The 57,671-nt window shown below is 43.1% G+C and carries 52 protein-coding genes, 5 pseudogenes and 3 riboswitches (2 of these 60 cut by a window edge); of the genes and pseudogenes, 14 read left to right on the top strand and 43 right to left on the bottom strand.

All coding sequences use genetic code 11. The annotated features are described in order from the left end of the window. The 7 genes and pseudogenes from yxjL to BSI_RS17850 form a co-directional block, all read left to right on the top strand. Positions 1 to 625, top strand: the 3' portion of a protein-coding gene (yxjL, locus tag BSI_RS17875) for a two-component system response regulator YxJL (protein WP_003236185.1). 32 nt of this gene lie to the left of the window's left edge; 625 of the gene's 657 nt are visible here — the last part of the coding sequence; its start codon lies off the left edge, out of view; the stop codon is at positions 623 to 625. A gap of 49 nt (positions 626 to 674) precedes the next feature. After that, positions 675 to 1,907 carry a peptidase T gene (pepT, locus tag BSI_RS17870; protein ID WP_003236188.1) on the top strand — a complete coding sequence of 411 codons (1,233 nt, stop codon included), beginning with the start codon at positions 675 to 677 and terminating at the stop codon, positions 1,905 to 1,907. A gap of 104 nt (positions 1,908 to 2,011) precedes the next feature. Further along, on the top strand, positions 2,012 to 2,140 hold the full coding sequence (locus tag BSI_RS22915) for a hypothetical protein (protein ID WP_003236190.1): 129 nt from the start codon (positions 2,012 to 2,014) through the stop codon (positions 2,138 to 2,140). A 278-nt stretch (positions 2,141 to 2,418) separates the two neighbouring features. After that, positions 2,419 to 2,697 (top strand): hypothetical protein, encoded by a 279-nt coding sequence (locus BSI_RS21950; RefSeq protein WP_080030776.1) that lies wholly within the window; start codon positions 2,419 to 2,421, stop codon positions 2,695 to 2,697. A gap of 174 nt (positions 2,698 to 2,871) precedes the next feature. Then, positions 2,872 to 3,360, top strand: a pseudogene (locus BSI_RS0120760) (LURP-one-related/scramblase family protein). A gap of 65 nt (positions 3,361 to 3,425) precedes the next feature. Beyond that, a riboswitch (SAM riboswitch) is annotated at positions 3,426 to 3,532 on the top strand. Between the two features lie 83 nt (positions 3,533 to 3,615). Next, positions 3,616 to 4,749, top strand: coding sequence for a 5-methyltetrahydropteroyltriglutamate--homocysteine S-methyltransferase (locus BSI_RS17855; protein ID WP_003236194.1), 1,134 nt, complete (start codon positions 3,616 to 3,618; stop codon positions 4,747 to 4,749). A gap of 68 nt (positions 4,750 to 4,817) precedes the next feature. Continuing rightward, a riboswitch (SAM riboswitch) is annotated at positions 4,818 to 4,924 on the top strand. Positions 4,925 to 5,001: 77 nt separating this feature from the next. Then, complete coding sequence (locus tag BSI_RS17850) at positions 5,002 to 6,138, top strand: 5-methyltetrahydropteroyltriglutamate--homocysteine S-methyltransferase (RefSeq protein WP_003236197.1); 1,137 nt, start codon at positions 5,002 to 5,004, stop codon at positions 6,136 to 6,138. 49 nt (positions 6,139 to 6,187) lie between these two features. On the opposite strand, the gene BSI_RS17845 is transcribed toward BSI_RS17850, so the two are convergent. From BSI_RS17845 to BSI_RS17820, 5 genes are all read right to left on the bottom strand, one after another. Beyond that, positions 6,188 to 6,961 carry a 3-hydroxybutyrate dehydrogenase gene (locus tag BSI_RS17845; protein ID WP_003236199.1) on the bottom strand — a complete coding sequence of 258 codons (774 nt, stop codon included), beginning with the start codon at positions 6,959 to 6,961 and terminating at the stop codon, positions 6,188 to 6,190. A 16-nt stretch (positions 6,962 to 6,977) separates the two neighbouring features. Beyond that, complete coding sequence (locus BSI_RS17840) at positions 6,978 to 7,634, bottom strand: CoA transferase subunit B (protein WP_003236201.1); 657 nt, start codon at positions 7,632 to 7,634, stop codon at positions 6,978 to 6,980. After that, complete coding sequence (locus BSI_RS17835; RefSeq protein ID WP_003236204.1) at positions 7,631 to 8,347, bottom strand: CoA transferase subunit A; 717 nt, start codon at positions 8,345 to 8,347, stop codon at positions 7,631 to 7,633. The genes BSI_RS17840 and BSI_RS17835 overlap by 4 nt, the downstream gene beginning before the upstream one ends. A 23-nt stretch (positions 8,348 to 8,370) precedes the next feature. Continuing rightward, positions 8,371 to 9,789, bottom strand: a complete 1,419-nt coding sequence (locus tag BSI_RS17830; protein WP_003236206.1) for a GntP family permease — start codon at positions 9,787 to 9,789, stop codon at positions 8,371 to 8,373. Between the two features lie 149 nt (positions 9,790 to 9,938). Next, positions 9,939 to 10,799: a putative RNA methyltransferase gene (locus tag BSI_RS17820; RefSeq protein ID WP_003236210.1), complete on the bottom strand. Its 861-nt coding sequence runs from the start codon at positions 10,797 to 10,799 to the stop codon at positions 9,939 to 9,941. Between the two features lie 390 nt (positions 10,800 to 11,189). Continuing rightward, positions 11,190 to 11,291, top strand: a riboswitch (purine riboswitch). Between the two features lie 127 nt (positions 11,292 to 11,418). Here BSI_RS17820 and nupG point away from each other — a divergent pair. Further along, positions 11,419 to 12,612, top strand: a complete 1,194-nt coding sequence (gene nupG / locus BSI_RS17815; protein WP_003236213.1) for a purine nucleoside transport protein NupG — start codon at positions 11,419 to 11,421, stop codon at positions 12,610 to 12,612. 42 nt (positions 12,613 to 12,654) lie between these two features. Here nupG and BSI_RS17810 read toward each other — a convergent pair whose 3' ends face one another. From BSI_RS17810 to BSI_RS17800, 3 genes are all read right to left on the bottom strand, one after another. Then, the gene (locus BSI_RS17810) at positions 12,655 to 13,326 is read right to left on the bottom strand and encodes a DUF3298 and DUF4163 domain-containing protein (RefSeq protein ID WP_003236215.1); all 672 of its coding nucleotides are present in this window, start codon (positions 13,324 to 13,326) and stop codon (positions 12,655 to 12,657) included. 146 nt (positions 13,327 to 13,472) lie between these two features. Next, positions 13,473 to 13,763 (bottom strand): protein YxiS, encoded by a 291-nt coding sequence (gene yxiS, locus BSI_RS17805; protein WP_003236216.1) that lies wholly within the window; start codon positions 13,761 to 13,763, stop codon positions 13,473 to 13,475. Between the two features lie 49 nt (positions 13,764 to 13,812). Beyond that, a complete protein-coding gene (locus BSI_RS17800) occupies positions 13,813 to 15,873 on the bottom strand; it encodes a catalase (protein ID WP_003236218.1) in 2,061 nt (686 codons plus the stop codon). Positions 15,874 to 16,075: 202 nt separating this feature from the next. Between BSI_RS17800 and citH the strand changes: the two genes are divergently transcribed. Continuing rightward, complete coding sequence (gene citH / locus BSI_RS17795; RefSeq protein ID WP_003236221.1) at positions 16,076 to 17,356, top strand: citrate transporter CitH; 1,281 nt, start codon at positions 16,076 to 16,078, stop codon at positions 17,354 to 17,356. A gap of 182 nt (positions 17,357 to 17,538) precedes the next feature. On the opposite strand, the gene bglS is transcribed toward citH, so the two are convergent. The 5 genes from bglS to BSI_RS17765 all read right to left on the bottom strand — a co-directional run bounded on the left by bglS (position 17,539) and on the right by BSI_RS17765 (position 23,949). Further along, positions 17,539 to 18,270, bottom strand: coding sequence for a beta-glucanase (gene bglS / locus BSI_RS17790; protein ID WP_003236223.1), 732 nt, complete (start codon positions 18,268 to 18,270; stop codon positions 17,539 to 17,541). A gap of 476 nt (positions 18,271 to 18,746) precedes the next feature. After that, complete coding sequence (locus tag BSI_RS17780) at positions 18,747 to 20,171, bottom strand: glycoside hydrolase family 1 protein (RefSeq protein WP_003236227.1); 1,425 nt, start codon at positions 20,169 to 20,171, stop codon at positions 18,747 to 18,749. A 20-nt stretch (positions 20,172 to 20,191) separates the two neighbouring features. After that, on the bottom strand, positions 20,192 to 22,024 hold the full coding sequence (locus BSI_RS17775) for a PTS beta-glucoside transporter subunit IIBCA (RefSeq protein ID WP_003236229.1): 1,833 nt from the start codon (positions 22,022 to 22,024) through the stop codon (positions 20,192 to 20,194). Between the two features lie 315 nt (positions 22,025 to 22,339). Beyond that, positions 22,340 to 23,173 carry a BglG family transcription antiterminator LicT gene (licT, locus tag BSI_RS17770; protein WP_003236231.1) on the bottom strand — a complete coding sequence of 278 codons (834 nt, stop codon included), beginning with the start codon at positions 23,171 to 23,173 and terminating at the stop codon, positions 22,340 to 22,342. Between the two features lie 95 nt (positions 23,174 to 23,268). Continuing rightward, on the bottom strand, positions 23,269 to 23,949 hold the full coding sequence (locus tag BSI_RS17765) for a hypothetical protein (protein ID WP_003236233.1): 681 nt from the start codon (positions 23,947 to 23,949) through the stop codon (positions 23,269 to 23,271). Between the two features lie 206 nt (positions 23,950 to 24,155). Here BSI_RS17765 and BSI_RS17760 point away from each other — a divergent pair, with 206 nt between their 5' ends. Next, entirely contained in the window at positions 24,156 to 25,442 is a 1,287-nt protein-coding gene (locus tag BSI_RS17760) for an MFS transporter (RefSeq protein WP_003236235.1), read from the top strand. Positions 25,443 to 25,460: 18 nt separating this feature from the next. Here the strand turns inward: BSI_RS17760 and dbpA are convergent, their stop codons facing one another. Together dbpA and BSI_RS17750 are read right to left on the bottom strand one after the other, a co-directional pair. Beyond that, positions 25,461 to 26,900 (bottom strand): ATP-dependent RNA helicase DbpA, encoded by a 1,440-nt coding sequence (dbpA, locus tag BSI_RS17755; RefSeq protein ID WP_003236237.1) that lies wholly within the window; start codon positions 26,898 to 26,900, stop codon positions 25,461 to 25,463. A gap of 81 nt (positions 26,901 to 26,981) precedes the next feature. Next, positions 26,982 to 28,130 carry a rhamnogalacturonan acetylesterase gene (locus BSI_RS17750; RefSeq protein WP_003236239.1) on the bottom strand — a complete coding sequence of 383 codons (1,149 nt, stop codon included), beginning with the start codon at positions 28,128 to 28,130 and terminating at the stop codon, positions 26,982 to 26,984. A gap of 164 nt (positions 28,131 to 28,294) precedes the next feature. Between BSI_RS17750 and BSI_RS0120765 the strand changes: the two genes are divergently transcribed. Continuing rightward, positions 28,295 to 28,630, top strand: coding sequence for a helix-turn-helix transcriptional regulator (locus tag BSI_RS0120765; RefSeq protein WP_032731735.1), 336 nt, complete (start codon positions 28,295 to 28,297; stop codon positions 28,628 to 28,630). A 2-nt stretch (positions 28,631 to 28,632) separates the two neighbouring features. After that, positions 28,633 to 29,154: a DUF2812 domain-containing protein gene (locus BSI_RS17745; protein WP_003236246.1), complete on the top strand. Its 522-nt coding sequence runs from the start codon at positions 28,633 to 28,635 to the stop codon at positions 29,152 to 29,154. Here the strand turns inward: BSI_RS17745 and BSI_RS23375 are convergent. From BSI_RS23375 to BSI_RS23270, 19 genes and pseudogenes are all read right to left on the bottom strand, one after another. After that, a complete protein-coding gene (locus BSI_RS23375; RefSeq protein WP_510787529.1) occupies positions 29,146 to 29,376 on the bottom strand; it encodes a PIM8 family immunity protein in 231 nt (76 codons plus the stop codon). The genes BSI_RS17745 and BSI_RS23375 overlap by 9 nt on opposite strands. After that, positions 29,368 to 29,496 (bottom strand): annotated as a pseudogene (locus BSI_RS22920) (hypothetical protein); the annotation flags it as partial. The pseudogene BSI_RS22920 and the gene BSI_RS23375, both read right to left, overlap by 9 nt. A 17-nt stretch (positions 29,497 to 29,513) precedes the next feature. After that, entirely contained in the window at positions 29,514 to 29,969 is a 456-nt protein-coding gene (locus BSI_RS17735) for a hypothetical protein (RefSeq protein ID WP_003236250.1), read from the bottom strand. 13 nt (positions 29,970 to 29,982) lie between these two features. After that, positions 29,983 to 30,279 (bottom strand): YxiJ family protein, encoded by a 297-nt coding sequence (locus BSI_RS17730; RefSeq protein WP_003236252.1) that lies wholly within the window; start codon positions 30,277 to 30,279, stop codon positions 29,983 to 29,985. Continuing rightward, positions 30,272 to 30,601: a hypothetical protein gene (locus BSI_RS17725; protein ID WP_003236256.1), complete on the bottom strand. Its 330-nt coding sequence runs from the start codon at positions 30,599 to 30,601 to the stop codon at positions 30,272 to 30,274. The genes BSI_RS17730 and BSI_RS17725 overlap by 8 nt, the downstream gene beginning before the upstream one ends. Before the next feature lie 25 nt (positions 30,602 to 30,626). Beyond that, positions 30,627 to 31,109, bottom strand: coding sequence for a hypothetical protein (locus BSI_RS17720; protein WP_003236259.1), 483 nt, complete (start codon positions 31,107 to 31,109; stop codon positions 30,627 to 30,629). Positions 31,110 to 31,139: 30 nt separating this feature from the next. Beyond that, positions 31,140 to 31,898: a hypothetical protein gene (locus BSI_RS17715; RefSeq protein ID WP_003236262.1), complete on the bottom strand. Its 759-nt coding sequence runs from the start codon at positions 31,896 to 31,898 to the stop codon at positions 31,140 to 31,142. A gap of 3 nt (positions 31,899 to 31,901) precedes the next feature. Further along, on the bottom strand, positions 31,902 to 32,405 hold the full coding sequence (locus tag BSI_RS17710; protein ID WP_080030777.1) for a DUF2716 domain-containing protein: 504 nt from the start codon (positions 32,403 to 32,405) through the stop codon (positions 31,902 to 31,904). 17 nt (positions 32,406 to 32,422) lie between these two features. Further along, a complete protein-coding gene (locus BSI_RS23380) occupies positions 32,423 to 32,851 on the bottom strand; it encodes a YxiH-YxzG fusion protein (RefSeq protein ID WP_502528692.1) in 429 nt (142 codons plus the stop codon). A 72-nt stretch (positions 32,852 to 32,923) separates the two neighbouring features. Continuing rightward, positions 32,924 to 33,250, bottom strand: a pseudogene (locus tag BSI_RS22925) (DNA-binding protein); the annotation flags it as partial. A gap of 203 nt (positions 33,251 to 33,453) precedes the next feature. Then, a complete protein-coding gene (locus BSI_RS17700) occupies positions 33,454 to 33,870 on the bottom strand; it encodes a YxiG family protein (protein ID WP_003236267.1) in 417 nt (138 codons plus the stop codon). A 17-nt stretch (positions 33,871 to 33,887) separates the two neighbouring features. Beyond that, positions 33,888 to 34,301: a YxzC family protein gene (locus BSI_RS17695; protein WP_080030778.1), complete on the bottom strand. Its 414-nt coding sequence runs from the start codon at positions 34,299 to 34,301 to the stop codon at positions 33,888 to 33,890. Further along, positions 34,295 to 34,765 (bottom strand): YxiF family protein, encoded by a 471-nt coding sequence (locus tag BSI_RS17690; protein ID WP_032731827.1) that lies wholly within the window; start codon positions 34,763 to 34,765, stop codon positions 34,295 to 34,297. Before BSI_RS17690 ends, BSI_RS17695 begins: the two co-directional genes overlap by 7 nt. Positions 34,766 to 34,907: 142 nt before the next feature. Continuing rightward, complete coding sequence (locus tag BSI_RS17685; RefSeq protein WP_003236273.1) at positions 34,908 to 35,087, bottom strand: hypothetical protein; 180 nt, start codon at positions 35,085 to 35,087, stop codon at positions 34,908 to 34,910. A 208-nt stretch (positions 35,088 to 35,295) separates the two neighbouring features. Continuing rightward, positions 35,296 to 35,682 carry a YxiG family protein gene (locus tag BSI_RS17680; RefSeq protein WP_003236275.1) on the bottom strand — a complete coding sequence of 129 codons (387 nt, stop codon included), beginning with the start codon at positions 35,680 to 35,682 and terminating at the stop codon, positions 35,296 to 35,298. Continuing rightward, entirely contained in the window at positions 35,675 to 36,163 is a 489-nt protein-coding gene (locus tag BSI_RS0120770; RefSeq protein ID WP_003236277.1) for a YxiG family protein, read from the bottom strand. The genes BSI_RS17680 and BSI_RS0120770 overlap by 8 nt, the downstream gene beginning before the upstream one ends. Positions 36,164 to 36,346: 183 nt before the next feature. Further along, the gene (gene wapA / locus BSI_RS17675) at positions 36,347 to 43,378 is read right to left on the bottom strand and encodes a tRNA nuclease WapA (protein ID WP_003236279.1); all 7,032 of its coding nucleotides are present in this window, start codon (positions 43,376 to 43,378) and stop codon (positions 36,347 to 36,349) included. A 169-nt stretch (positions 43,379 to 43,547) separates the two neighbouring features. After that, positions 43,548 to 44,483: a DMT family transporter gene (locus BSI_RS17670; protein WP_032731837.1), complete on the bottom strand. Its 936-nt coding sequence runs from the start codon at positions 44,481 to 44,483 to the stop codon at positions 43,548 to 43,550. A gap of 67 nt (positions 44,484 to 44,550) precedes the next feature. Beyond that, positions 44,551 to 45,276: pseudogene (locus BSI_RS23270) on the bottom strand (SDR family NAD(P)-dependent oxidoreductase). A 397-nt stretch (positions 45,277 to 45,673) separates the two neighbouring features. Here BSI_RS23270 and BSI_RS17665 point away from each other — a divergent pair. Next, on the top strand, positions 45,674 to 46,438 hold the full coding sequence (locus BSI_RS17665) for a MeeY/MeeF family manganese export membrane protein (RefSeq protein WP_003236286.1): 765 nt from the start codon (positions 45,674 to 45,676) through the stop codon (positions 46,436 to 46,438). A 278-nt stretch (positions 46,439 to 46,716) separates the two neighbouring features. Here BSI_RS17665 and BSI_RS17660 read toward each other — a convergent pair whose 3' ends face one another. From BSI_RS17660 to BSI_RS17625, 9 genes and pseudogenes are all read right to left on the bottom strand, one after another. Further along, on the bottom strand, positions 46,717 to 47,163 hold the full coding sequence (locus BSI_RS17660) for a universal stress protein (RefSeq protein WP_003236288.1): 447 nt from the start codon (positions 47,161 to 47,163) through the stop codon (positions 46,717 to 46,719). A gap of 102 nt (positions 47,164 to 47,265) precedes the next feature. Next, entirely contained in the window at positions 47,266 to 48,675 is a 1,410-nt protein-coding gene (gene bglH, locus BSI_RS17655; RefSeq protein WP_003236290.1) for an aryl-phospho-beta-d-glucosidase, read from the bottom strand. Positions 48,676 to 48,697: 22 nt separating this feature from the next. Next, complete coding sequence (gene bglP, locus BSI_RS17650; RefSeq protein WP_003236292.1) at positions 48,698 to 50,527, bottom strand: PTS beta-glucoside transporter subunit IIABC; 1,830 nt, start codon at positions 50,525 to 50,527, stop codon at positions 48,698 to 48,700. 419 nt (positions 50,528 to 50,946) lie between these two features. Then, positions 50,947 to 51,284, bottom strand: a pseudogene (locus tag BSI_RS22930) (UCP019853 family protein). Positions 51,285 to 51,411: 127 nt separating this feature from the next. After that, positions 51,412 to 51,663 carry a hypothetical protein gene (locus BSI_RS17645; RefSeq protein ID WP_003236295.1) on the bottom strand — a complete coding sequence of 84 codons (252 nt, stop codon included), beginning with the start codon at positions 51,661 to 51,663 and terminating at the stop codon, positions 51,412 to 51,414. Positions 51,664 to 51,682: 19 nt separating this feature from the next. After that, positions 51,683 to 51,952 carry a hypothetical protein gene (locus tag BSI_RS17640; protein ID WP_003236298.1) on the bottom strand — a complete coding sequence of 90 codons (270 nt, stop codon included), beginning with the start codon at positions 51,950 to 51,952 and terminating at the stop codon, positions 51,683 to 51,685. A 12-nt stretch (positions 51,953 to 51,964) separates the two neighbouring features. Then, positions 51,965 to 53,662, bottom strand: a complete 1,698-nt coding sequence (locus tag BSI_RS17635) for a ribonuclease YeeF family protein (protein ID WP_003236300.1) — start codon at positions 53,660 to 53,662, stop codon at positions 51,965 to 51,967. 19 nt (positions 53,663 to 53,681) lie between these two features. Continuing rightward, a complete protein-coding gene (locus tag BSI_RS17630; protein ID WP_003236302.1) occupies positions 53,682 to 53,951 on the bottom strand; it encodes a YwqI/YxiC family protein in 270 nt (89 codons plus the stop codon). A gap of 11 nt (positions 53,952 to 53,962) precedes the next feature. Then, positions 53,963 to 54,328, bottom strand: coding sequence for a YwqH-like family protein (locus BSI_RS17625; RefSeq protein WP_003236304.1), 366 nt, complete (start codon positions 54,326 to 54,328; stop codon positions 53,963 to 53,965). A 309-nt stretch (positions 54,329 to 54,637) separates the two neighbouring features. Here BSI_RS17625 and BSI_RS17620 point away from each other — a divergent pair, with 309 nt between their 5' ends. After that, positions 54,638 to 57,671, top strand: partial view of a DUF3427 domain-containing protein gene (locus tag BSI_RS17620; protein WP_003236305.1) — the 5' portion only. 101 nt of this gene lie beyond the right edge of the window; 3,034 of the gene's 3,135 nt are visible here — the first part of the coding sequence; it begins with the start codon at positions 54,638 to 54,640; its stop codon lies off the right edge, out of view.

Here is a 57,671-nt window from a genome sequence, read left to right on the forward strand (position 1 = left end):
CGATGATCAGCCGCTAGTGCGCGAAGGATTCCGCTATGTCATCAACGCACAGCCGGATATGACGGTTTCCGGTGAGGCCGGCGACGGTCACGGCATCATTGCACTGGCAAAGCAAACAAAACCCGACGTCATCCTCATGGATGTCCAAATGCCGCATTGCTCAGGCATCGAAGCGGCAAAAGACATTATGTCTACACTCCCATATACAAAGATTGTCATTTTAACCACCTTCGACACGGAAGAATATGTATTTGAAGGCATCCGTGCGGGTGCAGTCGGCTATTTGCTGAAAGATACGCTTCCTGAAGAATTGATAGACGCCATTCGCGCCGCGGCCAGAGGCGAAGCGATTTTCCGTACGGCCACAGCTGCTAAAATTATCAGTGAGACATTTCGCTCGAAGCAACAGACTCAAGCCGAAGAACTGGCAGAGCCGTTTACCAAAAGAGAGCTCGAGGTTCTTCAGCAAATGGCCTATGGGTTGAGAAATGAAGAGATTGCTAAAAAGCTTTTCGTCAGCGAAAGCACGGTAAAAACCCACGTGCACCGCATCCTGCAAAAATGTAACGCCCAAGACCGGACACAGGCAGTCGTTTTTGCCATTCGAAACGGTATTGTGCAATAGAAATCTCTCATCCCGCCATGATAAAATAAGACAAAGGAGATGATTGGAAATGAAAGAAGAAATCATTGAACGGTTTACTACATACGTAAAGGTCGACACACAGTCCGATGAATCCGTCGACACCTGCCCTTCCACACCCGGCCAATTGACGTTAGGAAACATGCTTGTCGATGAATTGAAGTCAATCGGCATGCAGGATGCAGCCATTGATGAGAACGGCTATGTCATGGCGACTCTTCCCTCCAATACTGAAAAAGACGTGCCGACAATCGGCTTTCTCGCCCACGTCGACACCGCCACCGACTTTACCGGCAAAAACGTGAATCCCCAAATCGTAGAAAGCTACGATGGAAAAGACATCGTTCTCAATGAACAGCTGCAGGTCATCCTGTCGCCTGATCAATTCCCTGAGCTGTCCGGCTATAAGGGCCACACACTCATCACCACAGACGGCACAACCCTTCTCGGCGCAGACAATAAAGCCGGCATTGCCGAAATCATGACAGCCATGGATTACCTCATCAAACACCCTGAAATCAAGCACGGCACAATCAGAGTCGCCTTTACGCCTGATGAAGAAATCGGGAGAGGCCCGCACAAATTTGATGTGAAACGATTCAATGCGTCCTTTGCCTACACAGTTGACGGCGGTCCGCTCGGCGAGCTTGAATACGAAAGCTTCAATGCCGCTGCCGCAAAAATCACGATCAAAGGCAACAACGTACATCCCGGCACGGCAAAAGGGAAAATGATCAACTCTGCCAAAATCGCAATGAAGCTGAACAGCCTGCTGCCGGCAGACGAAGCGCCTGAATATACAGAAGGCTACGAAGGCTTCTACCACCTGCTGTCGATTCAAGGAGATGTAGAGGAAACAAAACTCCACTACATTATCAGAGACTTTGACAAAGAAAACTTCCAAAGCAGAAAAGAAACAATGAAGCGAGTCGTTGAAGAACTTCAAAACGAATACGGGCAAGACCGGATTCAGCTTGATATGAACGATCAATACTACAACATGAGAGAGAAAATCGAACCTGTCATCGAAATCGTCAACATTGCCGAGCAAGCGATGAAAAACCTCGGTATCGAACCGAAGATTTCTCCAATCCGCGGCGGCACGGACGGATCCCAGCTGTCCTACATGGGACTCCCGACGCCAAACATCTTTACCGGCGGGGAAAACTTCCACGGAAAGTTCGAATACATCTCAGCTGATAACATGGTCAAAGCCGTAAACGTCATCGTTGAGATTGCAAAGCTGTTTGAAGAACAGGCGTAATGCCAAAAGCCAGTCCAAAAAAGGGCTGGTTTTTTTGTGTAAAAACGAAACATTTTGAATACGTCCTCCGTAAAACAAGTATCAACACATGAGGAGGAAATACAATGACAAAACATGCAATTGCTGCAAAAAAGAGCCTATTTAAAAAATGGATCACGATCCGGCCTCTTAAAATGCAAAAGAAATCGAGCCCGTTTCAAAAGATCAGAAAAATGTTCAAACGCTTCTTCTGATAAGACATCCAAATCCCCAAAACCACAATCTGCATTCCCCCGTACCGCCCAAATGCTCCGTAATTTGGGTTTTTTGTGTTTGATTCCGAAAAATAGGGTATAAACCTAACAAGCAAGAAAACAGCACCCAAAAACAGGTAATTGGAATTATGTAAATTTAGGTTAAAAGTTATATAAAGGAATTTATTTTATCGTCGATAGTAACTATAGAACCAATCACTAACATGAACAATCACCAATTTGCAAGACTATTTTCAGGTTATCAGGTTAGACTGTTTTTGAGGGGCAGTTATTTATTTTTAACCAATTTGGAATTTTTTGAATACTTTTTGACATTTTATCCGTACAATAGAGAATACCAAAACTTTTTTTGGGAGGAATGTAAAATGATCCTTTTTATTATCATCGCATTATGCGGCTATCTTCTTTTTTCTTTCAGCAAGGACAATCGCCGCAAACCGCAAAAGACAAGCCCTCTTCCAGCAGCCGCACCTCATCACAACAACCTAATCGACCTTGACGCGATCCGCCAAAAACGCCGGATGCATCTTTCCTAATACTATATTTCAAAAGAAAGGCTGCTGAACGATGCAGCCTTTTTTTAATTTAGAAACATTAATTACTCGTAAAAAACGGCCAGCGCGTTTCTGGTTACTAGATTTGGAACTTGAAACCTTTTTGCCCCCCTTTCCGTAATCTCTTACAAGGCAAATCAAAAGGAGACTTCAGCAATGATCGAATTATTTATGAAACAAAAAATGTTCTCGTTTAAAGATGCATTTCACATTTATGACCGGGATGAACAGGAGACATTCAAGGTCGAGGGCCGGTTCTTTTCGTTAGGGGACTCGCTGCAAATGACAGATTCATCCGGAAAAACACTCGTTTCCATAGAACAAAAAGTAATGTCTTTATTGCCGCGATATGTGATTTCAATTGGCGGGGAAACAGTTTGTGAGGTGACGAAGAAACTAACATTTTTCAAACCAAAATTTGAAATTTCTAAGCTCAACTGGGAAATTGACGGTGACTTGTGGAAGGATGAATTCCAGCTGACGGACGGAAAGAATGTCCGGATGTCGGTGAGCAAGAAGTGGCTGAGCTGAGGTGATTCCTATCACTTGCAGATTGCAAACGAGGAAGATGTGCTGATCTGCACGGCCATCGCTATCGTGCTGGATATGGTATTATATGACGATGAAGATGAAAGTATTTTCTAAAAAGCATTGACAATTGAGCCAAAAGTAATAATATTAAGATAATTGAAATCTGAATATGAAGACATACCTTATCAAGAGAGGTGGAGGGACTGGCCCTATGATACCCGGCAACCGCTGTTTCAAACAGAATGGTGCTAAATCCTTTAGAACATTGCGTTCTTGCAGATGAGGCGGAGATTTGATCGTTCAAGCTCTTCCTTACACAAAGGAAGAGCTTTTTTATGCTCAACACATTTCAGAAAAGAGGCGAATGACATGGCTCAACAAACAAATGCCGCAGGACAAAAAACAATACAACAACACAAAGCTCCTTTCCGCGCCGATCATGTCGGCAGTTTACTGCGCTCCGCTCCGGTAAAAGAAGCCCGGCAGAAGAAAGCGGCCGGCGAGATCACAGCGGAACAGCTTCGTGATATTGAAAATCAAGAAATCACCCGCATTGTGGAAAAACAAAAAGAAATCGGTCTCGATGTGGTAACAGACGGAGAATTCCGCCGTTCTTGGTGGCATTACGATTTCCTGGAAGGGCTTGACGGAGTGGAACCGTTCATCCCGGCTGAAGGGATTCAGTTCCATAACGCGAAAACAAAAGCACGCAGCATCAAAGTGACGGGAAAACTTGATTTTACGAGCCACCCAGCGCTTGCCGATTATCAATTTTTACATGAGATTGCCGGCGACGCGACACCAAAGCTGACGATTCCGAGCCCGAATATGCTGTTTTTCGGTGAAAAGGCGGATAAAGGGATTTATGACGACCAAGAGGAATACTTTCATGATCTGGCCCAAGCGTACAAAAAAGCAATTAAAGCCTTTTATGACGCTGGATGCCGCTATCTTCAGCTTGATGATACGTCATGGTCTCTTTTCTTTGAGGAAAAAGGCAGAGAGGTTGTCCGGGCGCTCGGCGGCGATCCAGAAACATTGCCTGCCTTGTTTGCCAAAACGATTAACGATGCAGTGGCAGACCGCCCTGATGATTTAGCAATCACGATGCACATTTGCCGCGGCAACTTCCGTTCGACTTGGGCGGCATCAGGAGGCTACGACGCTGTAGCGGAAACGATTTTGGACGGCTTAAACCTGGACGGGCTGTTCTTGGAATACGATGATGACCGCTCCGGAAATTTTGATCCGCTCCGTTTTGTGAAACGCAAGGATCTGCAAATCGTGCTCGGCTTGATCACATCGAAATACGGCGAGCTAGAAAATCCTGAGGATGTGAAACGCCGAATCAATGAAGCTGCGCGTTTTGTCAGCCTGGATCAGCTGTGCCTCAGCCCGCAGTGCGGTTTCGCCTCTACAGAAGAAGGCAATCTTTTGACAGAGGAGCAGCAATGGGCAAAGCTGCGCCATGTCGTTGACATCGCCAACGATGTGTGGAGATAATCTATCATTGACAGAAACAGAAAATGTGTGAATAATAGATACTATCAGAAAATTTCATAAAAAGGTTTTCCTTATCAAGAGAGGTGGAGGGACTGGCCCTGCGATACCCGGCAACCGCTGTTTAACAGAATGGTGCTAAATCCTTTAGAGCAATGATTGCTCTTGAAGATAAGGTTGAGATTGTCACGCAAGCTCTTCCTTATCCAAAGGAAGAGCTTTTTTATATTCGAATGGAAAGAAGGAATGGACAACATGTCACAACAAACAACACCCGCAGAACAAAAATCACTTCAAAGAAAAAAACCGCCGTTTCGCGCGGATCAAGTCGGAAGCCTGCTGAGATCAGAGCCCGTCAAAAAAGCGCGGCTGCAAAAAGCGGCCGGCGAGATTACGGCTGAGCAGCTTCGCCAGATCGAAAACGATGAAATCATCCGCATTGTGGAAAAACAAAAGGAAACCGGCTTGAACGTCGTGACAGACGGTGAATTCCGCAGAGCGTGGTGGCATTTTGATTTCCTGGAAAACCTGGATGGCGTTGAGCCGTTTACTCCTGAGCAGGGCATTCAATTCCATAACGTACAGACAAAAGCACGCGGCATTAAAGTCACAGGTGATATCGACTTTTCAACTCACCCAATGCTTGAAGATTACTCATTTCTCCATAGCATTGCCGGTGACGCGACGCCAAAGATGACGATTCCAAGCCCGAATATGCTGTTTTTCCGCGGAAAACTGGAAAAGGATGCGTACAAAAAAGACTATCAACTTTTCCAGCACGATGTATCCAAAGCATATAAAAAAGCGATTCAAGCGTTTTATGACAGAGGCTGCCGCTACCTCCAGCTTGATGATACGGCATGGGCTGTTTTCTTATCTGAAAAAGGCTTAAAACAAATCGAGGCGTTCGGAACAACGCCTGACGAGCTTCGCCAGCTGTTTGCGAAATCGATTAACGACGCGATTGCAGACCGTCCTGATGACCTGACGGTAACCATGCATATTTGCCGCGGCAACTTCCAGTCCACTTGGACAGCAGAAGGCGGCTATGACGCAGCAGCCGAAACCATTTTTGACGGCTTGAACCTGGACGGTCTATTCCTGGAGTATGATGATTCACGCTCAGGCGGATTTGAACCGCTCCGTTATGTAAAGCGCTCTGACCTTCAGCTTGTCCTTGGCTTAGTCACATCTAAATTCGGTGAGCTTGAACATCCGGACGACGTGAAACGCCGTCTCGTAGAAGCGTCCCGTTTTGTGAGCTTAGACCAGCTTTGTCTCAGCCCTCAATGCGGATTCGCTTCAACTGAGGAAGGCAACAAGCTGACTGAAGAACAGCAATGGGCGAAGCTCCGCCATGTGGTTGAGATCGCTAACGATGTTTGGAAATAAGCCAAAAAACACACTTGATTCCCTAACGGAGCAAGTGTGTTTTTTTATGTCATTGAGCGGTGTAGCCCCCATCAAGGACGACAGCCTGCCCGGTGACGCCCTTCGCTTTCCCGCTTGCCAAAAACACCGCATAATCTGCGATTTCCTTGACGGAAAGCAGTCGTTTTTGCGGGACCAGCGGAAAAATGACCTGTTCAAGTACGGAGTCGTAAGGGACATTTCTTGTTTTCGAAAGATCGCTCAGCTGATTGCGGACAAGCTGAGTATCGACATAACCCGGACAGAGCGCGTTGACTGTAATGCCGTGGGGCGCGCCTTCCAGCGCCCCGACCTTTGTCAGCCCAATGACGCCGTGCTTGGCGCTATTATAAGCGGATTTCCCCGCAAAGCCGACTAAGCCATTAACAGACGCGATATTAATGATTCTGCCAAACTGCTGTTTTTTCATGATCGGAAACACATGCTTCATCGCGATGAAGGGCGCCGTCAGCATGACCTTGATCAGCTGCTCAAAGGTTTCTGTGGGAAACTCTTCAATCGGGGCGACGTGCTGAATACCGGCATTGTTCACCAAAATATCCAAGCGGCCGTATCGTTTCTTGATGGCGTTCACCGTATCAGCGACTTGCGCTTCCTTTGTCACATCACACGGAATGGCTGCTGCGTCAAAGCCTTCTTCGGCAAGCTTGGAGGCGGCCTTTTCACACGCTTTCTGATGGAGATCCGAAACGATGACGCTGGCGCCTTCACGGGCGAATTCCTTTGCGATGTCGAATCCGATTCCGCCGGCTGCCCCTGTCACCAATGCGACTTGTTTGTTCATGTCAAACACCTTCCCATTAAGAATTTTGTTTGAGCACAGACTGGCTTACAGCGAAATTAGCTTCTGTTTTTTCATAAACCTCTTCAATTGTGACGCCTTCCTGAAGCTCAGTCAGTGTCATGCGGCCGTTATCAAAATCAAACACAGCCAAATCCGTAATCAGCCTGTGCACGACTCTCTGGCCTGTCAGCGGAAGGGTGCAAGCTTGTTTCACCTTTGACTCGCCATGTTTATTGACATGCTCCATGATGACAACGATCCGTTTCGCCCCGTTGACGAGATCCATGGCGCCGCCCATCCCTTTGACCATTTTGCCGGGGATCATCCAATTGGCCAAATCGCCCTGCTCAGAAACCTCCATGCCGCCAAGGATAGCCAAATCGATATGCCCGCCTCTTATCATTGCGAATGACTCAGCGCTGTCAAAATAGGAGGCGCCCGTCACTTCTGTGATCGTTTCCTTTCCCGCATTGATCAAGTCCGCGTCTACCGCTCCTTCCACAGGATAGGGGCCGATTCCGAGCAAACCGTTTTCTGACTGAAGCATGACGTGAACGCCATCGGGTATCTCATTTGCGACAAGCGTCGGCATTCCAATCCCAAGATTGACGTTCATGCCATCCTTAATTTCTTGTACAGCCCGTTTGACCATTCGTTTTCTCGCTTCCTTCATTTCGCCTCACCCTTTCCCGCCGCTTGCCGAACTGTTCGTTTTTCAATCCGTTTTTCATGGCTTTCGCCAAGCACCACATGCTGTACGTAAATTCCCGGTGTGTGGATGTGATCTGGATCGAGCTCTCCCGCTTCCACAATTTCTTCCGCCTCGGCAATCGTGATCTTGCCTGCCATGGCGGCAACGGGATTGAAATTTCTCGCCGTTTTCCGAAAAACCAAATTGCCCATAGTGTCCGCTTTCCACGCTTTAACGATCGCCACATCGCCGGTGATGCCTCGCTCCAGCACATACGTCCGGCCGCCGAATGTTTTATGTTCTTTTCCCTCGGCTATTGAGGTGCCGACGCCTGTCGCCGTGTAAAATCCCGGTATGCCCGCGCCGCCTGCGCGAATTCTCTCGGCGAGCGTTCCTTGGGGAACAAGCTCGACCTCAAGCTCTCCGCTTAAAAACTGCCGCTCAAAAATTTTATTTTCGCCGACATAGGATGCGATCATTTTCTTGATTTGCCTATTAGCCAAAAGCAAACCAAGCCCCCAGTCATCCACTCCGCAATTGTTGCTGACAACGGTTAAATCCTTTGCTCCCTTGTCTCTTATCGCCAAAATGAGCTGTTCAGGAATGCCGCACAGCCCGAATCCTCCTGCGATCAGCGTATCACCATCATGAATCAGTTCCGCAGCTTCCTTACTAGATGACAGCACTTTTCCCATATTGATGCCCCTTTCGTTTTCTCCTACACTAGACCCGTCAGGCTATAAATCGCGATCACAGCAAATACGGCAGCCGTTTTAATGAGCGTGATAGCAAAAATATCCCGATACGATTGCCGGTGAGTCAGTCCCGTCACGGCCAGAAGCGTGATGACAGCACCATTATGCGGCAGCGTATCCATACCGCCTGATGCCATCGAAATGACCCGATGCATCACTTCCGGCGGAATGCTGTAAGCCTGAATCGCCTGCAAGTATTGATCCGACATCGCGCTTAACGCAATGCCCATACCTCCTGAAGCCGACCCGGTGATTCCCGCCAGCGCTGTTGTCGTGACGGCCCCGTTTACAAGCGGGTCGGTAAAGGTGTGCGAAATTCCGCTGCTCAGCTTGTGAAACCCCGGCAGTGCGGCGATAACGCCGCCGAAACCATACTCGGCACCCGTATTCATAGACGCCAGCAAGGCGCCGCCGATCCCTTCATTCAGCCCCTCCTTCATTTGGGCAAACACTCTTCTCCAATCAAATAAAATTGTTGTGATGATGCCAATTACCAGAGCGAGCTCAACCGACCAAATGGCAGCTGCTGAAGAAATATCAAGCTTTCCGAACTCCTTTAATCCGATCGACGAAAAATCAAATCCATTCGGATACCACTTTGGAAGGTATATGGTGAAACATTTATTCATTGCACCTACGAGTATAAGCGGGACAAAGGCAAGCGCATGCTGCACCGGGCTTTTGTCAGGTTCTGCCGCGAACTCAGACTTTTCGAGAGCGGCTGAATCCTCCGAATCAAAACCGCCATAGTCCTCGCCGGATGCCTGCACTTTTTTCCGCCTCGATTCCAAATAGAGCATGCCCGCTGCCAGCACAATCACTGCACCGATCAAGCCAAGCCAAGGAGCGGCATAAATGTCTGTTTTGAAAAACGTCGTCGGGATGACATTTTGAATTTGCGGCGTACCCGGAAGTGCGTCCATCGTAAACGTAAAAGCCCCTAAAGCAATCGTTCCCGGGATAAGGCGTTTCGGTATGTTTGCTTCTCGGAATAAATTTTTTGCAAAAGGGTATACGGCAAACACGACAACAAACAGGCTGACGCCGCTGTACGTCAAGATAGCGCCCATCAGCACAATTGCAAGTATCGCTCTTTTTGCCCCGACAAGCCTGACAATCGTTTTCGCAATCGATGCCGCGAGCCCTGACATTTCGACGACCTTTCCAAAAATCGCACCGAGCAAAAATACCGGAAAATACAACTTAATAAAACCCGCCATCTTTTCCATAAAAATCGATGAGAAAAAAGGAAGCACATGGCTTGGATCAGTCAGCAGCACCGCGAATAACGCGCAAATCGGCGCAAACAAAATGACAGAAAATCCCCGATACGCCGTAAACATCAGCAAGCCTAGCGCCAATAGAATAATGATCAGTTCCATAAGCATCCCCCATTTCCACGGACCAGAAAGCGTTTACAAAAACTCCCCGCATCGGCTGTTTCCGTCCCCTTTCCATATGTACGAGAAGCGGGGGCCAACTATTCCGATTAAAAAAGGAAAGCTCCTTTTTTCGGAGCTTTCCTCTGCCATCATTTCATTCCTATTAGGATATCGACATCAACCGTGATATCGGCTGATTTCATCTCTTTCAGCAGTCTGACTCGGTCTTTCTGCGCCGACCAGGCGAGCGGCGTCATCTGGAGCAGCCAATGTATCGCTTGCCGGTTAAGCGTTTTGACATAGCGCAGCCTCGCTTGTTGGCTGCGTTCAACATTCGCTGTAAAACGCTCAACAGCTGCCGTATTGGAATACGTACGCCTTGGTGAATCAGTATATAAAAATTGCCTTAATTCTATTAAATAATCTTTTCGCGGCACTACTTTGATGAGCATGCCGTCATCCTTCAGCAATCTATGAAACTCTGCATAATTGGACGGCGAAAAAATAGACAGGACAACATCAAATTGGCGGTCATGAAAAGGGGCACACGCCACATCGGCAACCGCCCACATTTGATCTTTGAATGTCTTAGAAGCTTTTACAATCCCATCCTTTGAAAGATCGATGCCTGCTCCCATAGCTGTTTTCCCTGCATAATCAAAACCGCAAAGCGCATTCAAATGAGATCCCTCACCGCATCCGCTGTCCAAGATGGTGAAAGCTTCTTCACCAGAGTTGGGGTGACTGATGAGATCTGCAATTGCATGATGGAGCGGTTCAAAAAACCGGCATTCCCCAATCAGCCTGCTCCTCGCCTCAAAAAGCCCGGCATCGTAACCGGTTTTGACCGGCTTCGTCAGGAAGTTCACATATCCGTGCCGAGATCTATCAAATGTATGCCCTCGTTCTGTACAAATCAAGCTTTTTCCTGAAGCCGCATCCATGGAAGAACCGCAGAGCGGGCATCGAAACATGGGTGCGAATTGGCTGACATCAGCTGTTCGTTTCATGATAAAAAACACCTCATTCATTCATTTTTAGATAAATGAAAAAGGCATAGACAAATAAACCTGAGCCTTTTACAAAAATTGGCCAGGTCTGGCAGATTGTCTATACCTGTCATTATCTATAACGAATGAATTGGATAATCATGAAAAAAACTCCCTTTTTTGCTGTATGGGGTTTCCCCATGTACATCATACAACAAACCTCTAGGAGCTGAAACCATATATAGAAGAAAAAACAGCGCTGCAATGCTGTTGCCTCATCAAAATCATATCAACATAGCAATCCAACATGTTTTTCCTTTATTTTCTCAAATTCAAAATATAAATTTTATTATTGTGAAAATAGTTAAAAAGGTTGATTTTCAAAAAGTGAAAGGATAAAATACTGCTATCATCTTAGAAAAAAGACATTCTTGTATATGATCAGTAATATGGTCTGATTGTTTCTACCTAGTAACCGTAAAAAACTAGACTACAAGAAAGTTTGAATAAATTTGAACGAGTTGAAAAGGACAAGTTCTTTTCTGTTTGCTCTTATTTTTCACACTTTCTGCACTTCCAGAATTTGTGAAGGATAAGAGCTTTTTTTGTTTCCATAATAAACCTCATAGGAGTTGCTATCATGTACTTTTTATTAAACCTTGTCGGTCTCATTGTGATTATGGCAGTTGTATTCCTATGTTCTCCACAGAAAAAGAAAATCAAGTGGCGCCCGATCATTACGTTAATTGTTCTGGAATTGCTGATTACTTGGTTTATGCTGGGAACAAAAGTCGGGAGCTGGGCCATCGGTAAAATTGGTGATTTCTTCACTTGGCTGATTGCTTGCGCCAGTGACGGTATCGCGTTTGCCTTCCCGTCTGTCATGGCGAATGAAACAGTAGATTTTTTCTTTAGTGCACTTCTTCCAATTATCTTTATCGTCACATTCTTTGATATTTTAACATATTTCGGCATTTTGCCTTGGCTGATTGATAAAATCGGATGGGTGATTTCAAAGGCTTCCCGCTTGCCGAAATTAGAAAGCTTTTTCTCTATTCAAATGATGTTCTTGGGAAATACGGAAGCACTTGCGGTCATCCGCCAGCAGCTTACGGTATTAAATAACAACCGCCTGCTTACATTCGGCTTAATGAGCATGAGCAGCATCAGCGGCTCCATTATTGGATCTTACCTGTCAATGGTGCCGGCGACATACGTATTTACAGCGATTCCTTTGAACTGCTTAAACGCGCTGATTATCGCAAACCTGCTGAACCCTGTTCACGTGCCGGAAGATGAAGATATCATCTATACACCGCCTAAAGAAGAGAAGAAAGACTTTTTCTCTACGATTTCTAACAGTATGCTTGTCGGCATGAACATGGTTATCGTTATTTTGGCAATGGTGATCGGATATGTTGCATTAACGTCAGCAGTCAATGGCATTCTTGGTGTATTCGTGCACGGCCTGACCATCCAGACGATTTTTGCTTATCTCTTCAGTCCTTTCGCATTCCTGCTTGGGCTGCCGGTACACGATGCGATGTATGTCGCTCAGCTGATGGGAATGAAATTGGCAACGAACGAGTTTGTTGCGATGCTTGACTTGAAAGAAAATCTCAAATCACTTCCGCCTCACACAGTTGCGGTGGCGACGACATTCCTGACGTCATTTGCCAACTTCAGTACAGTCGGCATGATTTATGGTACGTACAACTCGATCCTTGACGGCGAAAAGTCAACGGTCATCGGGAAAAACGTGTGGAAATTGCTCGTCAGCGGAATTGCGGTATCTTTACTAAGTGCTGCGATTGTCGGCCTGTTTGTGTGGTAGAAACATTGAGCCATATCCCTTTTGCGGATATGGCTCTTTTGATTATTGATAAATAGAGGAAGGCACCTGCACATCACGGATTCCGGCTGCATAAGGTCCCAAGTCATACTGGCCGAAGACGATGGCGATCCCGTTTTTCGTAAAGTAAAACGTTGTGTCTTGGTTAAGGATAATATCCTCTTTCTTTACGTCAGGGAAAAACAGCGTGTCATGTTTTTTGATATAGCTGTATAGGTAGTCTTTCGTTTTGCTGATTTTTGTTTTGGTATTCAGAATCTGATTCAGTGTCACCCGCTTTTGTGCTTTCAAGTCATAGTTGAAGGACTGAACAGACGTTAAACCATGGGCGCCGCCTGAATAAATATAATTGAGTGTTTGAATGCTTAGCTTGCCCGCCGCATTGTATTTGACACTGAAGGATGTTTGATATTCCGCTTTGAAGCCCTGCTGTTCGCCTGCTTTTTTGTTTTTCAGGTATTCCTGATACGATTGTTCAATGTAGGCTTTCAGCTCTTGATTGATTTTCTTTTCAAACGCGGCATTTCCGATGTGATGCACCTGTGGATACTTTAATTCCTTGATCTTTTTGTACGTATGGCTGCTGACAGTCGGTGTTTTCTCTTGAGCTGCTTTTGATGATGGGGCCGCATATGCAAATACAGCAAAAAGCAAAACTGCAATCCCCGCGGCTTTCAGCATGTTATTCCATTTCATACGATCTCCTCCTTTAATGTGCATTGCTTATTATTCCCTTTTTTCTGCAAGGTACACTTTTATAGACTGATGGAAGTGAAAAGAAGTTTCTAGGTCTAATAGCTCGATTTTTCTAATAAAAAAAGAGACACAATATGTCTCTTTTTTTATTGTTTACGCTCAGCAATTGCTTCGTGAACCGCTTGTGCCAAATCTGTATTTCCAAACATCTCTAACACCGCAATGACGGTCTGATCCGGAATGTGTTCTGATTCGTGTTTGGGCACGACCAGTTCGTCCATGGTTTTTTTCAAGCTTTCATTCAGCTTTTGCTGCGGATATGCTTTGGCGTACAGCTCCACCGGATCAAGATCATGGTTCACGCACCATTGGGCAAACACCAAAATCATCATATTTTCATCGCGTTCGTAAGCTTCAGCGAGTTGTTTTTCGTTCATTTGTCATGCTCCTTATGAAAAGTATCTTCCTTTAAGATACAGGAGCGGATCAAATTCGTCTATCCCAATGGCGGTGTGCGGCGACGGCCTCGATAAACGCCTTGCTGAAAGCGGTGTAGTCCGCTTCATCTTTCGCAGTCACGATGCCCGGCCCCTCTGTTGTCCTGACAGCTGATTGAAGAAGATCAATTCCTTCGTTCGCTGTACCGATCGCCTTATAGTGGTTGTATGCTTCTCTGATAAACGCCATCGCTTGTTTGTTGCCTTTTAACTCCGGTCCTCCTGCGGCATAGACAGCATCATACAGAACAGAATCAGCCGTCAGGAACGTGCCGCCGGCCTCAAGCTGCTGTCCGGTGCCGCTTGTAATGTACCCCAGCGTTTGGCTGATGATATCCGCTGTGATCCCTTCTTGCTTTAAGGCGCTCAGCACTGTTTGCAGCTCTTTTTCACGGAATCCGTTTCCGGCGAGAACAGCGACTTTTCTCGTTGACGCTGTTTTCACTGTACGGGCTTGGCTTAACGCAGGTGAGGTAAGAATTTCTTTTGATGCTTTCCGTTTCGCCGGCGGCGCCACGCCCACTCCTTTGGCGATTTCTTCTGCTAAGCCTGTATCCACATTGCTGAAGACGTCAACGACTTGCCGCTGCACGTCCTTGCTTTTGACCTTCCCGACCTCAAAGCAGAAGGCAGAGATGATGTGCTGTTTCTCGACAGGAGACATACTGTTCCAGAACAGCTTCGCCTGTGAGTAATAATTGTTGAAGCTGTCGCTCCGCTGGCGGATTTTTTTGCCCTCGACTTTCTCCTGATAGTGGACGTAGCCGCCTTCTTCGGCTGTCGCAGGCGACGGGTCATTGTTTTGCAGAGAGTTTTTATGATAAGCGACCGGCCCCTTATTGATCGTCATCCGGTGATAGCCGTCATATTGATTGTTATGGAACGGACATACCGGCCGGTTAATCGGAATCTCATGGAAGTTCGGGCCGCCAAGACGGATGAGCTGTGTGTCGGTATAAGAGAAAAGCCGTCCCTGCAATAGCGGGTCATTGGTAAAATCGATGCCCGGCACGACATTTCCCGGGTGGAATGCGACTTGTTCCGTTTCCGCAAACACATTATCCTGGTTACGATTCAGCGTCATTTTCCCAATGATCTTCACCGGTACAAGCTCTTCCGGCCACAGCTTTGTCGGATCAAGGATATCAAAATCAAATTGGAATTCATCTTCTTCATCAATCATCTGTACGCCGAGCTCATATTCAACCGTTCCGCCGTTTTCAATCGTTTCCCACAGGTCGCGGCGGTGGAAGTCGGGATCTTTTCCGGCAATTTTCTGCGCTTCATCCCATACGAGAGAATGAACGCCGAGCACCGGCTTCCAGTGGAATTTCACAAAACGCGCCTTTCCTTGTTCATTGACAAATCGGAACGTGTGAACGCCGAAGCCTTCCATCATTCTGTAGCTGCGAGGAATACCTCTGTCAGACATCGTCCACATCACCATGTGAGCCGACTCAGGGTTATTGGCGACAAAATCCCAAAACGTATCATGAGCGGTCGCGGCCTGAGGCATTTCATTGTGAGGTTCAGGCTTAAACGCGTGAACCAAATCCGGAAATTTGATCGCATCCTGAATGAAAAACACCGGGATGTTATTTCCTACAAGATCATAGTTTCCTTCTTCAGTATAAAATTTCATCGCAAAGCCTCTGGCGTCCCGCACTGTGTCTGCGGAGCCTTTAGAACCCGCAACAGTTGAAAACCGGACAAATACAGGTGTCTTCACTGAAGGGTCCTGAAGAAATTTGGCCCGTGTATACTCGGTCATCGGCTCGTAAACCTGAAAAAAGCCATGCACGCCATACCCGCGCGCATGCACAACACGCTCCGGAATCCTCTCATGGTCAAAGTGCGTCATTTTCTCCCGGAAGTGAAAATCCTCCATCAGCGTCGGGCCGCGAACCCCGGCTTTTAACGAGTGCTCATCCTCTGACACTCGCAAACCTTGGTTTGTCGTCATTTTCTTCCCGCCGTTATCGACCCTGTATTGCTCAAGCTGCTCGTCCTTTGAGTGTTCATTTACACGTTTGTTTTGATCATCACTCATGTCTGTTCCCCCTTTTTAAAACGAAACATTCTACAGCACATTTACCCGTGGCAATCTTCATATAAACTGCTAATCCGCTCAATAGGATTTTAGGTCTACATATCAGGATGAGGTCATACACATTTGAAATAAGCCTTCTTCTCAAAAAGAAAACGTGGAAGCGCTTACTAAAAATGTGCTGTTAAATGGGGGAGGTCATATCGTGCTTGCCATACTCGGTTTTGTGATGATGATTGTCTTTATGTACCTTATTATGTCTAACCGGCTTTCCGCTCTTATTGCGTTGATTGTTGTTCCTGTTGTGTTTGCCCTGATCAGCGGATTTGGCAAAGATCTTGGCGAGATGATGATTCAGGGCGTAACAGACCTCGCTCCTACCGGCATCATGCTGTTATTCGCCATCCTTTATTTCGGCATTATGATTGACTCAGGTTTGTTCGATCCTCTCATTGCAAAAATCCTTTCGCTTGTCAAAGGAGATCCGTTAAAAATCGCCGTCGGCACCGCGGTTCTGACGATGACCATTTCGCTGGACGGGGATGGGACAACAACCTATATGATTACCATTGCGGCGATGCTGCCTCTTTACAAACGGCTCGGCATGAACCGTTTGGTATTAGCGGGAATTGCAATGCTCGGTTCTGGGGTCATGAACATTATTCCGTGGGGCGGGCCGACAGCGAGGGTTTTGGCTTCCTTAAAATTGGACACGTCGGAGGTCTTCACGCCGCTGATTCCCGCTATGATCGCCGGCGTTCTCTGGGTGACCGCCGTTGCTTATATCCTCGGAAAGAAAGAGCGAAAGCGGCTAGGCGTCATTTCGATTGAACACGTGCCGTCCTCCGATCCGGATGCAGCGCCGCTCAAGCGTCCCGCTCTCCAATGGTTTAACCTGCTGCTGACTATCGCTCTGATGGCCGCTCTGATCACCAGCCTGCTTCCGATCCCTGTTCTTTTTATGATCGCGTTCGCCATCGCCTTGATGGTAAACTATCCAAATGTCAAAGAGCAGCAGAAACGGATCTCGGCGCATGCGGGAAATGCGTTAAACGTTGTTTCCATGGTGTTTGCGGCAGGTATTTTCACAGGCATTCTCTCCGGCACAAAAATGGTCGATGCGATGGCACATTCTCTCGTTTCACTCATCCCTGATGCCATGGGTCCGCACCTGCCCTTGATCACTGCCATTGTCAGCATGCCATTTACCTTTTTCATGTCGAATGACGCCTTTTACTTCGGTGTCCTTCCCATCATCGCAGAAGCCGCTTCCGCTTACGGAATAGATGCCGCTGAAATCGGAAGGGCCTCCTTGCTGGGCCAGCCGGTGCATCTGCTCAGCCCGCTTGTGCCTTCCACCTATCTATTGGTCGGAATGGCAGGCGTCAGCTTTGGCGACCATCAAAAATTCACCATCAAATGGGCCGTGGGGACAACGATTGTCATGACGATTGCAGCGCTCTTGATTGGGATTATCTCGTTTTAATAAGAAAAGGATTTCCGCTGGCGGAAATCCTTTTGTTCTGTATCATCCGAAAACCTAAGATCAAAATATATATATCACATAGGATATTTTGAGTGAATAGAAGATATTCATGCCAACAACTTCTCACTACAATCATAAGAGCCTGGCTATATTGAGGCAGCAGGCTCTTATCACATTTGACATTATTTTTTTGTATAACGCACCCAGTCGTAATGAGCGTATAGCGGTGTTACACCATTGTAGGAACCGAGCCATTCATCGACACCCGTACCATTCCACAAGTTCATCATAATCTTTCCTGGTGTTGTCGGGATTTGGCTTGTCGCAGTATGTTTTAATTGCCCATCGACATACCATTTAATAGAGTTTGGCTGCCAATCGAACGCATACGTATGATAGGCATTAGCCGCATCAAATCCGAGATCCACTATCTTCTCATGGTTTCCTACACCATTTGTGTAATAGTTAAATTGAACCTTTGTTGTGTCTTTTCCTAAAAATTCAATATCAATCTCATCCCAAGGAGTTCCATCCGTTGGGCCTGTGTATGTGAAGAACGATGAAACGATCCCTGTGTTTTTAGCTGGTTTCATTCTGACTTCATAAAGTCCATAGCCATATGCTTGAACAGACCGGTTTTCCCCGCAGTCAAACTTGTTATAAGATGGACTTGTTAGCGCCAAACGCATTTCACCTAATGACGTCATGGATACGTTATTTGCACGCCAAGTGCAGTTGAACATATTTCCATTTGAATAACCATTTGCTTTTTGCCATAAACCGGAGTTATAGCTGTTAAAAGGGTCAAAAAACGATCCGCCTGTTTGAGCCGAGGCAGTAGAAGTGATTGCAGACAAACTCATAAACAATCCAGTGACAAGAAACAACAACACTCGTTTCATACGATAGGACATGTTGATATTCCCCTTTCTTCGAAAGCGTTTTCTGTATCGATCATACATGATTCTTTTAAAAGGGAACATCGGTCATAATAATGATAATAACGAATCCAAGAATCCTGTAACTATCATTTTTAGATTGATAATTAATTTGGCTTTGCATCTTTGGATTATACTTAGACCCAACTTTAACAAAATGAAGGTGATGAGATGTATCGAATTCAATAAGTAAAGAACATGTTTGGTATTCCTTCTTCAACGCTGCGGTTTTATGAAAAGGAAGGAATTCTTCCGAAAATTAGTCGGATGCAAGCAGTCATAGTCCTGCCTGTTCCAGACAAAATCCATGTGATCCGTGTTCGATCTGACGAAGGCCGAAGAAAAAATGTCGTCAGGGTTATTCGTCAAGAACAGATGAAGGATCAAATAGTTGGTCTTCGGAATTATACATGGAAGACATTTATGAATCGATGTTCATAATTTTTATATTTTTAACTCCCCTTCAACACTTCACCGTTTGAAGCAATCACCTCTTTATACCAATAAAAGCTTTTCTTGCGGATTCGGCGCAGATCCTTCAGATCAAATTCATCACGGTTGACGTAAATGAAGCCGTAGCGTTTCGAGCAGCCCTGATGCGTAGAAATCAAGTCAATGGCTGACCATGGAGAGTAGCCGAACACATCGACACCGTCTGTGATGGCCCATTGAATTTGTTCGATATGCTGTTTTAAATAATCAATGCGGTAATCATCATTGACCGTATCATTTTCTTCTAATTGATCGAAAGCGCCAAGCCCGTTTTCTGTGATGATCAATGGCAGCTGGTAACGGTCATAGATTTCTCTCAGCGTGGAGCGGAAACCGACCGGGTCAATCTCCCAGCCAAAGTCATTTTTCTTCAAATGCGGGTTGCTGCTGCCGCGGTAGACACCGTCTTCACCCGTTTTCAAATGCTGGTCTCCTCCGCGTGCCACTTCATCCGACCCGTCGCCTTTGCTCGCTGCCGCTGTTTGAGAGGTATAGTAGTTAAAGGCGATAAAATCAGGTTTCGCAGATTGCAGAATCTCCATGTCACCATTTTCAATGACTGGCGTATAGCCTTTTTCTTTCATATAAGCCCACGCCGTCGTATTGTAGCGCCCATGAACTGCCATGTCTAAATAGAGCCAGTTCCGAATCGCATTATAGTTGAAAGCCGCCACAATATCCTCCGGTTTTGAAGACGCTGGGTAGATGAGCGCGATATTCGGAGCAGGGCCGATTTTGGCTTCCGGCAGCATGTCGTGGCAGAGGTTCATGGCTTTTGCCTGCGCCACCAGCATGTGATGGTTTTGCTGATACAGCTCTTTTTTCGGGTTTTTGAGATTCGGATCAAGTGTGCCTAAAGCGCTGCCATGAAGGATCATCATGTTTTGTTCGTTGATGGTCAGCCAGTACTTCACACGGTCACCGAAGTGCTCAAACAACACCTTGGAATACCGTTCAAACGCATCAATTGTGGCTCTTTGCGACCAGCCGCCTTTTTTCTGCAGGGCATTCGGCAGATCAAAGTGATACATCGTAACAATCGGTTCGATCTTATATTTGAGCAGCTCATCAATCAGGTTGCTGTAAAATTCAATTCCCTTTTGATTGATGTCTCCGTCACCGTCAGGAATAATCCGCGTCCATGCAATGGAAAAACGGTATGCTTTAAAGCCCATTTCAGCAAACAGCGCAACGTCTTCTTTATAACGATGGTAATGGTCGCTGGCGACTTTAAAATCAGTTGTTCCCTCAGGATAGCTGTCGCGTGCGTCAATCACTGACGGCCCTTTTCCATCTTCGTTCCACGCGCCTTCCACTTGATAGGCAGAAGTTGATGCTCCCCACAAAAAATTCTCCGGAAATGCTGCAAGTGTTTTATAGTTCATTGTCTGTTCCTCCAATGGTTTTAGATTAAAGAAAAGATTCTTTCTTCTATTTTGACTTGCTTTTGATCTGTTTGAATGACGTCGGTATATTGATCTGCGTTTGTGATGACGATCGGCGTGTTCATATCAAATCCCGCCTTTAGTAAGTCATCAAGGTCAAATTCAGCAAGCAAGTCTCCTTGTTTGACGGTTTGTCCCTGTACGACCTTAGGATAAAAGTGCTTACCCTCCAGCTTCACCGTATCAAATCCGAGGTGAATGAGGATTTCTGTTTCCTGATCAGTCACCATTCCAAATGCATGGCCAGTCGGAAAAACGGTTGATATCACGCCATCCGCTGGTGCGACGAGTCTGCCTTTCTCCGGCAAAATCGCTATTCCCTTTCCGAGTGTCTCAGACGCAAACACTTTATCCTTCACTTCTGTTAGCGGAATCACTTTTCCTTCTAACGGACTGCTGATCTCTTCCCGGCGGACTGCGGGTGCAGATGGCTCTGCTTTGATATCTGTTTGTTCTGCAGGATCTTCAAACCCAACAATATACGTTAGGATGATTGATAGAATAAAAGATACCGAGATTCCCAAGATAAAACCGGCAAAGCCCTGTCCGTAGAAAATCGGGATCGTCAATAGACCGGGTGCGCCTGAAGCGATGGCGACGCTGTGAGCCTGCCCGATAATCGCCCCGCCAACGGCCGCACTAATGACACCGCATACAAAAGGTTTTTTCAGCCTGAGCGTGACGCCGTAAACGGCCGGTTCTGTAATGCCAAAAATCCCTGTGACAGCAGCGGAACCGGCAAGCGCCTTTAATTTTTTGTTTTTCGTTTTCAACATGACACCCACAGCAGCTCCCGTTTGTGCAAACACGGCTGCCGCTGTAGCCGGTTTGATCGAATCCTGTCCATTGACCGCAATATTATTTAAAATGACCGGCACAATCCCCCAGTGGATGCCAAAGATGACGAGAATCTGCCAGAGTGCCGCGATGACAGCGCCGGCCAGCATCGGATTAAAGCTGAAGATGGCCAGAATGGCAGACGCGATGGCATTTCCTGCGTTTACACCAACCGGGCCGAATACAATTAATGTGAGCGGTACAATGGTTACAAGACAAACGAGCGGGGTAATGAAGGTTTTCACACTATCATGAATCACCCGGTTCAAATACTTCTCAACATAGCTCATCACAAAAATCGCCAGAATGATCGGGATCACAGTTGATGTATAGTTCATTAACACGACTGGAATCCCGAAAAAGTCCGTTTCCGCATTGCCGTTCTTCAGCTCAATGATCGTTGGATAGATAAGCGCCCCGGCAACTGTGACAGAAACAAATAGATTCGCGCCAAACTTTCGGGCAGCGGTAATAGCCAGCAAGAGCGGAAGAAAATAAAACAGGCTGTCCGCAGCGGCATACAGTATCGTATAAGTGGTTTCCTCTGGTTTGAGCCAGCCGGCATTTGTACATATCATCAGCAGGCCCTTTAAAATTCCCGCTCCTGCCATCACGCCAAGTAAGGGTGTAAAAATGCTCGATACGATATCAACAAGCCGTCCGAACAGATTTCCTTTCTGGGCAGAACGTTCAGCTCGGTCATCATTCAGCAGATGAGACATTCTTCCAATCTCTTGATACACCTCTGAAACGTGATTGCCGATCACGACCTGAAACTGCCCGCCGCTTTCCACTACAGTTACGACTTCATCCAAAGCTTCGATTTTATCTTTATCTGCTTTCGATCGGTCGTTTAGTGTAAAACGCAGGCGTGTCGCACAATGTACAAGGGAACGCACATTTTCTTCCCCGCCAACCAGCTGTAGTATATTTTTTGCCGCTGCTTGAATCCCCATTTTCCTCTCATCCCTTCTGCTAAAAAATAAAAAACCTAAACTACCCCTATCGCAATAGGAACAAGTAGTTTAGGTTTTGCCTGCCTGACCAGTAACAATCCTATGAAACGCCCTCATTCGGTTTTTTCTGTAAAACGCCGTCATCACCATCCCTCTGAAAAAAATAAAAACCTAAATTACCATCAGCACAGACAGAGATCATCCGCACTCATTGTAATTTAGGTTTTGCCTGCTTATCAGTAACAATCCTAATATCACCGTATGTTGAATGTAAGAAAAAATTAACACAAGAAAATAAAAATGTCAACGCTTTCATTATGTTTGCTTGACGATCCTTTCTATGTGAATCGTTAAATACAGCAGCTCGTCACTGGTGAGCTTGTGTTCATACTCCTGCTCAATGTAGGTTTGGATTTTCTTCGTGCATTCATACGCGCGATGGTACTTTTCTTTCACCGTCTCCAGCAAAAAATCGTCCTGGCTTTCCATGTGTGTGCCGTTAAAAAGACGCTGCGCGAAAAACTTTAAGTGGGTGACAAACCGATAATAGTGAAGCGATTCTTCGTTGAATTCAATCTTAAAATGGTATTTTACGATACTCAAAATCTCTTGCATGACTTTTGTAATGTTGATGATATTGGGCATCTCTTCATTCAGCTCGGCATTTACGATATGCAGGGCAATAAAGCCTGCTTCATCCTCCGGCAGAGACACGCCAGTCTTGTTTTTTACCATTTCCAGTGCTTCTTTGCCGATCGCAAATTCGTCTTTGTACAGCCGCTTTGTTTCCCACAGCAAGGCGTTTTTGATATCAAGCCCTTTCTGATTGCGCTGGATAGCAAAGTTAATATGATCGGTCAGCGACACATAGATGCTGTCATTGAGCTTTTTGCCGAGCCGGAGTTTCGCATAGCTGATAATCTCTTCGGATACTTCCATACACTCGATCGGTATATCATACAAAAGGGTTTTGAATTTTTCTGATACGTCCTTGTTATCGAGCGTAAACACCTTCTCAATGCGGGCTTCATCGACATCATCGCCGGACTTTTTCTGGAATGCGAGCCCCCTGCCCATGATGACCAATTCTTTTCCCTGTTCATTGACCACGCTGATCACGTTATTGTTGATCACCTTCGCAATTTTCATGACATGTCCCTCCAATCAACTAAGAACAGACTACACCTTGATTGTACATTCTTTTTGTACTAGGTCAATATCATCAGGGAAAGAGCGGGAGCAGTTCAATATAATTCACTTAGCACCGGCTGCCCGGGCTGTTTTTGAAGCAGCGCCTCCAGATAGCGTTCAAATGATTCTTTGTCAGCTCCCTGCTTCTTAACAATGCTGTTCATGATGTTGACGCTTTCGGCGCTGTATTGCGTATATTGTTTTTTCAGCTGATCCAGCTGCTGTCTTGTCTTCTTCGCGTTTTTCGGTGTGACTTGGCTGATGAGTTTGATCATATTGTCTGTGATCTCAAAAAAGGCGTCTCTATTTTCTTTTAGCTGTTGAATGTCGTTGCGGCTCTTTTCTTGATTGCGGGTTTTTTGAAGCAAAGCGAATGCCTCGCTGTTTTGTTTTTTGAGCGGTTTGTTTTCGAGTTGAATTGATTCAAGGTTCTCCTTCGCAATGTCTGCTTCTTCTTCAGTCATGCTGCTTCGGATGAAGTATTCAGGATTGCCGATTCCATAATCAAATGCTTCGCTTACGTGTATCATGGAACTGAATACAACGGCCAGCTGCCTATCGCTCGGGAGGGCTTGGAATTCCTGCTTTTTCTTATTGCTCATCGGTTTGGCTGCGGTTTGTTTTACCATCTTTTGATCACGATCTGCAAACGTCTGAGCCTCACCTTCACTTTCGCATGCGCTCATCGCAAGAACTGTGACCAGCAGGCTTATACACAAGCCTATTCGCCTCATGCTTTGTCTCCTCTCTACTGAACCTCTTCTGGAAAATACGACAAAATATAGTTAAATGGTACCAGATAAACCTACGCCGAACAATAAATCAAAAGTATGATTTGAAGGGCAAAAACATAAACATTTTGTAAAAAATAACGCCAATTCCATTCTTTTCAGGCCTATTTCTCGTACAATAGAAGTATCGTTACCGGAGAGGGGCTCTGATGATGAAACGTTTTACGAAACAAGAAAACAGCTGGGTTTTATATGACTGGGCAAATTCTGCTTATTCGATTGTGGTGACCACTGCGGTGTTTCCGTTATTTTATAAATCAGCGGTTGCGGAAAGCGGTGTCAGCGCTGCCCAATCGACTGCCTATTTGGGCTATACCATTGCGATTTCAACGTTTATTCTCGCCATGCTCGGGCCGATTTTAGGCACGATCGCCGACTATGAAGGGTGCAAAAAAAAGTTCTTCGGTTTCTTTGTGTCAGCCGGTGTCGCCAGTACCGCGATGCTTGCCTTTATCCCGAGTGAACATTGGCTGCTATTGTTGCTGTTTTATACGATATCGGCTATCGGTTTTTCCGGCGCCAACGTGTTTTATGATGCCTTTCTCGTTGACGTCACTTCAGAAAAACGGATGAATCTCGTCTCTGCACGGGGTTTTGGCTTAGGATACATTGGAAGCACGATTCCATTTATCATCAGCATTGCTGTCATCCTGCTTGCACAAGCAAAGACGATTCCGATGTCCGTATCTGCTGCAAGCCAATTGTCCTTTTTCATAACGGCTGCCTGGTGGGGGCTGTTTACCATCCCGATGCTGAAGCATGTCCATCAGCGCTATTACATCAAAAGAGAACCTCATATCGTCATCAACAGCTTTAAGCGGCTCGGCCAAACGATGAAGCGGATTAAGCAGTACCGGGCGCTGTTCCTCTTTTTGCTTGCTTATTTCTTTTATATCGACGGAGTCGGCACCATTATTACGATGTCGACATCCTATGGATCTGATTTAGGGATCAGCCCCACAAGCCTCCTGATCATCCTGTTTGTCACCCAGGTCGTCGCCGCGCCGTTCTCGATTGTATACGGAAAACTGGCAGAACGCTTCACGGGGAAGACAATGCTGTACGTCGGGATCGTCATTTATATGATCGTCTGCGTGTATGCCTATTTTATGGAGACAACGCTTGATTTCTGGATACTGGCTATACTTGTCGCCACCTCGCAAGGCGGTATTCAAGCCCTAAGCCGTTCCTATTTCGCCAAGCTTGTGCCAAAGCGCCACGCTAATGAATTCTTCGGTTTTTACAACATTTTCGGAAAATTCGCCTCAATTATGGGGCCTCTGCTCATTGCCGTTACCGCCCAGCTGACCGGGAAATCCTCGACTGCGGTGTTCAGTCTGATCATTTTGTTTGTAATTGGTATTGTGATTCTTGCCTTTGTTCCGGAGGAGACCAGCGCCGATGTCAGCCAGCAGCAAAATGACCTGCCCCTTTAACTGGGAGCAGGTCATTCATCATTTATTCGCTTTATTCACCTTGAGCTTTTTCCCTTTGACAGTTGTGTTCTTCATCGCTTTGAGAACATGAGGGCCTTTTCCGTTTAAAATCTCCACGTAAGAGGCGTTATCCATGATCGTGATAATGCCGATATCATCAGCTGACACACCATCAATTTTGGCAATCGTTCCTACAAAATCAACGGCTCTGATTTTCTTCTTCTTTCCGCCGTTAAAATACAGCTTCATAATGTCTTTATTCAGCTCTTCGCTTTTGTCCTTTTTGGTTTCCGGCCGGTCATTCAATTTAGCTAGAAAATCAGGTTTCTTCTTTGCCACTTCCTCTTGAGAAGGGGCTTCTATTTTTTGGATTTCAAATCCGATATATTCTTCAATGTCGGCTAAAAACCGTTTTTCGAAGGCCGTGACAAACGAAATGGCCTTTCCTTTGTTTCCTGCACGCCCCGTCCGGCCCGTGCGGTGGACGTAGCTTTCCTTTTCAAGCGGCAGATCATAGTTGATGACAAGGGAGATATTTTCAATATCAATCCCGCGCGCGGCGACATCTGTCGCGACTAGGTACCGATACTCGCCCCGTTTAAATTCATTCATGACGTCGAACCGGTCTTCCTGAATCATTCCGCCGTGAATTTTGTCGCATGGATATCCTAAGTCATCCAATCCATCGGTCAGCTGATTGACATGATCTTTCGTCCGGCAGAAAATGATGCAGCTGTCAGGATTCTCCGTCATCAGCACATCTTTCAGCAAAGCAAACTTATTCTCTTCTCTTACTTGAATCACCGCATGTTCAATATTCCTGGTGGTAAGACCGGCCGCTTTGATTTCGATATGCTCCGGGTTTTGCATGTATTGACGGCTTAATTTCTCAATATCCTCCGGCAGCGTCGCCGAAAACAGCATCGTCGTGCGCTCAGTCGGCAGATGCTTGATAATCGCCTCCACCTGCTCGATGAAGCCCATATTCAGCATCTCATCCGCTTCATCAATGACCAAATAAGAGAGACGATCCAACGGCAGCGTTCCTTTTTCGATATGATCCAGAACACGGCCCGGCGTACCAACAACAATGTGGCTTTTTTGTTTAAGCTCAGCTTTTTGTTTATCAAAGGAGGATTTTCCAAATACGGCTGTCGCTTTGATCCGTTTAAATCGTCCGATGTTCGTGATATCCTCTTGTACTTGCACCGCAAGCTCACGGGTCGGAGTTAAAATAAGCGCCTGCGGCTTGTTTTCATCCCAATCCGCCAGCTCACAGAGAGGAATCCCGAACGAAGCCGTTTTCCCGCTTCCCGTCTGTGATTTGACGACAAGATCTTTTCGTTCAAGGGCAGCGGGGATCACGCTCTGCTGCACCTTGGTCGGTTCTGTATATCCCAGTCCTTCTAATGCTCGTAAAATGTCATGACTGATTTGATAGTTTTTAAAATGACTCATGTATAAACTCCTGTCTCTTGCAGATGTTCTCATTATACTCTAATTGACGAGAGCGTATGTGTTTTGTCGAAAAATGACGTGTTAAAAACCATTGATTCCCTGGCGTTTTAGCTCCTGAACAGCTAATCTCGCCAGTGCGTCAGCCCCCGCGCGGTTCGGATGCAGCGTATCTCCATCCATATAAAGCCCGAGTGTTTTTTCCGGACCGATTGATGTAAAGTACGCCGAGCTGAGGACATTCAAGTCAATGAGGTACGTTTTTTCCTCTTCGGCTAAAGCCAAAATAGAAGCCCTGTACCATCGGTTTACAGACGTATGGATGCCTTCAGAAGTAAAATCTGTCGCCCGGCCCTGAGGTGTTGATAGGATGACTTTCGCACCCTTTGCTTTCACCTGACGGATCATATCACGCATAATCTCCTTAAATTCCGCTTCAGATTCATTATGCTTCGGATTTGTGTCATTAATGCCCAGCTGCAAGATAAAATAATCACCCGGTTTGATGTACTTCAAGATCGCCTCGAGCTGACCGTCATTTCGAAACCCTCTCGCGATCTGCCCGCCAGACGCCATGTTTCTCACTTGAAAGGTGTGTTTGTCGATATAGTGAGGCAGCATCTGCCCCCAGCCCGCCTGCTTGCTGCTGTTGAGCGGATAATAATTGCACACTGTCGAATCGCCGCCGACATAAATGGTTCGATTCGTCACCGGCTGATCAGACAATTTCTTGATTTTCAAGGCGCTGAGCGTAAAAGCTGTGCCTGCCTTCCCCTCTGTCACCAGCAGATTCAGCTGCCCGTCGGTGACAGGAATTTGGAACGTATCCTCCGCACCGTCACCCGTCATATTGATGACCTGAAACACACCCTCCGCCGCCACACTGGCCCTTGCTGTATTGCCAAGCGTCACCTTCACCTCGTAAAGACCATTCGGAAGATCCACATTAAACGTATTGCCGCTTTTCGTCCCATACGTCAAAAATTGGACCGCATCACTCTTCACATCAGTCCCGGACGCCGCCACATCCTTCATATTCTCCGGTGTCTGAAAACCGTAGCCCTTTGACGGATCATACCGGTCAGACGCCCTGACACCAATGTAACCAGGCTCAACCGAACCGCTTCCAAAGTCAAACTGATACACCTTCGGCTCCGCAGCTTTCATACTCTCAATCCCGCCAAAACCTAGCATCAACATCATCACAAAACCCGCCGCTATCCATTTTTTCATCAAGAAACCCCCTCTATGAAAACGCATACATTAATGCATACTCGGTGATTGTTTCTTTATGATGACTGATTGCAGAAAAAAATTGCGTTGACAAACGAAAAGGAAGATTTTATTATATCAATAAGTGATATATCATTTATTGATACAAGAAATGAGGTGACCACTTGCCAAAGCAACGTCCGCAGGAAATGGATCAGCTTACCGATCCAGCCTATTATATTGTCTTAACATTGCTGGAACCAAAGCACGGATATTCGATCATGCAGGAGATTCAGGACATGACCAATGACTCCTTCACGATCGGCCCAGCTACCTTATATACATTGTTAAAGAAGCTACTGCAAGAAGAAATCATTGAGCTTGTCAACAATGACAACCCGCGCCGCAAAGTGTACCAAACCACCTTGCACGGCCAAGAATTACTCAAAAAAGAAATTCAGCGCAGAAAAGTGATGGCTGAACACGGAGAACGCGCTTTTCAACAATTGAAAGGGGATTAGTCATGAAACAGAATAAATATATGATGTCCGAAGGATTTGCCTTTTCAGAAGAAAAGGATATGAAGAGACTAAGTGATATGGCCAGCAAAGGATGGTTGCTCGATTCATTTGCGTTTATGGGGTATAAACTTAAAAAAGCTGAACCGCGGAAGTTGATCTACAGCATTGACTATCATGATGTTGAGAAAGAAAGCTTAGAGGAATACACCGAGATGTTTGAAGCGGCCGGATGGGAACATGTCTGCTCTTCCCATGGGATGCATATCTTTTCAGCTGAGCCTGGGACCTCGCCGATATACAGTGATCAATCCACCATGAGAGAGAAATATAAAAGAAGCGAAAAAGCCGTTCGAAACGTCGCATGCACCTTGAGTTTCCTGACTCTTTTGTCAATCACACTCCATTATGTAACCGGATTATCAAATTGGGTGCCTTTGGCTTTCCTGATCGTGACTTTTCCGTTTCTCGTTACATATGCTGCAGCAAAAAGCAGGACGCTTGGAAAGTGGGGAAAATCAGTGTGACTTCTTGTCACACTTGATTACATCCCATCCGCCACAATAGAAACTCATTTGGTCTTCTTGATCATACACATAATAACGGAGTCTTTCCCATTGATCATCAGTCGGTAAAATCTCCAATTCAACCCCATCGATGGATTCAAGATCATCCAGCTTCGATGCACTGATGTCTTCAAACCGCAAATGAATGTCACAGGTTTGAGCAGATAGTTTTAATTCAAACACAGGAATATGAATATAACGATCATCTTCTTTCATATAGAAAGTAAACTCGTTTAATGTAAATGGACCTGTATCTACATCAGAAAGATGCTGTTTCATTTTCTCGTATTGTGTGATATTCATATGGATTCCTCCTCCTTTTATGTTTCATCGCCAACGATATAGATCTCCTCAGCATCGTATTCAAACCACATGATCCGTTCACCTGAGTCCGTTAGGCATTGGAGTTTGCCTTCGGAAAAATAGCTTTTATCCGGTTGAGGATCAGTGATCAGTAAAACATCATCATTGATAGAAGCTAACAGAAAGAGAAAACCTGCAATGTCCCGGTCTGCTTCATGTAATACGCACTGGAAATGGTATTCCCTTTTCGTGAGATTCGTCACCTTGTAAGCATGGCCTTTGAAAAACTCTGACAGGTCTTCTATAAATGAACCAGCTGTTATCACCTGTATCATGATTCGCTCATAGGCAAGCCCCTGCCAAAAACGATAAAAAGACTCAGCATCTTCAAGTTCGCATGATGTAACGGTTTGGTCAGTCTTAAGATCGATCATGTCCAAATTACAGATACTGCTTATAGAGGTTATTTCCATAAAATCCTCCTTATTAGTTGGACAGCGCAACGCAAATCTCTTGTCTGACTTGGTCATACAAGAGAATGTAATGATACAAATCAGTATCGTTTTTGATCATATCCGGCTGTATTTCAGGATACAGTTCAAAAAAGCTTTTCTCCAACGAACGCCGCTGATGCCGGGGCATCCTTTTATTTGCCAGCACATAATCCAAACTGCCATCAACAAGCATAAAAAACTCATACACTTCCGCTTCAAAGCCGTACAATTCATCAGGATACGGCTTTTCTTCAAGCTCTTGCTTTCTCTTTCTCAGCTTTTCAAACATGCGGTCCGCTCCCTTCCGTCACCTCATATCGCCGGCAATAAAAGCGGAACGTCTCCTCTTCCCATTCTTCCACAAGGTAGATGCCTTGCGGCTGCGGTTTAATACGGAGAAAGACATCAGACATGTCCTTTAGGGTTTCCAAATCTCGTATCGTAACGGCTGAAACGTCTTTGAATGTAAAAATAATTGAACGGAAATGATAAACAGCTGCTAACTCAATCGTATAATTGGCGTCTCTATCTGTTTCTCGATAAAGACGCCATTTCTTGATATGCTGTAACAAAATTGGAGAAACTCCAGAAATATTCAATTCAGTTGCCAATTTTGATTCCTCCGTTGACGCTTTCCTATACTCCATACTCACAGTAAGGCTTCAAATCAGGGAATGCAGCCTTTAACATCCTTTCTATTCCTTCTTCATTAACGGTAAAAATAAGATCTGATGAATCAAAAAAACCGACTTCAAAAACACACTCTTTCACAGGGGAGCTATAGTCATCTTCATAAAAGTCAGCATTCCCATCAACAAACGGAACTCGTGTTAAATCGTACGGTATCGTCTCTTTAGGCACAGCAGTTAAAATAGAAAATATCACATAAATCTCAAATTCATTTAATATACGATGAAATTCCTCACCTGTGATAAAAAGATAGTCTTCACGCTCGCCAATGATATCGTTCCAATGATTCTTATCCTCGGATAAATCCATCATATTCAAAATATCGCCAATGACCCAATTATACTCAGTGATAGGGAGAGGGAATTGTTTGAAAAAATCATTTAAAAGAAAAAGATCAGAATCAGCATATTCCAGACAATATCTGCTCATATGTACCTCTTCCCCAATAAAAGTCCCTTTTTACAACTCATACTTGATCAATTCCTCCATCGAGGTTCCCTTGAAATATTGATTTAGGACATCCTCAATACTCAAATGACCAAATAGCCCAATTGGATTGCTAAAGGTCTTCCCCTGTTTTTTGTCAACTTCTATTAAATCACTCTCTGCCGCTAATGAATCGTCTTGGCTAATGAGATACTTTCCATCCTCATACATGACAAACGTTATAGCAGAATGATCAAATTTCTTCATCAGATCTATCGGCACCTTGGAAACAACCTTCCAGTTCCCCTGAAGAAAGCCTGTATATCCTGTATTCGCAATAAAAAGGGCTCTTTGCTTTTCTGCCATCATGAGAAAAATGTCATCTTTACTCAAGTGATCCTCTGTAAAAATATCAAAATACTGAATGAGAACATCATCATTTTTATCTGCTGCCAAATCTCCTTTTACCACTAATGCATATGTAAACTGATTGATTTGCTGTAAAGGGATTTGAATGACAGCACCCGGCCTAACCTCGCTTAAAGTATTCCTCTTTTTCAACTTTATGTTGATATCAGTAAGTTGTTTTCCCTCTAATTCTTTAAAAAATGAATCACCGTCAGATTCTAATACCTGAAGAAAAGTATAAACAAATTCGTTTAGGGTGGGCTTGCGATCTAGTTGTTCAAGGTAAACAGCATGAAAAGCTTCAATGGCGTCGTGGCAAATATCTAAACCATCATCACTTACTAATACCTTTTTATTCTTATGTTTCTCTTTCCAAAAACCCATGCTTCACCTCCGTTTACTTGTACTAATATGAAACAGGATAGGCGGATCATTATCTACCGCCTCCAACAGCTCCTCACCAAATACAGTGATTGTACATTTCCACGGGTCTCCCAAAAGCCCCCAAGAAAAGTCCTGATGAAAAAAGAAATAATAGTCTCCGTTTGGAAATACCGGAACAGGCCATTCGCCAAATTCATCCTTAGGCATTGTCTGATGAGGGCTAAAGATATATCCGTCATGCTGCCAATCGAATGCGTATATTACATCCTGCTCTCCAGTACATGATTGAAATGCTTTTAAAATAGAAGTCTCTAAATCACTCAGCACTCTGCTCACATCATTATGACCAGCTTTACTGCTCATCCCGCTTGAGATATCAAACACTCGATATGGATCAGGCGGGATGATGTGATGAAATCTGCTTCCGGGCTTCCACTTTATGAGTTGGTTCACTTCTGACCAGATGCGGTCTTGTTTTGTCTGACTTAAAGCGTGCCAATTCATCATGATCTCATCCCTACACCTTATTGGATATCCTGCTTATAAACACCAGAAGAGGTCACTGCGTAAACAGCGTTACTTGTCAGGTTCAGCTGTTGAACGTCTAGGGCTTCACCGTTCGAGTCACAGCATTTCACCTCTTGCATCGGCAGACTGACATCAGCCGGAATGAGGGACAGTGAATGTTCATCTTTGCATATCCAAAACCCGTCATCTGAAATCGCAAGCTGTTCATAGACCCCTGAACTCTCTTTATCAGAAATAATCCACACTCGTTTCACGCCCGTCTCATCAAAGGCAGTAATGACTGTATAAGAGTAATACAGCATGTATATCAGTCCGTTTTTTTCTGCAAGTGCATAGCAGTCATCTACCACTGGCGCATATATTTCTGAAAGCTGTTGATCAATGTGAGTTTCCTTTAGTTGTCCGTCTAAAGTGAAGCACAGCACACTTTGTCCATTGGAGTTTTCATCACCATAAATGCCTTCATCACTTAATCCGACCCAAAGGTTTTGTTTCTCATCCAAAAGGCAGCAGGAAACCCCTGAAGGCAAACGAAAAGCACTTTTCACTCTTCCCTCTTCTGAAAAAACCTTTACTTTCGGCTCATACGATTCGTAATAAACGAAGACATAGCCATTTCGACATTGTTGAAAGAGCTGAATATCGCTGCATGTAATCTGCTCTTTCACTTTAAAATCCCGAACATCACCAGAAGGATAATAAATTGAAATGGTAATATCACCTTTCTCACCTTTTCCAATGTAGACACGTCCCTGTGCATCGGCATGGATAAAACAATCTTGGGTGTCCATGTTGATGATTTTATTCATTTTTAATTTTTTCATTTGTTATGCTCCCAGGTTAGAAATGAAGTGATAAGAATAAGCCATTTATTAGCTATTAGTAACGGACAGCCTAGTTTCATTAATCGTTTTGATATAAAGCTACTTTCCAATTCAGTCTTAAATCGCGATGACGTTGTCTTTTACATTTCGTCTGGCTGCTGTTATGTTCTATAAGAAAAGAGAGGCTGACAATCTCTCTTTTTTTATTTAGTGTTCAATTGGTATGCATAAAACGATTGATCATCAAAGCGAACTGTTTCAGCTTCTATAGCAATCAACATGCTGTTCATATTTATAAGAAAATTAGCGTTTGAATGGTAGTGTTCAATTTTAGAATTCGAAAGGTTTCCGATCCCTTCTGGGTGATAACTGAACTCAAATATTTGCCAATTATATTCTTCTGGAATAATTTTTTCTAATCTCATGTCGCCAACATCTGCACTAAAATAAGTAGATGCCACATTTTGGAATAATATTTTATGCGTATATTCAGCTTCACTTTCAAAAACCTTGATATTAAGTGAGAGCTCTTTTTTAAACACATTAAAATCTAAATGAAGGACACTGCACCCCTCATCTATATAATCAACCCATTCAATAATTGTTTTGTACATTGTCATTTCCTACCTCTTTTTAATCAATAACGCCTTACCACCAAGCAGAAAACAAAATACTCCATATATTGTTTTAACCAATCATTTAAATCATCTGTTGAATGCAAAAAATTTTCAGGAGAATCTTTCAAATCAATCCCGCTTAGAAGGATTAACATATCCCAGACTCTATCGTCTTCTACTTCGGGGTCATCCGCATAAACATAAGTGCCCGCCCAATCTGACACTTCTTCTCTTGTTGTTTGTCCATTTAAGACACTTTTGATTTTATTTATGCATTCTATTAGATTTGGCTCGCTCAATTTGATCACCACGTATTCAAGTACTAAATGATTTGTTATTAGTATACAAGGCACCGTACTGATATTTAGATATTGAAGTTTTTTTCGTAAAAAATATGTTCCAAAAGGTTTCCTTTTAAGAAAGCAATCTACCAATATACAAGCTCACAGCCATATTCCGTGTGCAATATACATAAACCAAACTGACACTCAGGCTCAACCAAAATAAAACTATGATTGAGAAGCCCTTCGTCGAACCCAGTACATTCCAATAAGCCCTCAAGGTGCTCGAGACATTTTCCAAAAGCACAAACTAGCGCACCAATTTCGCTGCTGTATTGATGAAACAGCAGCACGTCCCGGTCATCATAAGCAACATATGACTGAGATGTTTTCAAGATCAGCTGTTTCGCTTCCGTTTTTCCGGGAGCATCAATCTCACGGGTGTTGGCCGGTATTGAATTTGATAACACCAGTTCAAGCAACTGCTTGCTTTTCGCCAGATCAGCAAAGCGATAACTGAAGCCTCTTTCTGCGCAAGGGACTAGTTTTTCTTTGATTTCGCTTTTCAACAAACGTCTTTTATTCTCATCGAGTTTTTCGATTAATCTTTTTTGCATGAGCCGCAATCCCTCCGCCGTCAATTTCTCAAGTTCTTTTAATTTGATTAATCTTTCTCTTGTTTTCTTTGTCATTTATCATTCAGATTTGTTCTAAAAAAAGCTTGTATCGCTTAATGATACAAGCTTTATATTCTACTATTTAAAACTCACCCAGCGGGTTATCCTCAAAACGCTCCCACAGTTTTGGAAACCTTTCAGGCAAATCTTCTTCTTTCCAGTCCAATTCAATCTCGTCTGATTCGGTAAGTCCCTTTTGTTCAAGCGCATCCAAAAGCTCATCGTATACTTCATCATCCCAATCATCGTCGCCAGTCTTCATATATGTCAAAACCTCGATTGCCACTGACAGCAAGTCTTCATTCTACGGATGCCTTCCTCGTCAAGTGTTTCCTCCATGATAGATACTGCCGCTCATAAAAAAGATATAGATTAAAATAAGTGTAATGATTATATTCCTCTCAATTCGACTTTTAAAATCCGCAACATTTTAACAAAGGTTTTTTTCCATGTCATCATTACGATCACTTCTATGTTGAAGCATATATTTCGGTTGAATCAAAGAAAACCCTTTCAGTTTCAACTGCATACAATGCTTGATTAATCCCAATCAAAACGTTTGCATTCGATTCATAATCTTCAATTAAAGGATGATATAATGTTCCAATACCCTGCGGATAGTAAGAGAATGAATTTAAAATCCATCTTTCCCCATCAGCAAATTCTTTTAAAGACGATTCCTTGCCGGCATAAAAAAATAATGATGATACATTCTTGAATAAAATACGATGCTGCTGCTTCTTTCCCTTCGTATCCATCTCTAAATAAAGAATAAATTCTTTTTTAAAGAAATGAAAATCTGTTTTTAATACGGTGAATTCTGAATCAATCAGATGCTTTTGTATTGGATTATTCACTTAAATCCTGCCTCCTTGAAAGAAATTTCTTGATCCCAGCCACTATATTATTTCTTTGGTTTTTTTCAGTTTTTTCATAACTATGAAACACTTGATATTCTTTAGAATCAAAGGATACACAATTAGATTCTATGGCAAGTAAAGTCCCGTTAATTTCTATAAGAAAATTAGCATTTGAGACCTGATTACCCAATATACCATTTTGTAGTTTCCCAATTCCTTCTTTGAAATAACTGATTTCTTCAAGGTACCAATTAGTATCAATGGGTATAGTTTTATCAAACTTGTTATGAACACTAAAATTGCAATAAATCCCATTTATATCCTTAAATGAAATTTCTTTTAAAGTGGCTTTTTCTCCTTCTTCATATAACTTAAGATAAAGAGTTAATCTATTCTCTAGGTATTCAAAATTAATATCGTACATAAAGCAATTAACATCGTGATTTATATAGTCTATCCATTGTTCAATACTGTTCATGTTATAACATTCTCCTCACTTTAATTAAGTAAAAAGGTTTGTAAATGCAGATGGAAACTTAGACAAGATTCTTAAGTAGAATTCACCTGTATAACCATCTGCATCTCTAACTATGTTAATTGCTATTATTAACCCCTAAATGATCTTTACATTTGATTTATAGATTTAATTACACTGATACTATTATCTTCTGTGTGACTTACTGCGCAAGCGTTTATTTATATTTCTATATGATGACCATCTTAACTTTATATGAGTCTCAGAAGGATTATTTGAGAAATGCCCTTTTGCATTTAAAGGACCTTTATTTCTAACTGACATTCTATAGTATGGTTTCTTTCGTTGACCAGAATTCTTCCCCATTAACCTTACTGTATGTTTTTTAGTAGTAACTACCCAACCTTTTTTAGTTTTAGCCCTTTTAATTACACCTTTGTTTGCCTTTGCAACTTTTCTAGCATTCCAGTATGTTTTAGATAATTTTCCAGCCTTATATAGAGTACGTCCTACTCGTAGATAGTTTCCTCCGATTGCTCCGCCAGCAGCACCTAAGGCTACAGATCCAACTAACCTCCAACCTCTTGCTCCCTTTGCCTTGGCAGCTTTGTAAGAAGAGACTCCTCCAATTAAAGCACCTGCTACCATCCATACCCAATGCCCATCCGGGTCAACATTCATCACCGGGTTATTATTTCCATAAGTATACCCATTCTGATCCAATGAATCTCCGTCGCTGCCCGGATCCGGGTCGAGCGATAAGAACACGCCGTTTCTTGGCTCGTAGTAGCGGGCCATGAGATAGTACAGACCGGTTTCTTCGTCGTATTGGTAGCCTGCGTAGCGGTATCGGTTGTCTTTTACTTCTTCACTTGCTTCGGTTTTTGTTGGATTTCCCCATGCGTCGTACTGATATGTGGCAACGGTTTTTCCAGTGCTGTCTGAGATCGCGATGACGTCACCGTGTGCGTTGTAGTGATAGAAATATTTCTTGCCATTTTCTGTGTAGGATAACAGCTGGCCGCTGTCTCCGTACGTGTATGATTTTGTGACTTTGTTGTCCGCGTCTGTTTCATACAAGACGTTCAAGCTGTCTCCATCGTAGAAGTAGTTCGTGACTTTTCCGTTGACGTTTTTTTGGATTCTGTTTCCTTTTTCGTCATACTTATATGTTGCGAATGGCTTGTCTTCGCCTTTTTTTGTAACGGCGGTCAGGTTATCTTCTGCATCCCACATATATGTGAATTTGCCGTCGGATGTGCGGTTGCCGTTTTTATCGTAAGAGATGCTTTCATCATTGACTTTTGTCAGCTGGTTCATGATGTTGAAGGAAGCGTTCACCGTTTTGCTTGAACCGTCTTTTACAGTTGTAACGGTTTTCCGGTTCCCGAATCCGTCATATGTGTATTCAATGACAGTACCATCTTCATGGGTTTCTTTGACAAGCTGATTCAGCTTTCCATACTCATATTGCACCTTGCCGCTTGCTGAGCTGTTTATCGTGGTACGGTTTCCGTTGGCATCGTATTCATAGCTTTCTGTCAGAATGCTTCCGCCGTTTTTGTCGCCGATATGCAGCGAGCTTACAAGGTTTCTTTCGTCATAAGAAAAACTTGTTCCGCCGCCGTTGCCTGTAATAAAGGTTTGGACGTTGCCATTTTCATCATAATCAAATGAATATGAAGATGTACTGTCTTTCATCTCAATCATTTGATCCAGTTTGTTATACGTAAATTGATTCGTTCCTTTTTGGTCCCCATGACTCCACGAGAAGGTTTTCAGTTTATCGGAGTCACTAGGATATGACCAAGTTTGGCTGCCGCCGCGGTCAGTCAATTCGGTTAAACGGTTTTTGTTGTCAAATGTCCGTTTCTTTGTGGTGTTCTGCTCTTTATTGACGACTGACGTTTCATTTCCATTTTTGTCATACGTGAAATTGTACTTTTCTGTACCGTTATACGATTTTGATTTCACCCGGTCTGTTCCATCATAAGAAAGAGACACTTCGTTGCCATTCGGTGAAATGGTTTTGATCAGGTTGCTGTTGGCATCATATTCGCTTGCTAGCACATTGCCCAGTGGGTCAGTTGTTTTGACAAGCTTGCCCATGACATCATATTCATATTTATAGGTTTGATCTGCTCCCGCCCGAATGGTTTTGCTTACCTCATTGCCTTCCTTATCATAGCTGTGAAGGATAGACGTGCCGTTGGAGAGCGTCATGTTTGTCAATTGGTCTGCCTGATCATACGTATAGGTTGTTTTTTCACCTTTTGCATCCGTTTCAGCTGTTTTCTTACCCGTTTCATCGTAATCAGTTGAAGTGGCGTAACCTAGTTCGTCCTCTTCCTTGGTCACATAGTTTCCATTGCTGTCATACGTGCTTTTTGTTAGAAGGCTTCCTTCAATCAGACGGATATCATCAAACCACACTGTTCCTGTTGCGCTCTTTTGGAACAGTATGCTGATATCGACTTTATTAATCGGCTTTGTTTTTGGTATAACCACAGCTGCGCGGTTCCATTCCTGTGTTCCAGAAGGGAATTTCGCATTGTAGACGCCTGTGCTGCCGTCCGTATAAGTGACATTAGCCTGCAAAGAATAGTCTTTTTCATCTGTGAACTTGACACTGCTTGCTTTCGACATGCCTGTCAGTGTGAGATAAACCGGTTTGTCGTTTGCGCTTTGCCCTAAGACAACGGTTTGTTTTGTTACTGATCCGGCTTGGGACGCACTGGTCCGGGCAGCTTTTAATGATACATTATCATTAAAGCCTTCTTCAGAATCAACGGATGCCCCGCTTACGCTCCAGTTTTCCGTTGCTGCTGTGAAACTGCTGTTTTGTACTGGGTTATAGCTTGATGATACTTCGCCTTTTTCCAGCTGAACTTCATCAAACCATGCTTTCCCTTTGCCATCTTTATCTTTATGGTCCACTTCCATATACACAACAGCTTTTCCTGCATTCGCAGGAGTCGTAAAAGTAATTTGTCGTTTTGTCCAGTCATTTTTTCCGGCTAATGCGCTGTATTCATTGTGAATCCATTGAATTCGTTTTTGATCTTTGTCTCGCAAATCAATGTTAAAGTAGGCTCTTGATTTCGCTAGATCTGTTTTGATTTTCCCGCTTAATGTATAGGTGGTATTCGGCTCCAGTTCAACTGTTTGTGTCGCTGACGAATATCCGTGATCTGTTCCGGCAGACGTTGATTGGCTCAAGACTTCCAATGCCTTTGATCCGGAAAGAACCCCGCTTTTATCGGTGATAATTGAGATTTTGCCGCTGTCTTTAGAAGCAGTCAGATTCCAGCCGGATTTTTGTGCTTCAAAGCTTCCATCTTTCAAAATATTGGTTGAAGCTGATAAATCTTTGCTGGATTGAATCTGATTTCCGTATTTATCATAAACAGCTGCTGAAGATGATTTTCCGCTCTGATCGGTTTCGGATACAGCATCCAGTCCGTCATAGGCAATATCTGTGACGTTCCCCTCGGTATCCTTCATCTTTGTGACATCGTTGTTTTTGTTGTATTCGTATGTCTCAGTTCCATATGCGTCTTTAACAGACGTAACGTTGCCATCTTTGTCATATTGATAGCTTTCCGTTGCTTTTCCTGTTCCGACGTCGTTTGGATCTACATCTTCTACGACATTGTTGCCTTCATACTTTGTATTCGTTGTAATTTTTAACCCTTCCGCATCATCAATGACCTGGATGGGATTTCCCGCTTCATTATAGCCATACTGCACTTTTCGGCCGTTCGGCTGTGTCATAAGAAGCGTCTTTTTATCAGCATCATAGCTATAAACATATGTTTCTTTCTTAGCGTTGATCGCTTTTTCAAGACGGTGCCCGCTATACTGATATTCGGTAAAGACAGGCTTTGCTTCAGTACTGTTGGCTGAATATTGTTTGACAAGGCGCCCTTCCCCATCATAGTCATAGCTTGTGACAGTCCCGTCTGTATCAGTGACTTTCTTCAGCAAATCATTCTCATATGAGTAGGTGACTTTCTTATTTTTAGGTCCGGTGATGGAAGTCACATGACCGTTTTCATCATATGTGAGTGTGAGCTTGCGGCCTGATGCATCTGTAATGGCTGTCAGTTGATTTTTGTCATTGTATGTGTAGACAGTTGCATTGTTGTGGCCATCCACTACTTTTTGAAGCTTGCCGCCTTTTTTATTGAAATAAGCATTTGTTTGATCCTTTGTTTTTAATATGAACTGATCAGCTGTTTCTGTTAATTCAAGATATACACCGGTCGGCGGCTGATACGTGCCATCGGCTTTTTTTGTAAATCGATGTGTAGTAGCGTCTTCATCAATATACATTGCCCCGCCGTCCGTCGGGATAACAGATGTTTCAGCATCAGCATACCAGCCTTGTCCAAATAAGTGATCAGAGCTGTCAAGACTGTTGTAGGTTCTCGATAAGCCAAGTCCCGGTCCGCGCCCGTCAATTGACAGGTCTTCTTCACTCACAATAACATTGCCTGTCGCACCATTTAACTGGCCGCTTGGGATATCAATGATAGACCAGTATTCTTCTGTTCCAAGGAATTCTGCGCCTTCATGGAACGTTGGGTTAAAGGGAGCCGTCGGAATCGTTTCACCATTCGCATCATAGGCGGAAAGAGTGAAAGAATAATTCTTCTTCCCTTTGTAATTCCCATTTGCATTGTTATAGACAGGTGACGGATCAAGAGCTAATTCTCCGCCTTTTCCATCTGTATGCAGCTTATAGCTTCCGGCTTTAATTTCCTCAGAAGTCGGCCAGATGTTTTTATTTTGGGTTGTCCAATGATCCGCGTCACCCACATCAAAGGACTGATATTCCTTACCGTTGTAAATGTTAACTTTATAGCCTTTCGCATTTTGAACCTTTTCCCATATCAAATTCACATAGCCCGTTTGACTCGATTTTGTATTTGTATACAAATAGCCAGTTAAATTCTTTGGCCTAGCAATATCAGGAAGTGCCGGGTTAGCAGCCGGGGATGCAATGGCTTCACCGTCTTTGTTATATGCGATCAATTTAAACGAGTAATTTTTTTTGGCTCCGTCTCCACCGGCGTTTTTATAGGTTGGTCCGGGATTGATCGGCAGCTCTGCTCCGCTTCCGTCCTTTAGGTGAAGAGCATATTTTCCCGCTTTAATTTCTGCACTTGTCGGCCAGATCTTTTTCCCCTTGGTGGTCCAAGACGTCTGATTTCCCAGATCAAGTGTCTCAAAGCCTTTCCCATTGAACACCTGAACTTTATAGCCGGCGGCTCCTGATACAGCTTTCCAAGAAAGATCAAAGTACCCTGTGGCATTCCCGTTATTATAGCCCTTGGTTGACGGTGCTTGTGCTTTTCCTACATTAGGGATAACGGGCTTTGCCGGTGCGGACATCGCTCCTTCTCCCTGATCAAATATTGCACTGACGCCGATCCAATAGTTTTTGCTTGTGGCATAGCTTCCGCCGGAATTCTTATAGACCGGGGATGGATCTAATGCCAATTCAGCTCCGTCCTTGCCGTCCACATGCAGTTTATATCGCTTGGAAGCAATTTCTGCGCTCGTGGGCCAGATCTTTTTTCCTTTTGTGCTCCACGACGTGACGTTTCCTGCAGAGATTGCTTGATACTCTTTACCATTGTAAATCCATACTTTATACCCTTTCGCACCTTCAACCTTTTTCCAGCTGATATCAAAATAACCAGTGGAATCGCCGTTGTGATAGGCTTTAATTGTAGGTGTGTTTCCCTTTGGAATGGTATACGTCACTTCAATATACGGTTTATTGGCGGAGTTCGCTGATGAAATCAATTTTTTCCAATATTCCTTGCCGTTTCCGTTTGTATGAAGCTTAAATCCATAGTTGGCCCCGCCGGAGTTCCATGACTTTACAGCAGCGGTCACATCGTAACTTGCCCACTGTCCTTTATGAACCTCAGCTTTTCCAATATTTTTCGATGCCGGTTTGGTATTCCATGTCACTTTTCCATTATCATAATTGCTGTTAACTGTATCTAGCCAAAGACCGGTTGCCTTTGTTCCATAATAGGAATGGGCGACGTATGTTTTTAATGTAGCTTTGGTGACAGTCATATTTTGAATTGGTTTTAGGTTGTTAAATTTCATGAACGCATAGTTTGTGCCTGTTGTTTTGTCATAGTAGCCCGTTTTCAGCACATAAGACTTTAAGTTAGCATCCCACTTTTGAGAGGACGCCGAGTAGTTCGTTGTCGGATAGGCACTCATGACAAACGTATCTGATGAAACAGATAAAGATGTTGACGGGTCGATAGATACTGGATATACGCGTTCTGGGTCCTTCAGCCAGTTCTCGTCTGCCGTGAGATGAAGCAAATACCCTTCTTCATTCTTATCCAGCTTATAGCTGACTTTGTCCGACCGTTTAACCTCGCCAGAAAGTTCATCTAACTTTGAATCCGTCATAAAAGGCTTAGGCACAGAAAAAACAACTTTACCTTTTTCATCAGAAAAATCAATGGATCCATCCTCTTGTTCTTTAGCCTGCAAATCGGTTTTCAACTGAAATGTAAATGTGTTGTACCCATCATATTGATGAAGGACTAAATCTTCTTTTATGTTTTCATTGAATGTGAAAGTCTGAAGATCAATATTCGGAAAAACATCCGGATAAACAATCTCATTACTGTCAGTCTTATAATCTGCTGAGGTATCTTTCGGAGTAAGTGAAGTTTTATTTGGGCCTTTTGCTTCTACAAGTGAATATGTAACCTTATGGTCATTATGCTCAAAAGTCGCATAAAGCCCGTTCTTCATTTGCTTTTGAAAATCTGAATTCAAAATGGCATTCTCTGTCTCGACTTGTTTGCTTGTCGATTCTTTTAACTCAGGAGAAATGTCTTCCCAGTCAGCATTCGGTGTTTCCTTTGTATGAATGGGATCAAGGTACACTTCCTGTTTATAGACACCGTCGCCTTCATAATACAGCTTTGTATTTTCTGTTCTTTCTGAGGTGACTTCACCCTCTTTGTTTATATCTTTTGGATCAAAAGGTACGGCTTCCTCAGTTTGTTCATTCCGAGGAGTTTCTTCTGGATCATCGGCAACAATACGATTTCCAGTCTCTTCTTCTGTGGTTTTTGCCAGTACATCTGCCGGCAATAATGAAATCATTAAAGCCAATACTAAAAATGATGCAATGAACCTTTTAAAGGTCCGCCTCTTTCTTTTTTTCATTTTCTCTCTCCTTTTGTAATAAAAGTAATATTCAACAAATAATCTTAACGATCATGAAATGTTATTTCAATATTTTTCTAGAAATTTTATCTTATTTTAAGAATTAACCAGAGTAAATTGACCCAAAAACAAAAAAAGGCCGCTTAGGCCTTTTTACATTTTTCTATCTTTATTGAATTTGTTCAATATCCTTACCCTCAGCCGCCAGATCCGCCTTCCCCTGCCTCCTGACAAGTGTCAAAGCCATGCCCGCAAAGATCATCACGATGCCAAGTGTTTGATAGAGGTCAGGGCGGAAGCCTGTGAAGACGGTATCGAGAACGATCGCGACAGCCGGGTCGAGGAAGACAATGATTGAAATAAACTTCGTTGATAAAAATCGCAAACTGTCAAAAAACAGTAAATACACGATGCCCGTATGGATGATACCGGTAGATACCACCATAATCCAGTTCCCTTGAGACAGATGGGCAAAAACGCCAAAATGAATAAACGGAATCAGGATAATGACCCCTAAACCCGTTTGCAAGAAGGTGGTCGTGTAAGGGCTGAGGTTTTGTATGCCTTTCCCTAATAAAGTGGTGAGCGCATAAAACAGTGCGGCGAGAACGGCCCAAATGATTCCTGATCCCATCAGCTGTGTAAATGAAGTGCTGCCGTTAATCCCGGAAATCAGCGCAGTTCCTAGAAAACAGATGATAATGGAGCTGACGGAGATGACATTTAATTTCTCTCTGTAGATGATGCTCCCCAGGAGAAGAACAAGCACCGGGGCAAGGTGATAAACAGAGATGGCGATCGTAACGGATGTTTCTTCAAAAGACTTAAATAAGAAGACCCAGTTGAATACAAGAAAGAAACCGCACGCCAATGTTTGCAGCACTTCTCTCTTGCTCCATTTTTCGGTTTTATACTGCCCGGACACCAGCCAGCAAAAGCTTAAAAATAGCGTCGCGCAAAGGCAGCGGACAAATACCAATTCAAATGACGGCAGATTGGTATGCTCTGAGAAAAAGCCGATGGAACCGAAAATCACCATGGAGATGACCATTTTGATTACGGCTGTTGATTTTTGTTTTGGTGTGATTGAGAGGTCTTGCTGCATCAAATGTATTCTACCTCCAGTTATGTATATGGAAAAGCACCCCAACTGCAAGGTACTTTTCCCTTTATTATAGTTTCTTGCCGGCCGTCCAGCCGCCGTCTATGGCAAAGTTTGAGCCTGTAATAAAGTACGCCTCATCAGAAGCCAAATGCTTCATACAGGAAACGATATCACTCGGCTGCCCCCACGTATGGAGGGCATGATTATCTTTGATCAGCTGAACCATTTCATCGTCTTGAAAATACTCTTCCGTCAATTCTGTTTGGATCACGCCGGGTGAAATGCTATTCACCCTGATTCCCATTGACCCGAATTCCATAGCGAACTGCTTTGTCAGTCCGATGACCGCATGCTTGGAAGACACATAGGCAGCCCGCACAGGCTCTGCCATCAGCCCGGACACAGAGACGATATTGATCATACAGCCTCGTTTTCCCAGCTTAGACCACAGCCTTGCCGCGTCCCGGGAAAGAATAAAGGCTGCTGTGAGATTAATGTCTATGATCTTTTTGAATGATTTTGCTGATCATTCAAGAGCAGGGGTAATTTCCCTTATCCCTGCTGCATTGATTAAGATATCCGGAATCAATTAGCTATGTTCAAGCTTTGATATCAAAAATTCTGCCTGCTGAACATCAGACAAGTCTGCTTCTTCCATGTGAAATTCACTGTTTACTATAGATTCTGACAATTATTCGTTTGAATATCTACTCCAACGACCCGAAACCGTCCGCTAGAAATTATTTTACCGCCGAAAGCCGATTACCGTTCCGCTATTTGCCCCAGTAATCATTATATTTTTTTTTCGCCATTTTACATTTCTGCTTTTTTTATTTTGATAATTTTACATAATCTTGCATACTATAGTTTGTTCATATAATTTAGCATTACGTTCCATCCTCTATTTTCCATATTTTTATCATACAGGAAATTACCAAAAAACTCATTTGCTTTTTAAGGAGAGAGATCATTATGGTTCAAGCTGCAGGTGCACGATGAAATGAGCAGATGATTTTTTACATCTATATCTGTTCAAAAATGTCCTTCCAGGTGAATTTTTTTGTTAGCAAGAAAAATCAACCCAAGAAATACCAACCTACTCAATAGAGTTAACTATAAATGAGAAGGGTAATACTGTTGATATCGAAACTTTTACGGCACACTTTACGTTTTAGAAAGGAAAGATGTTGATGGAGTCTATCTGGCTGGAATATGCCTGGACATTGTTAATCTTAATCGGATTAGAAGGACTGCTATCGGCTGACAATGCCCTTGTATTGGCAGTTATCGCCAAGCATTTACCCAATGATCAGAAAAAAAAAGCGATAAATTATGGAATCATAATGGCATTTGCCTTCCGGTTTGCGGCGCTTTTTGCCATTTCGTTTATCGCAAATGTCTGGCAGATTCAGGCGATAGGAGCAGCGTATCTTCTATACCTGGGCTTAAAGCATGTGATTAAGGCCCGTTTCGGGAAAAAAAGTGAGAATATTCATGAGGAGGACAAAGAGGAGACTGCCGGGAAAGGTTTCTGGCCCACAGTCGGGAAAATTGCTTTAGCGGACCTCGCTTTTGCCATTGATTCGATTCTGGCTGCGGTTGCTTTAGCTCTCGGGCTTCCGGATTCACCACTTGATGATTTCGGCGGCATGGATGGAGGACAATTTATTGTTGTTGTCCTAGGTGGGATTGCCGGCCTTATCCTGATTAAGTTTGCAGCAACTTGGTTTGTAAAGCTTCTTAATCAGCGCCCTGCACTGGAAACAACCGCATATGCCATTGTGGCCTGGGTCGGTGTCAAACTGGTGGTCATTACCCTTGCCCATGAGGATATTGGAATCCTGGACCATCACTTTCCACACAGCACCACCTGGACGCTAATCTTCTATGGCGTATTAGTGGCCATTGCTTTATTAGGCTGGTTTGCGCCGGCCAATAAATCAGCAAAGAAATAAAGATATAAAAAGCAACAATGAATAGAAAACTGGAAAGTATATTGGGGCATCTAAACATATACTAATATTTGAAACCAAACAAGATAGAGGCGTCATCCCTTACTGATCAAGGGGGCGCCTCTTTTGGATATTGTTGTTATAATAAAAACAAATTTTTAAAAGATTGTGTTTAATGAACAGTTTTCGAAATTGTGGAAAAGCAAACTCTCTTCTAGCTATTTAAATACAGTAAGTCTCGGATGCTGGCCATTCGCCATATCAGATATTTGAATTTTTATCTATCGAACAATTAAAACCGGGCAAGTTGATAATTGAGACACTTTATGGCTGACGCTTCCAAGCATCATTTCTTTCAGGCCGCTGATGCCCCGGCTGCCGACTACGATCAGGCTGACGCCTTTCTCTTTTGCGTGATTTAGTATCTCGTGCGCCGGCTCGCCATTCGCATAAATGATTTCAGCTTGAACACCGTTCTCGGCTGCATTTTCTTTTGCCTTCTCAAGGATTTTCATGCCTTCTTTTTTAACCTCATCCCTGATTTCATCAATAAAGTGTTCAGGCACATAGACAATTCCCGTCAGAGAAGAAGTCGTGACGACGGCTTCTCTCCCCACATGAAGGATGCTTAGTTCCGCCTGCTGTTCTTTGGCCAGATGCACTGCGGCATCAAGCGCTTTTGCACTCATGTCTGATCCGTCAATCGCAACTAACATTTTATTAAACATGCTCTTCCCGCCTTTCGGACTGTGGGTGGTTCATCTTTCTCTTTTATTGTCCGCCTGCTTCCGGTTATTGTCAATTGAAGTGCATGCGTTTTCAAAAAGATGTCAGAGACTCTCTCCGTTTGTGGCGATGACCTGCTGGTACCAGCTGAAGCTTTTTTTCTTGATACGGTTTAATGTTCCATTGCCTTCATTGTTCCGATCAACATAAATGTAGCCGTAGCGTTTTCTCATTTCCGCAGTGGATGCACTGACAAGGTCAATTGGCCCCCATGATGTGTAGCCGATTAAATCAACGCCGTCAGCAATGGCTTCCCGTGCCTCAATTAAATGTTCTCGCAGATAGTTGATTCTGTAATCGTCCTGGATCGTGCCGTCCTCATCAACTTTGTCTACAGCGCCAAGGCCGTTTTCCACGATAAACAGCGGCTTCTGATAACGATCGTATAAGGTGTTGAGCGTGATGCGCAAGCCTTTCGGATCAATCTGCCAGCCCCATTCTGATGATGTCAAATAAGGGTTTTTGACTCCGCCCAGCAGGTTGCCGCCTGATTTTGCAAGATCTTCAGGATCCGTGCTTGCCGCCATCGACATGTAATAGCTGAATCCGATGTAATCCACCGTATGTTCTTTCAAGATCTCTTCATCGCCTTCAGCCATTTCAATTTCAATATTGTTTTCTGCCAGGAAGCGCTTCATATATCCCGGGTACGCGCCTCGTGCCTGCACATCTGAGAAGAAAAGTGTTTTGCGCTCATTCTCCATTGCCGCGAAGACATCCTCCGGCTTAGATGTCATCGGGTAGGTTGTCGTAGCTGCAATCATACAGCCGATTTTCGAATCAGGAATGATCTCGTGTCCCGCTTTAACGGCAAGAGCACTGGCCACAAATTGGTGGTGTGCCGCCTGGTACATTGCGTTTAATTGATTTTCTCCTTCTTCAAAGACAAGGCCACCGCCAGTAAACGGCGCATGGAGTACCACGTTAATTTCATTGAACGTCATCCAATACTTCACTTTGTGCTGATAGCGTTTGAAAACAGTTTTGGCATAGCGTTCATAGAACTCTATGACTTTGCGATTCTTCCAGCCGCCATAATGTTTCACTAAACCGAGCGGCATTTCATAATGAGATATGGTGACGACAGGCTCAATATGATGCTTTAACAGCTCATCAAACAGATCGTCATAAAATTTGAGGCCTTCTTCATTCGGCTCCTCTTCATCGCCATTCGGAAAAATTCTTGTCCACGCTATCAATGTGCGGAACGCCTTAAATCCCATTTCTGCAAACAAGGCAATGTCCTCTTTATAACGATGGTAAAAATCAATTCCGGTATGATACAGATTTAAAGAAGTCATCGATTCATCAAATGGAGACATGATGCCGTTCGGTGATACATCAGCTGTCGAAAGCCCCTTTCCGCCCTCGTTATAAGCACCTTCCACTTGGTTGGCAGCAACTGCGCCGCCCCATAAAAATCCTTCTGGAAATCTCTTTGCATTTGAACTCATATTGATCACCCCATCAATTTTTTTAAGATAAAGCTAGCAGCGCTTCTTTTGTCTGCACTTTGCCGATTTCTTTCACCGGCGAAAACGAATATTGGTCTGTGTTGGTCACGATCACCGGGGTAATGACGTCATATCCCGCAGCTTTAATTTGTTCCAGATCAAAGGACACAAGCCGATCTCCCGGTGCGACCTTGTCGCCTTCTTTGACGTGAGCCGTGAACCATTGTCCTTCCAGCTTCACCGTGTCCAATCCAATGTGTATGAGGATTTCAGCTCCCTGATCACTCGTAATGCCAATTGCATGTTTTGTTTTAAAAATGGTGCTAACGCTTCCATGAACAGGTGAGACAACTTCTCCTTCTTCAGGCTCAATGGCAAACCCTTTTCCCATGATCCCGGCAGAAAACACTCCGTCATTGACTTCACTTAATGCTTTCACTTCTCCTTTAATCGGGCTGTGAATGATTTCTCTGCTGCCCTCATGCACAGCCGGCTGCTGGCTGCCGTCAGAAGGCACATCCTCGAATCCAAGCAAATACGCAGCTGCTGTTCCCGCCGCGAAAGCAATCACAAGACCGATCATCGCGTAAATAAACGTTGGGCCGATAAAGACAGGGATGCTTGGCAAACCTGCATTCCCTCCGACGATATAGGAAGCAACACCCGTCACGCCGTAAAAAGCGCCACCGGCTGCACCGCCAAGCAAAGCGGCCGCAAACGGCTTTTTCAATCGCATATTCACGCCGTACATCGCAGGTTCTGTAATCCCCATCAGCGCAGTAATACTCGTGGTAAGCGCAAGTGATTTAAACTTTTTGTTTCTGGAGCGAAGGAAGACGGCAAATGATGCTCCGGCCTGCCCCATATTCGCCAAAAACATAGCCGGCAATAAATAATCGTGGCCATTTTGAGCAATGTTGTTGATCATAATTGGCACAAAGGCATAATGCATGCCCGTCATAATGATTAAAGAGAACGTTCCCGCAAGCAAAATCATCGCCACAAGCCCTGCATGATCAAACAAATAATTGACCCCAGCAGACAAGTATTCTCCTAAAATAGCGCCAAGCGGACCGACTGTAATCAATGTCAGCGGCACGACAATCAATAATGTGAATGTCGGAACCACAATCAATTTGAGAGACGCGTGTGTGAAACGGTCAATCCATTTTTCCACGTACGAAGCAATCCAAATCGCCAGCAAAATCGGAATAACGGTTGAAGAATAAGTCGCAGCGGTTACAGGAAGCCCGATAAAGGAAATCGGTTTCCCTGAACCAAGCAGCGCCGTCAAATCCGGATGCAGAATCGCCGCCGCAATGGCTGCCGCTACGTACGGATTGCTTCCGAATTTTCTCGCCGCACTCATCGCTAGCAGGAGCGGCAGGAAGTAGAACGCGCCGTCACCGACAGCCGTCAAAATGACATGAACCTGGCTCTTCTCCGCCATCCAGCCAAACGTAACCGCTAGCGCAACAAGCCCTTTGATCATCCCCGCTCCCGCAATCGCAGGCAGAATCGGGGTAAACACACCAGAAATCACATCAAAGACCGCACTCAGCACATTCTTTTTCTGAGAAGATGAACCAGCGCTCTTCTCATCACTGAGATTGCTGTGCTTCAGCATCGCCTGATACACCTTCGGCACATCGTTCCCGATAATAATTTGAAACTGCTCGCCGCTGATATTGGTGCCCATCACACCCGGCAGCTGCTCCAACTGACTGCGGTCCGCCTTCGAGTTGTCATGAAGATTAAAACGCAGCCTCGTCATGCAGTGAATCACGCGCTGAACGTTTTCTTCACCGCCTACGAGTTGTAATATGTCTTTCGATAATTTATCATAATCCATGTGTATACCTCCTTTTTATGGGGGGACTGCTGGATGAAAGGTGGCCGCCTTTCGCCAGCTTTTTTTGTATCAAATGCCGCATCACCTCCTACATGAGAATAAAAAAAACCTAAATGACACAGATTGCGAGAGTCTCCTCCTGCACCTGCACCATTTAGGTTTTGCCTGCTTTCGCAGTAACAATCCTGACGGGTCGTTTTATTTGTTTGTAGGTATACTTTAGCACTAGATTTATGGGATGTCAACGCTTTCATTTTTGGTGTTAAACTTGAATATTTTACTATTTAAATAACGTTGTTTCTAATTTATCTAGCTCTACCACAAGAGGTTCTGGATAGCTTTCAACTAGATTGGTTCAAAATATGCACGTAAAGCTCCTTTTACAAAAGCTATTAAATCTCCTTCTTTTTCTAAATTCCTTAAACAGATTCTCTTAAAAATTCTATGCTTATCCTGCCAACCTTTATCTCCACATTTTCCCCAATCAAATGAGGGTATTCTGAAAAATACTCATCTTCATCAGTAAGAACTATTCCTGCATCAATTGAATCCTCTTGTAAACCCCCCTTATATAATATTGATATCCTAAGCCATTTCGTTTTAAATCTTTTATTTCTTCTATATTTTCACGAATAATTAACTCTCCAATCGCAAAAACAACCAATACGATATATTTTTTCCAAATTTCAATTTCATAAGGGCAAATAGATGAAAAACCTGTAAATTCAATACCTTCAACTTCGAGGATTGGATCAATTCCCTTAACAGGGGATTAAATATTATAGAACCTCTTTGTTTTTTTATTATATTGAATGCAAAATAGAGTATTGTTTAATACATTAAAACCTTGAAAGACGTTTTGCCAATCAAGGTTTTATCATATGCTAAGACTCAAAAGCTGTTTTTTCTGGAAATACGCCGCCTTCTCTTACTAAACAAACTGCTAATCTTTGTGCAGCTCGATCAAAATAAAATGTTGACGGGAGATCTTTATTAGGAATTTCTTCTAACTCTGAAAACTTCCTAGTTATTTTATTTAATTTAATTTTGCCCATAGTATTTTCATTAGGCCCGAATTTGTAAACCACACTTTCATCATCTTCATATTCTTTTAGTAATAAAATGTATGTAGCCATTGTTTTTCTTAATTAAATTTCACAATAACTCTTTTAATATTTTTTCCGCTTTATACAATTCCTCAAGTAATGGATTTTCATAGTCATTAAAACTATCCATATAACCCCTAACACCACCAATAATGTTAATTTCTCTAATATCTTTATTTTTCTCCAATATATCTAATGCATTTTTATATCTTTTATATAACAGTTGATAAATACCATTATTTATTTCACTATTATAATCACTTTCCAGTTTACTTATTACTTTTTCTACTTGTATAGTTAATTTTTCTTTGTTATTCAACTTTTATCCTCCTTATCGACTTGGAACTTTTCTTATCTCCTTTATCCATTCTGACGGCCAATCTTTTGGCAGGAGTATTTGATCCCCTTCACCTTTTAGTAATGTTCCTGTTTTCGTGTATTGCTTTTCAACTCTACCGATATTTAGTATTTGCCCTTTAGGAACTTCTATTACCGCTTCATACTCTCTTGAATTTTTCCAATCAGGAACTAAAGCTGTATTTATTTTTGCATTGATTCTATTTCCAGCAGGACTAGTAGTAACAAATGAACCATTAATTCTTGCACTTCCGCCAAAGGTTCTATAAAAATTTATATTCTCTTCTGTAATTACAGTTCTATAATGACCATCAGTAAACGAATCACTGATCCAATCTTGTAAGTTTTGTTTTTTAATTACCTTAACTTTATGATCGATACTTGTGGAATACTTTCCAGTATACTTTGAAACTGCCTTTCCAACATCCTCCTTAACTTCCTTCTTCGCAACATGTTTAGCCACATCTGTGACAACACGCTTCCCGCCTCGGACCGCCAATTTTTTAATAGCGCCCTGAGGACTTACCCACTCAATAAATTCATACTGGGTTCCGGCAAGAAATGAATCAAGTGACTTAGCTCCGCCTACTTTATCCTCTGGAATGTAAGAAACTTCTTCTAGTCGCTTCTTCCCTCCAGCGTAGAATTCTCTCACGATCTGGCCGTTTTCATATACATAATATTTGCCGCCGACGTAGTCGATGCTTGCAGTATCGCGGGTTAGCTCGTCAATCACTTCTATCGTATCTATCTTTTTTAATCCTTTATGATTATATAGTTTATCATTTATCACCCGTATGTCTCCATAGACTTTCGGGTGGGCTGCTGCTTCTTTCTGTAATAGTGTTACGTTACTGTCATCAGCATGAATCTCACGCTCGATCTTCTGTTGCTTGTCATCCTTCATCACTGTATCAACGTTGGACTGCTTATGTTTCGCTAGCTTTTTCAGCATCATCTCCATCGGTGAATCATCAGGCTGCTTCATTTGCGAGTTAATCGCACCAAAGGTTTGGTTGATCTTTTCTTCTTCCTGTGATTTCAAGATGGAGCCGCTTTTATAGCCCGTAATTTCAATTTTCGGCCCTGTGTACATCGTTTGCAGCTGGTCCATGTACTTTTTCATCGTTTGAAAATCTGATTTTGCGGTTTCTAGTGCTTGGGTTTGCTGGCCGTCAAATTGAAATAGCTTATACAGGGTGTCTGTAATCAGCCGTTCAGCCTGTTCTGTTTCCATCCGAAAAAAGGAATCATTGACTGTCGGCAGGCTGACGATGTGATCAATGGCTGATGTCTGGCGATTCACTGCGTCTGTGAGCTGTTCTGTCACTTCTCGTGCATGCTTGACCCCGTGTCTCGCATCGTGTGAGAGAAAAGCCTCCGCAATCATGCCGTGGGAGTCAGATTCTACAGAGGAAATCGCATGCTGCGTTTGTTTCAGCACTTTTTTGTATTCGTCGATAAACATGCCAAAGAAAAGGAGAAAAGGCTTGTGACATTCCTCGTAAAAGGTCCGGATGGCATCTCCGCCTTTTCCTTTTAACGCATCCTTCATGCCTACCAGGTGCTCAACGCTTTTTTCCAGCTTCTCCAGCTGCTGTTTCTGCTGGTCCAATTTTTCAATCGTATGCTGAATGCCCTCGTGAAGAGCGTGGACATCTAATGTTTTCAATCCCTTGTCCTCCCGCGCTTTATTTCATGGAAGATGATATGTTTTCGTCTGTTTCCTTCATGGCACTTACTGCACTTTCCGTTTGTGCGATATGCTTGGCCAGAACGGACGCATATGCTTCAGTGAGCTCTTTGATGTCCTCATTTAATTGCTCGATGGACTTTACAACATTCAAATGGTTTCGTCCTGAGATATGGCCGGGCAAGGAGGACTTGAGTTCCGCTGAATTCTTAAGCTGAGAGAGCCCTTGCTTCACTGTGCCATAGACCATTTTAATTTCCTGTGCCATTTGTGCTCACCTCACTTTTTATGTTTTTCCTTCTCTATTTCATGCTCTATTCTCGTGATTTGGCGTCTTATGGAATATACGTCGCCCTCTAATGAATGGATTTTTCCTTCTATGCTTTCGATGATTCCGCTGACTTGTTCGCTTTTGATTTGACGATATGCTTTGTTCATTTCTTCACGAATATCTTCAAACCGCTCAGCATGCGTTCCTCTCCATGCCTCCCGGTTAAGATGAGGCCGATGAATGAGATGCTGGGCCTCAGAAAAATCGTGTTTGATTTGCCTGATTTCTTGCAGCACTCGTTTTAACTGATGGATCTGTTCCTGTTTTTCATGTAAGTCGGCTTTTACCGAATGTAACAACATTTCACTATGCATTCCGCAACACCTCGTGTTTCTATCAAACTGTGTCAATTCTTGACAATACAGACTATTTTCATATTACATGATGGGTCATATTGGATAAATAGGTAAAAAGGTTTGTCTTGCAGAGAATATAGATAAGTATATTTATCTATCATCCTTTTCATTTCACTTTTCTGCGAGTGAAATCGAGCTTACACATGACTATAAGTGTAGGTACAATTATCCTCATTTGATGCGCGATGCCATTTACAAATATCTGTTACCTATAGTCAATAATAATGATAAAATTATGATATCTATCTAAATATGGAGAGAGAAAAAATGAAAAAAAACAGTGGTTTTCATGAAGAATTGCAAGATAAGCATAAGCTTTATCCGGTAGAACATCGTTTTCAGCCTGTTTTACCGAAAGAATATACGGAAATTTTAACTTTACATATAGCAAAACAATTTGGCGAAAAAATCAAAACGCTTGTTCATCACGGACAACATAATCAGGCAGTTGAATTAACCCAAAAAATATCTTCTGATCTTGGTAATGATACTGCCTTTGCAATACCACTTTCTTCAGTTCTTTATCATGTAGGTGACCTGGATCTTCCTGTGTCGGAGCACTTTTCGCTATCACGGTTGAACCTACTCGGAAACCATAGAGCGGATGATAATTTTTTTAAAACATTAAAGAATGAAATGTTAACTGCTGATCGTGTGGATTTTATGGTCAGTTTTACAAGATGGTCTGGCGTCCAACTTCTTATTCCACCACTACAAGAGCTCAATAAACGTAATGTGCCTGTTCGTATTATCACATCAACATATATGGGAATTACTGAACCTAAAGCCCTTAAACAACTCATGCAATTTCAAAATGTCGACTTAAGAATTGTGAATGATTACCGTCAATCTTTTCATACAAAAGCTTATTTATTTGAACGTCTTTCAGGGCAACATAGTGTCATTATTGGATCATCAAATCTTTCGCAATCCGCTCTGACCACTGGGTATGAGCTAAATGCGAGAATACCTGATACAAAATATCTTCCTATTTTTCAACAAACAAAAGATGTCTTTAATAAAGTATGGCTCGAAAAAACACAACCGGTCGATGACCAGTTCTTAAAAGCTTATGAAGAATTTCAAGCAGCTAATCACAAAATGAGCGCGTCTCTCGTCTCTCAAAACTCTCTTTACCAAACAAAAATACAACCTAATGCCATGCAAGAAATAGCGCTTAAAAACCTCAAGAAAACGAGAGAACAAGGTGAGGAAAAGGCTGTTATTATCGCTGCAACTGGTACAGGAAAAACATATCTTGCAGCATTTGATTTTTCCGAATATCAACCAAAAAAATATCTTTTTATCGCTCATCGTGAGGAGTTACTAACTAAAGCCATTGAAACATTTGAAAAAGTCACAAATGACCATGATAACTTTGGATTGTTAACTGGATGGAAAAAAGAATGGAATAAAAGGTTTTTATTTAGCACAGTTCAAACCTTGTATAAAGAAGAAACATTAAAACGGTTTGCACCAGATGAATTTGATTACATTGTCATTGACGAGTTTCATCATGCAGAAGCCTCTACCTATCAATCAGTGTTGAATTACTTTAAACCTAAATTCTTATTAGGATTAACTGCAACTCCAGAACGTTTAGACGGTAAAGATGTACTTGAAATCTGCAATCATAATGTTGTCTATGAAATCCGCCTTCGAGATGCGTTAGAAGCTGAATTGCTTGCCCCATTTCATTATTTTGGAATTCCGGATCATACTGTTGATTACAATAAAGTAAAAATAACAAACGGGGTCTACGATGAACGTTCATTGGTCAATCATTTGAAAAATCATGAGCGAGTCGATTATGTAATAAAGATGATAAACATGTACGGTTTTCACGGAGAAAAAATGTGTGGGTTGGGCTTCTGTACTAACGTTGAACATGCCCAATATATGAGCCAAGAATTTAATCAATTAGGATTCCATACAACTTATTTAACAGGGCAAGATTCCTCAGCACAACGTCAGAAAGTGATTAGAGAACTTGAAGATCCGCATCATAGTTTAGAACTGATTTTCACAGTAGATATTTTTAATGAAGGCATTGATATACCAAAATTAAACTTACTGCTTTTTTTGAGGCCAACTGAGTCACCAACCATATTTATTCAACAGTTAGGAAGAGGATTAAGAAAGGCTGATGATAAAGAGTTTGTAACGGTACTAGATTTTATAGGAAACTATCAAAAATCATTTGTCATACCGCTAGCCCTTTCTGGACAAACAAGTCAAAAATCGTTTGATAAAGATTCGTTGCGAGTTGCAGTTACCCATGAGTTTGCAGACTTACCAGGTGGATCTTATGTAGATCTTGCATCTGTAACGAAGAAAGAGATTTTACACAAAATTGATAGTATTAAACTAAATTCAGCAGCTATGCTAAAAACATTATATTATCAATTTAAACGAGATATTGGGCGTTCCCCAGAGCTACTTGATTTTCTTTATTCAGATCAAGCTCCAAGGCTTACCTTTTTTATAAAAAAATATAAGTCTTGGGTCGAAACGAAAAGAAAAATGGATGACCTTCATTCTTTAGATAAAGAAGTATTAAATGATTCGTTAGTTCTAAGAATGGTATCCTGGTTAGAGCAACAGTTTCCGATTAAGTGGCCTTATGATTTATTAGTGTTACAATGTGGATTTAATATACAAAGAATCACTGTAGATGATGTTAAAAAGTCTTTAGAAGATACATTTCATTTACAAATCAAAAATACTAATATACACGACAACTTGATTAAACGATCTATGGAGCGTTTAGCCACACCACATAAGAAACAACAATGGAGTTTTGGTACAGTGGAGGAAAATACGTTCATACTACAATCAAATATTATTGAACGTTTATGCCATCCTCAGTTTGGTCCTTATATTAAGGAGCGTATCCAATATGGTTTAACCGAATTTAGACGTATGAATAATATAGAAGCACTTTTATCTAGTGAACTACAACTCACCTTGTATCAAACATATACTAGAAATGAACTCATACATTTATTTCAATCAACTGATCAAGAGGGAACGTGGCGAGAAGGAGTAAGGAGAGTTAACAATAACTACTTAATTTTTATCACATTAAATAAATCTGAAAAATTTGAGGACCATTTATTATATAAAGATTACTTTATAGATCCCCATCATTTTCACTGGCAAAGTCAAAATCAAACATCACATGATTCTCCTGTAGGTCAGAATTTTATTAACCATAGACAAAAAGAATATAAAATACATCTTTTCGTACGTAAATTTAGCGAAATGCATGACATCACCTTACCTTTTATTTATCTAGGTA

Origin of the sequence: Bacillus inaquosorum KCTC 13429 (assembly GCF_000332645.1) — a bacterium.
In the GTDB taxonomy this organism is placed as follows: Bacteria; Bacillota; Bacilli; order Bacillales; family Bacillaceae; genus Bacillus; species Bacillus inaquosorum.

Coding starts and splice junctions, on each gene's coding strand:
- BSI_RS17775 (WP_003236229.1), bottom strand. CDS start 22,024: ATGGGGATTCAAGCAGCGGCAAAAAATATACTACAGCTGGTTGGCGGG.
- BSI_RS17810 (WP_003236215.1), bottom strand. CDS start 13,326: ATGAAATGGAATAACATGCTGAAAGCCGCGGGGATTGCAGTTTTGCTT.
- BSI_RS17850 (WP_003236197.1), top strand. CDS start 5,002: ATGTCACAACAAACAACACCCGCAGAACAAAAATCACTTCAAAGAAAA.
- BSI_RS17800 (WP_003236218.1), bottom strand. CDS start 15,873: ATGAGTGATGATCAAAACAAACGTGTAAATGAACACTCAAAGGACGAG.
- BSI_RS17765 (WP_003236233.1), bottom strand. CDS start 23,949: ATGAGGCGAATAGGCTTGTGTATAAGCCTGCTGGTCACAGTTCTTGCG.
- licT (WP_003236231.1), bottom strand. CDS start 23,173: ATGAAAATTGCGAAGGTGATCAACAATAACGTGATCAGCGTGGTCAAT.
- BSI_RS17760 (WP_003236235.1), top strand. CDS start 24,156: ATGATGAAACGTTTTACGAAACAAGAAAACAGCTGGGTTTTATATGAC.
- BSI_RS17750 (WP_003236239.1), bottom strand. CDS start 28,130: ATGAAAAAATGGATAGCGGCGGGTTTTGTGATGATGTTGATGCTAGGT.
- BSI_RS17710 (WP_080030777.1), bottom strand. CDS start 32,405: ATGATGAATTGGCACGCTTTAAGTCAGACAAAACAAGACCGCATCTGG.
- BSI_RS17715 (WP_003236262.1), bottom strand. CDS start 31,898: ATGGGTTTTTGGAAAGAGAAACATAAGAATAAAAAGGTATTAGTAAGT.
- BSI_RS17830 (WP_003236206.1), bottom strand. CDS start 9,789: ATGGAACTGATCATTATTCTATTGGCGCTAGGCTTGCTGATGTTTACG.
- yxiS (WP_003236216.1), bottom strand. CDS start 13,763: ATGAACGAAAAACAACTCGCTGAAGCTTACGAACGCGATGAAAATATG.
- BSI_RS17685 (WP_003236273.1), bottom strand. CDS start 35,087: ATGAAGACTGGCGACGATGATTGGGATGATGAAGTATACGATGAGCTT.
- bglH (WP_003236290.1), bottom strand. CDS start 48,675: ATGAGTTCAAATGCAAAGAGATTTCCAGAAGGATTTTTATGGGGCGGC.
- wapA (WP_003236279.1), bottom strand. CDS start 43,378: ATGAAAAAAAGAAAGAGGCGGACCTTTAAAAGGTTCATTGCATCATTT.
- BSI_RS17720 (WP_003236259.1), bottom strand. CDS start 31,109: ATGAGCAGATATTGTCTGGAATATGCTGATTCTGATCTTTTTCTTTTA.
- BSI_RS17660 (WP_003236288.1), bottom strand. CDS start 47,163: ATGTTTAATAAAATGTTAGTTGCGATTGACGGATCAGACATGAGTGCA.
- BSI_RS17625 (WP_003236304.1), bottom strand. CDS start 54,328: ATGCATAGTGAAATGTTGTTACATTCGGTAAAAGCCGACTTACATGAA.
- BSI_RS17745 (WP_003236246.1), top strand. CDS start 28,633: ATGAAACAGAATAAATATATGATGTCCGAAGGATTTGCCTTTTCAGAA.
- BSI_RS17645 (WP_003236295.1), bottom strand. CDS start 51,663: ATGGCTACATACATTTTATTACTAAAAGAATATGAAGATGATGAAAGT.
- BSI_RS17690 (WP_032731827.1), bottom strand. CDS start 34,765: ATGCAAAAAAGATTAATCGAAAAACTCGATGAGAATAAAAGACGTTTG.
- BSI_RS17735 (WP_003236250.1), bottom strand. CDS start 29,969: ATGGAAATAACCTCTATAAGCAGTATCTGTAATTTGGACATGATCGAT.
- BSI_RS17835 (WP_003236204.1), bottom strand. CDS start 8,347: ATGGGAAAAGTGCTGTCATCTAGTAAGGAAGCTGCGGAACTGATTCAT.
- BSI_RS17665 (WP_003236286.1), top strand. CDS start 45,674: ATGGAGTCTATCTGGCTGGAATATGCCTGGACATTGTTAATCTTAATC.
- BSI_RS0120770 (WP_003236277.1), bottom strand. CDS start 36,163: ATGAACAGTATTGAACAATGGATAGACTATATAAATCACGATGTTAAT.
- BSI_RS17630 (WP_003236302.1), bottom strand. CDS start 53,951: ATGGCACAGGAAATTAAAATGGTCTATGGCACAGTGAAGCAAGGGCTC.
- pepT (WP_003236188.1), top strand. CDS start 675: ATGAAAGAAGAAATCATTGAACGGTTTACTACATACGTAAAGGTCGAC.
- BSI_RS17780 (WP_003236227.1), bottom strand. CDS start 20,171: ATGAACTATAAAACACTTGCAGCATTTCCGGAGAATTTTTTGTGGGGA.
- BSI_RS17840 (WP_003236201.1), bottom strand. CDS start 7,634: ATGAAGGAAGCGAGAAAACGAATGGTCAAACGGGCTGTACAAGAAATT.
- BSI_RS17855 (WP_003236194.1), top strand. CDS start 3,616: ATGGCTCAACAAACAAATGCCGCAGGACAAAAAACAATACAACAACAC.
- BSI_RS17845 (WP_003236199.1), bottom strand. CDS start 6,961: ATGAACAAACAAGTCGCATTGGTGACAGGGGCAGCCGGCGGAATCGGA.
- BSI_RS17700 (WP_003236267.1), bottom strand. CDS start 33,870: ATGACAATGTACAAAACAATTATTGAATGGGTTGATTATATAGATGAG.
- BSI_RS22915 (WP_003236190.1), top strand. CDS start 2,012: ATGACAAAACATGCAATTGCTGCAAAAAAGAGCCTATTTAAAAAATGG.
- dbpA (WP_003236237.1), bottom strand. CDS start 26,900: ATGAGTCATTTTAAAAACTATCAAATCAGTCATGACATTTTACGAGCA.
- bglP (WP_003236292.1), bottom strand. CDS start 50,527: ATGGATTATGATAAATTATCGAAAGACATATTACAACTCGTAGGCGGT.
- BSI_RS17670 (WP_032731837.1), bottom strand. CDS start 44,483: ATGCAGCAAGACCTCTCAATCACACCAAAACAAAAATCAACAGCCGTA.
- BSI_RS17730 (WP_003236252.1), bottom strand. CDS start 30,279: ATGTTTGAAAAGCTGAGAAAGAGAAAGCAAGAGCTTGAAGAAAAGCCG.
- BSI_RS17820 (WP_003236210.1), bottom strand. CDS start 10,799: ATGAAACGAACAGCTGATGTCAGCCAATTCGCACCCATGTTTCGATGC.
- bglS (WP_003236223.1), bottom strand. CDS start 18,270: ATGTCCTATCGTATGAAACGAGTGTTGTTGTTTCTTGTCACTGGATTG.
- nupG (WP_003236213.1), top strand. CDS start 11,419: ATGTACTTTTTATTAAACCTTGTCGGTCTCATTGTGATTATGGCAGTT.